51 protein-coding genes, 1 other RNA gene and 1 pseudogene (1 of these 53 running past the window's edge) are annotated in these 57,671 nt (G+C 44.0%); 22 read left to right on the forward strand and 31 right to left on the reverse strand.

All coding sequences use genetic code 11. The annotated features are described in order from the left end of the window. The 6 genes and pseudogenes from RT064_RS04520 to tauA form a co-directional block, all read right to left on the reverse strand. Positions 1 to 169: transposase (locus tag RT064_RS04520; RefSeq protein WP_313062156.1), on the reverse strand; the 169-nt coding region annotated here is incomplete at its 3' end. 88 nt (positions 170 to 257) lie between these two features. Beyond that, positions 258 to 1,009 (reverse strand): annotated as a pseudogene (locus RT064_RS04525) (IS5 family transposase). Positions 1,010 to 1,246: 237 nt separating this feature from the next. Continuing rightward, entirely contained in the window at positions 1,247 to 2,110 is an 864-nt protein-coding gene (gene tauD, locus RT064_RS04530; RefSeq protein ID WP_313061990.1) for a taurine dioxygenase, read from the reverse strand. Between the two features lie 30 nt (positions 2,111 to 2,140). Beyond that, positions 2,141 to 2,944, reverse strand: coding sequence for an ABC transporter permease subunit (locus RT064_RS04535; protein WP_313062158.1), 804 nt, complete (start codon positions 2,942 to 2,944; stop codon positions 2,141 to 2,143). Positions 2,945 to 3,098: 154 nt separating this feature from the next. Continuing rightward, positions 3,099 to 3,878, reverse strand: coding sequence for a taurine ABC transporter ATP-binding protein (locus RT064_RS04540; RefSeq protein WP_313061992.1), 780 nt, complete (start codon positions 3,876 to 3,878; stop codon positions 3,099 to 3,101). 29 nt (positions 3,879 to 3,907) lie between these two features. Next, the gene (tauA, locus tag RT064_RS04545; protein WP_409418149.1) at positions 3,908 to 4,987 is read right to left on the reverse strand and encodes a taurine ABC transporter substrate-binding protein; all 1,080 of its coding nucleotides are present in this window, start codon (positions 4,985 to 4,987) and stop codon (positions 3,908 to 3,910) included. A 231-nt stretch (positions 4,988 to 5,218) separates the two neighbouring features. Here tauA and RT064_RS04550 point away from each other — a divergent pair, with 231 nt between their 5' ends. After that, positions 5,219 to 6,733, forward strand: coding sequence for an aminoacyl-histidine dipeptidase (locus RT064_RS04550; protein WP_313061995.1), 1,515 nt, complete (start codon positions 5,219 to 5,221; stop codon positions 6,731 to 6,733). Positions 6,734 to 6,915: 182 nt separating this feature from the next. Here the strand turns inward: RT064_RS04550 and RT064_RS04555 are convergent, their stop codons facing one another. After that, on the reverse strand, positions 6,916 to 8,967 hold the full coding sequence (locus RT064_RS04555) for an OPT family oligopeptide transporter (protein WP_313061997.1): 2,052 nt from the start codon (positions 8,965 to 8,967) through the stop codon (positions 6,916 to 6,918). A 452-nt stretch (positions 8,968 to 9,419) separates the two neighbouring features. Here RT064_RS04555 and RT064_RS04560 point away from each other — a divergent pair, with 452 nt between their 5' ends. The 6 genes from RT064_RS04560 to RT064_RS04585 all read left to right on the forward strand — a co-directional run bounded on the left by RT064_RS04560 (position 9,420) and on the right by RT064_RS04585 (position 16,133). Continuing rightward, complete coding sequence (locus tag RT064_RS04560; RefSeq protein ID WP_313061998.1) at positions 9,420 to 10,502, forward strand: ATP-grasp domain-containing protein; 1,083 nt, start codon at positions 9,420 to 9,422, stop codon at positions 10,500 to 10,502. A 28-nt stretch (positions 10,503 to 10,530) separates the two neighbouring features. Beyond that, on the forward strand, positions 10,531 to 11,730 hold the full coding sequence (locus tag RT064_RS04565) for a phosphoribosyltransferase domain-containing protein (RefSeq protein ID WP_313061999.1): 1,200 nt from the start codon (positions 10,531 to 10,533) through the stop codon (positions 11,728 to 11,730). Positions 11,731 to 11,847: 117 nt separating this feature from the next. Continuing rightward, complete coding sequence (locus tag RT064_RS04570; RefSeq protein WP_313062001.1) at positions 11,848 to 12,678, forward strand: hypothetical protein; 831 nt, start codon at positions 11,848 to 11,850, stop codon at positions 12,676 to 12,678. A 2-nt stretch (positions 12,679 to 12,680) separates the two neighbouring features. After that, a complete protein-coding gene (locus RT064_RS04575; RefSeq protein WP_313062003.1) occupies positions 12,681 to 13,817 on the forward strand; it encodes a cysteine protease StiP domain-containing protein in 1,137 nt (378 codons plus the stop codon). 77 nt (positions 13,818 to 13,894) lie between these two features. After that, positions 13,895 to 14,854, forward strand: a complete 960-nt coding sequence (locus tag RT064_RS04580) for an HpcH/HpaI aldolase/citrate lyase family protein (protein ID WP_313062005.1) — start codon at positions 13,895 to 13,897, stop codon at positions 14,852 to 14,854. A 202-nt stretch (positions 14,855 to 15,056) separates the two neighbouring features. Next, complete coding sequence (locus RT064_RS04585) at positions 15,057 to 16,133, forward strand: WavE lipopolysaccharide synthesis family protein (RefSeq protein WP_313062006.1); 1,077 nt, start codon at positions 15,057 to 15,059, stop codon at positions 16,131 to 16,133. A gap of 131 nt (positions 16,134 to 16,264) precedes the next feature. On the opposite strand, the gene RT064_RS04590 is transcribed toward RT064_RS04585, so the two are convergent. The 7 genes from RT064_RS04590 to nadR form a co-directional block, all read right to left on the reverse strand. Beyond that, entirely contained in the window at positions 16,265 to 16,996 is a 732-nt protein-coding gene (locus tag RT064_RS04590; RefSeq protein WP_313062007.1) for a glycosyltransferase family 2 protein, read from the reverse strand. Further along, positions 16,987 to 18,561, reverse strand: coding sequence for an aminoglycoside phosphotransferase family protein (locus RT064_RS04595; protein ID WP_313062010.1), 1,575 nt, complete (start codon positions 18,559 to 18,561; stop codon positions 16,987 to 16,989). The genes RT064_RS04590 and RT064_RS04595 overlap by 10 nt, the downstream gene beginning before the upstream one ends. A 46-nt stretch (positions 18,562 to 18,607) precedes the next feature. Continuing rightward, the gene (locus RT064_RS04600; protein ID WP_313062011.1) at positions 18,608 to 18,979 is read right to left on the reverse strand and encodes an HAD-IIIC family phosphatase; all 372 of its coding nucleotides are present in this window, start codon (positions 18,977 to 18,979) and stop codon (positions 18,608 to 18,610) included. 441 nt (positions 18,980 to 19,420) lie between these two features. Next, the gene (locus RT064_RS04605) at positions 19,421 to 20,611 is read right to left on the reverse strand and encodes a hypothetical protein (RefSeq protein ID WP_313062012.1); all 1,191 of its coding nucleotides are present in this window, start codon (positions 20,609 to 20,611) and stop codon (positions 19,421 to 19,423) included. A gap of 150 nt (positions 20,612 to 20,761) precedes the next feature. Beyond that, complete coding sequence (locus RT064_RS04610; protein ID WP_101964646.1) at positions 20,762 to 21,217, reverse strand: Mpo1 family 2-hydroxy fatty acid dioxygenase; 456 nt, start codon at positions 21,215 to 21,217, stop codon at positions 20,762 to 20,764. Between the two features lie 166 nt (positions 21,218 to 21,383). Continuing rightward, positions 21,384 to 22,130, reverse strand: a complete 747-nt coding sequence (gene pnuC / locus RT064_RS04615; RefSeq protein WP_313062013.1) for a nicotinamide riboside transporter PnuC — start codon at positions 22,128 to 22,130, stop codon at positions 21,384 to 21,386. A gap of 111 nt (positions 22,131 to 22,241) precedes the next feature. Further along, positions 22,242 to 23,315 carry a multifunctional transcriptional regulator/nicotinamide-nucleotide adenylyltransferase/ribosylnicotinamide kinase NadR gene (gene nadR, locus RT064_RS04620; RefSeq protein WP_313062014.1) on the reverse strand — a complete coding sequence of 358 codons (1,074 nt, stop codon included), beginning with the start codon at positions 23,313 to 23,315 and terminating at the stop codon, positions 22,242 to 22,244. Positions 23,316 to 23,785: 470 nt separating this feature from the next. On the opposite strand from nadR, the gene RT064_RS04625 reads away from it, so the two are divergent. Further along, a complete protein-coding gene (locus RT064_RS04625) occupies positions 23,786 to 24,007 on the forward strand; it encodes a PspC domain-containing protein (RefSeq protein WP_096488610.1) in 222 nt (73 codons plus the stop codon). 232 nt (positions 24,008 to 24,239) lie between these two features. On the opposite strand, the gene RT064_RS04630 is transcribed toward RT064_RS04625, so the two are convergent. Continuing rightward, positions 24,240 to 25,778 carry a fumarate hydratase gene (locus RT064_RS04630; protein WP_313062015.1) on the reverse strand — a complete coding sequence of 513 codons (1,539 nt, stop codon included), beginning with the start codon at positions 25,776 to 25,778 and terminating at the stop codon, positions 24,240 to 24,242. 150 nt (positions 25,779 to 25,928) lie between these two features. Then, positions 25,929 to 26,801, reverse strand: coding sequence for a rhomboid family intramembrane serine protease (locus RT064_RS04635; RefSeq protein ID WP_313062016.1), 873 nt, complete (start codon positions 26,799 to 26,801; stop codon positions 25,929 to 25,931). A gap of 229 nt (positions 26,802 to 27,030) precedes the next feature. On the opposite strand from RT064_RS04635, the gene RT064_RS04640 reads away from it, so the two are divergent. Both RT064_RS04640 and RT064_RS04645 read left to right on the forward strand, forming a co-directional pair. Further along, on the forward strand, positions 27,031 to 27,711 hold the full coding sequence (locus tag RT064_RS04640) for an alpha/beta fold hydrolase (RefSeq protein WP_313062017.1): 681 nt from the start codon (positions 27,031 to 27,033) through the stop codon (positions 27,709 to 27,711). Between the two features lie 167 nt (positions 27,712 to 27,878). Further along, positions 27,879 to 29,081 carry an extracellular solute-binding protein gene (locus RT064_RS04645; protein WP_313062018.1) on the forward strand — a complete coding sequence of 401 codons (1,203 nt, stop codon included), beginning with the start codon at positions 27,879 to 27,881 and terminating at the stop codon, positions 29,079 to 29,081. Here the strand turns inward: RT064_RS04645 and RT064_RS04650 are convergent. Beyond that, entirely contained in the window at positions 29,078 to 29,869 is a 792-nt protein-coding gene (locus RT064_RS04650; protein WP_313062019.1) for a methyltransferase domain-containing protein, read from the reverse strand. The two genes, RT064_RS04645 and RT064_RS04650, sit on opposite strands and share 4 nt — an antisense overlap. Continuing rightward, complete coding sequence (gene smpB / locus RT064_RS04655; RefSeq protein WP_313062020.1) at positions 29,866 to 30,336, reverse strand: SsrA-binding protein SmpB; 471 nt, start codon at positions 30,334 to 30,336, stop codon at positions 29,866 to 29,868. Before smpB ends, RT064_RS04650 begins: the two co-directional genes overlap by 4 nt. A 420-nt stretch (positions 30,337 to 30,756) precedes the next feature. Here smpB and coaD point away from each other — a divergent pair, with 420 nt between their 5' ends. From coaD to rnpB, 4 genes are all read left to right on the forward strand, one after another. Then, positions 30,757 to 31,281, forward strand: coding sequence for a pantetheine-phosphate adenylyltransferase (gene coaD, locus RT064_RS04660; RefSeq protein WP_313062021.1), 525 nt, complete (start codon positions 30,757 to 30,759; stop codon positions 31,279 to 31,281). Between the two features lie 43 nt (positions 31,282 to 31,324). Beyond that, positions 31,325 to 31,588, forward strand: coding sequence for a YfhL family 4Fe-4S dicluster ferredoxin (locus tag RT064_RS04665; RefSeq protein WP_095356403.1), 264 nt, complete (start codon positions 31,325 to 31,327; stop codon positions 31,586 to 31,588). Between the two features lie 66 nt (positions 31,589 to 31,654). Further along, positions 31,655 to 32,068 (forward strand): PaaI family thioesterase, encoded by a 414-nt coding sequence (locus RT064_RS04670; protein WP_007115445.1) that lies wholly within the window; start codon positions 31,655 to 31,657, stop codon positions 32,066 to 32,068. 28 nt (positions 32,069 to 32,096) lie between these two features. Next, an RNA gene (rnpB, locus tag RT064_RS04675) (RNase P RNA component class A) lies at positions 32,097 to 32,451 on the forward strand. Positions 32,452 to 32,592: 141 nt separating this feature from the next. On the opposite strand, the gene RT064_RS04680 is transcribed toward rnpB, so the two are convergent. The 8 genes from RT064_RS04680 to hemB form a co-directional block, all read right to left on the reverse strand. Beyond that, positions 32,593 to 33,099: a BLUF domain-containing protein gene (locus RT064_RS04680; protein WP_313062025.1), complete on the reverse strand. Its 507-nt coding sequence runs from the start codon at positions 33,097 to 33,099 to the stop codon at positions 32,593 to 32,595. A gap of 344 nt (positions 33,100 to 33,443) precedes the next feature. Further along, complete coding sequence (gene argB, locus RT064_RS04685; RefSeq protein ID WP_219333768.1) at positions 33,444 to 34,340, reverse strand: acetylglutamate kinase; 897 nt, start codon at positions 34,338 to 34,340, stop codon at positions 33,444 to 33,446. Between the two features lie 61 nt (positions 34,341 to 34,401). Continuing rightward, entirely contained in the window at positions 34,402 to 35,970 is a 1,569-nt protein-coding gene (locus RT064_RS04690) for a phosphomannomutase/phosphoglucomutase (protein WP_313062027.1), read from the reverse strand. 112 nt (positions 35,971 to 36,082) lie between these two features. Continuing rightward, the gene (dut, locus tag RT064_RS04695) at positions 36,083 to 36,547 is read right to left on the reverse strand and encodes a dUTP diphosphatase (protein ID WP_065252349.1); all 465 of its coding nucleotides are present in this window, start codon (positions 36,545 to 36,547) and stop codon (positions 36,083 to 36,085) included. 206 nt (positions 36,548 to 36,753) lie between these two features. Further along, complete coding sequence (locus RT064_RS04700; RefSeq protein ID WP_313062030.1) at positions 36,754 to 37,323, reverse strand: porin family protein; 570 nt, start codon at positions 37,321 to 37,323, stop codon at positions 36,754 to 36,756. A gap of 444 nt (positions 37,324 to 37,767) precedes the next feature. Beyond that, positions 37,768 to 39,807, reverse strand: coding sequence for a UvrD-helicase domain-containing protein (locus RT064_RS04705; RefSeq protein ID WP_313062032.1), 2,040 nt, complete (start codon positions 39,805 to 39,807; stop codon positions 37,768 to 37,770). A 222-nt stretch (positions 39,808 to 40,029) separates the two neighbouring features. After that, positions 40,030 to 40,245: a hypothetical protein gene (locus RT064_RS04710; protein WP_313062033.1), complete on the reverse strand. Its 216-nt coding sequence runs from the start codon at positions 40,243 to 40,245 to the stop codon at positions 40,030 to 40,032. Positions 40,246 to 40,690: 445 nt separating this feature from the next. Continuing rightward, positions 40,691 to 41,695 carry a porphobilinogen synthase gene (gene hemB / locus RT064_RS04715; protein ID WP_313013231.1) on the reverse strand — a complete coding sequence of 335 codons (1,005 nt, stop codon included), beginning with the start codon at positions 41,693 to 41,695 and terminating at the stop codon, positions 40,691 to 40,693. A 137-nt stretch (positions 41,696 to 41,832) separates the two neighbouring features. On the opposite strand from hemB, the gene RT064_RS04720 reads away from it, so the two are divergent. Beyond that, positions 41,833 to 42,441 carry a thioesterase family protein gene (locus RT064_RS04720; RefSeq protein ID WP_313062036.1) on the forward strand — a complete coding sequence of 203 codons (609 nt, stop codon included), beginning with the start codon at positions 41,833 to 41,835 and terminating at the stop codon, positions 42,439 to 42,441. 113 nt (positions 42,442 to 42,554) lie between these two features. Here RT064_RS04720 and RT064_RS04725 read toward each other — a convergent pair whose 3' ends face one another. From RT064_RS04725 to RT064_RS04735, 3 genes are all read right to left on the reverse strand, one after another. Then, positions 42,555 to 44,147 (reverse strand): efflux transporter outer membrane subunit, encoded by a 1,593-nt coding sequence (locus RT064_RS04725; protein ID WP_313062037.1) that lies wholly within the window; start codon positions 44,145 to 44,147, stop codon positions 42,555 to 42,557. Positions 44,148 to 44,223: 76 nt separating this feature from the next. Next, a complete protein-coding gene (locus RT064_RS04730; protein ID WP_313062039.1) occupies positions 44,224 to 47,496 on the reverse strand; it encodes an efflux RND transporter permease subunit in 3,273 nt (1,090 codons plus the stop codon). A gap of 14 nt (positions 47,497 to 47,510) precedes the next feature. Beyond that, positions 47,511 to 48,893, reverse strand: coding sequence for an efflux RND transporter periplasmic adaptor subunit (locus tag RT064_RS04735; protein ID WP_313062041.1), 1,383 nt, complete (start codon positions 48,891 to 48,893; stop codon positions 47,511 to 47,513). 288 nt (positions 48,894 to 49,181) lie between these two features. Here RT064_RS04735 and RT064_RS04740 point away from each other — a divergent pair, with 288 nt between their 5' ends. Continuing rightward, a complete protein-coding gene (locus tag RT064_RS04740) occupies positions 49,182 to 49,760 on the forward strand; it encodes a TetR/AcrR family transcriptional regulator (RefSeq protein ID WP_313062043.1) in 579 nt (192 codons plus the stop codon). Here RT064_RS04740 and RT064_RS04745 read toward each other — a convergent pair. Continuing rightward, positions 49,757 to 50,842 (reverse strand): alpha/beta fold hydrolase, encoded by a 1,086-nt coding sequence (locus RT064_RS04745; RefSeq protein ID WP_313062045.1) that lies wholly within the window; start codon positions 50,840 to 50,842, stop codon positions 49,757 to 49,759. The two genes, RT064_RS04740 and RT064_RS04745, sit on opposite strands and share 4 nt — an antisense overlap. A 187-nt stretch (positions 50,843 to 51,029) precedes the next feature. Then, entirely contained in the window at positions 51,030 to 51,950 is a 921-nt protein-coding gene (locus RT064_RS04750; protein WP_313062159.1) for a polyprenyl synthetase family protein, read from the reverse strand. Positions 51,951 to 52,390: 440 nt separating this feature from the next. Here RT064_RS04750 and rplU point away from each other — a divergent pair, with 440 nt between their 5' ends. The 6 genes from rplU to nuoC form a co-directional block, all read left to right on the forward strand. Beyond that, the gene (gene rplU, locus RT064_RS04755) at positions 52,391 to 52,702 is read left to right on the forward strand and encodes a 50S ribosomal protein L21 (protein ID WP_065252357.1); all 312 of its coding nucleotides are present in this window, start codon (positions 52,391 to 52,393) and stop codon (positions 52,700 to 52,702) included. A gap of 40 nt (positions 52,703 to 52,742) precedes the next feature. Beyond that, on the forward strand, positions 52,743 to 53,006 hold the full coding sequence (gene rpmA, locus RT064_RS04760; RefSeq protein WP_036591251.1) for a 50S ribosomal protein L27: 264 nt from the start codon (positions 52,743 to 52,745) through the stop codon (positions 53,004 to 53,006). 365 nt (positions 53,007 to 53,371) lie between these two features. Beyond that, the gene (gene lolA / locus RT064_RS04765) at positions 53,372 to 54,061 is read left to right on the forward strand and encodes an outer membrane lipoprotein periplasmic chaperone LolA (RefSeq protein WP_313062048.1); all 690 of its coding nucleotides are present in this window, start codon (positions 53,372 to 53,374) and stop codon (positions 54,059 to 54,061) included. A gap of 528 nt (positions 54,062 to 54,589) precedes the next feature. Then, a complete protein-coding gene (gene ndhC / locus RT064_RS04770) occupies positions 54,590 to 55,123 on the forward strand; it encodes an NADH-quinone oxidoreductase subunit A (RefSeq protein WP_135889006.1) in 534 nt (177 codons plus the stop codon). A gap of 93 nt (positions 55,124 to 55,216) precedes the next feature. After that, a complete protein-coding gene (locus tag RT064_RS04775) occupies positions 55,217 to 55,879 on the forward strand; it encodes a NuoB/complex I 20 kDa subunit family protein (RefSeq protein WP_036591255.1) in 663 nt (220 codons plus the stop codon). A gap of 144 nt (positions 55,880 to 56,023) precedes the next feature. Next, positions 56,024 to 57,671 carry the 5' portion of an NADH-quinone oxidoreductase subunit C/D gene (nuoC, locus tag RT064_RS04780; RefSeq protein WP_409519527.1) on the forward strand. Its footprint extends 155 nt past the window's final position, so only the first 1,648 of its 1,803 coding nucleotides appear in the window; the start codon lies at positions 56,024 to 56,026; its stop codon lies off the right edge, out of view.

The raw sequence follows: 57,671 nt of genomic DNA on the forward strand, positions 1-57,671 counted from the left end.
TAAAGGCACTGGGTATGACAGCCAAGGCTTGCTTTTTCCAGTTGCTGATTTGGGTTGCATGAACACCGTATTCAGCAGTCAGCTCATTGATCGTCTTTTGCTCTTTAATTGCTTCAACAGCAACTTTGCTTTTAAATTCAGCATTATGACGTTTACGAACTTTTGTCATTAGATAGGCCTCTTTTTCTAAAGGTTATTCTATCTTATTTACTACGATTTTTTCGTCTAGTTTTTGGGGAGTATTATAGGCTGTGTCCTCAATTCACTTTAGCATGAATAATGATGCAAGCGAGGTAAATCATCGACTCAAAATTACGAGCTAACTTCTCATATCTGGTAGCAATGCTGCGAAACTGCTTTAACCTTGCGAACATATTTTCAACTAAATGCCTAAGTTTATATGAATAGCTGTCAAAGTCAGGATTTGGCTGTTTAGCATTCTTACGCTTTGGTATGACAGGATTCATTTTGTGCTGACGAGCTTTATCTCGTATCGTATCTGAATCATAGCCTTTGTCAGCCATTAAATATTCAGCACTACCAACGAGTTCAATCAACTCTGGTGCAACTTGACTGTCGTGGACTTCACCCCCAGTGACTTTAAAATCGAGCGGATATCCATTAGCATTACAACATGAATGGATTTTTGTAGTTCGTCCACCGTGGCTTTATCCAATTGCTCTATCGAAACCAAGCCTAGCTCCACTTGCATGTTGATGACACCGTATGTAGCTTCCGTTGATGAATACCCATTCTGTATCAATTTCTGATCAAAAGCTAAAAAAAAATTCTGCCATAATCCGTTTTCTGACCATCGGTTAAAACGATTGTAAGCGGTTTTCCATAAGATTAATTCTTCGGGTATGTCTCGCCACGGTGCCCCTGTTCTTAACTTCCATAATATGGCTTCCATCACGATACGAGTGTTTTTGGTGATGTAACACCCGTGCTGTTTCATGGTATGCTGTAGTTGTTCCCATAGTTCGTCTGTCAGCGCGATTCGTGCCATTTTTTCCTATTCTAAATGCTATAGATTTAGGTATATTTTGGCACTTTTTATCTCTTTTTTGAATTGGGAACACAGCCTAGTCACAAGGTATACTGAGATTTTTTATAACGGTCAAAGAATACAAAAAGGGTTAGGATTTAAGTCACCTGCAGGAGTGTTGCAAGACTTTTACCATCAGGCTGCCTGATGAAATCTACCAAGTGTTTTTTTTCGTTGTTGACAGCAAGGGGTCAAAAATTAGATTGAATGATAAAACGGTTTATCCCCATTAATTGTCGCACGGTGCATGACACGATGTACGGTATCGCCATAATCATGGGTCGCATAGTGCTGAGTGGCTCGATTATCCCAAAACGCAATGTCATCATTTTGCCAATGCCATCTTACCGTAAACTCAGGTTTGCTAATATGTTGGAATAAAAAGTTGAGTACCGCTTTACTTTCTGAGTCGGATAATTCATTTATCTTTGTGGTAAAGCCTTCATTGACAAAAATCAATTTTTTACCGGTGACAGGGTGGGTGCGAATGACAGGATGCACCACAGGCGGATTGTCAATTTGTGCTTGTTGCCACTGGGTAAAGCCCTCGGGCGTATTGCCAAATCGCTCTTGCGGAAAGGATTGAATAATATTGTGCGTTGCCGTTAACCCTCCCAAAAAAGCGCGAAACGCAGGCGATAAATTATCATACGCCGCATAGCTGCTTGACCACAGCGTGTCACCGCCAAAGCTTGGCACTTGTTTGGCTGCCAAAATACTGCCAAGCGGTGGCGTTTCGCTAAAGGTCACATCGGTATGCCAAATGGCATTGTCTCGCAAATCGGTTTTATGATTATCAAGCAGTACTATCTCTGGTTGGTTATCGGCTTGGGGAAAAATCGGGTGAATATGCAGTGAGCCAAATTGACGCGCAAAATCCGCTTGTTGTTTTGGGGTAATTGCCTGTTTACGAAAGAATAAGACTTGATGCGTCAATAATGCTTGCTCAATTTCGTGTTGTTGAGTGTCTATCAAAGGTTGGCTAAAGTCGACACCTGTCACCACCGCGCCAATATTTGGGGTGATTTTTTCGATTGTTAACGTGGTCATGATGATCTCCAAATTGTTCAGTTATCACTTGTTACAGCTGTTTTAATATTTACCGTACCAAGGGGCAAGGTTAGCTTGTAATTTTCTTAATAAAATTTCTAAAATAAACGCAATCACCGCAATAATTATAATCCCTAGAATGACAATATCCGTCGATAGAAACTGCGCGGCTGACTGAATCATAAAGCCTAACCCTTTAGTTGCAGCTACCAATTCAGCTGCCACCAAGGTGGACCAACCTACACCCAGCCCAATACGAATCCCTGTTAGGATATGCGGTAAAGCCGATGGCAATGTCACATGCCAAAGTAATTGCGATGGGGTCGCACCGAGCGATAGCGCGGCAAATTGGCGGCTTTTATTAACGGTCAAAATACCTTGCAATGTTGAGATAATAATCGGGGCTAAAATCGATAAAAAGATAAGTGTGATTTTGGTCAGCTCACCAATCCCTAACCAAATTACCAATAGTGGCAAATAAGCGAGCGGGGGAATCGGGCGATAAAACTCCAGTAACGGGTCAAAAATAGCCTGAACTGTGCGATTAGTTCCCATCCAAATAGCGATAGGCACACCCACAACCACTGCCAAAACCAAGGCAATAAATACCCGTCCTAGGCTGGCAAAGGTATGCTGTATCAAGGTTGCCGACATATAGCCTTCGGTGGAGACTTTGACAAACTGTTGCCACACACTGGTAGGGTTTGGTAAAAATAAACTTGGCACCAGTCCTGTCGCAGTCACCGTCCACCAAATTGCCAAGGCAGTAACCACACTGATAAAGCCCCAGACCACCCCATGATGTTGGGACACAAAAGATGAGGCAGGGGTAGGGCGTGTTGTCATGGTAGTCTCAATAACGGCTGCAGTTGGCGCTGACTGATGATCGATTGGTTTATCAGCGGCGCGAGTTGCGGTATCAATCTTAGAAATTGTTTGGCTCGTCATGGCGTAATTCCTATTAAATTGCTATGGTGAATTGGCGCAGTTTTAGCAGCCGTCAAATACGACCCGCCACAATTTGCTGAAATAACTGTTCTCGCCATTCAATAAACTCACGGTCTGATTTTATGGCGCGGGTGCTTTGTCCTTGTGTAAAGCGTTGGCTAAAAGTCGGCTGGTAGTGGTGCAGAATTTTTCCTTGACCCATCACCACCAAGTCAGTTGCCAAAAATAACGCTTCTTCAATATCATGCGAAATCAACAATATTTGTCGTTTGCTTTGTTGCCAAATATTGAGCAGTAGTTCTTGCATGGATTCGCGCATAAAAGCATCAAGGGCAGCAAACGGCTCATCTAGTAATAACATTTTGGCTTTTGATGCCAATACGCGGGCGATGCCAACACGTTGTTGCATCCCGCCTGATAGTTCCCAAATGGATTTTTCGGCAGCATGTTCTAGTCCTACCCACTTCAAAATTTGCTCGGTTTGTTTGGCTTGCGTTTTGGCATCGACCCCTGCTAATTTGCCGGCAAAACTGACGTTGTCAGCGACATTGAGCCAAGGGAATAACGCATGGTTTTGAAATACCACCGCTCTATCTACACTGGGTTTGGTGATGGCTTGACCGTCTAGGCTTAACGCGCCTTGGGTCACAGGAATAAAGCCTGCAATACTGTTGAGCAAAGTGCTTTTACCGCAGCCTGACGCCCCAAGCACCACACAAAAACTTTGCGCTGCCAATGATAAATTCACCTTATCAAGTGCCAAGGTGGGGTGGCTATTGGTCTGGGTAGTTGGATACTGTACGCTTAAATTTTCAATCACTAATCCGCTCATGCTATCTCATTCCTTATTAAGCCTTGCTACTACTTGCTATCCAAATATTGATTGGTGACAAAATCTGAATAATCGGCTAATACGGTATCCACCTTACCTTGTGATTTAAGAAATTCAGCGGTTTTGCGGATGTTGTCAGCAAAGGGTTTTTGTAGCAAAGTCTGCTGTTCACTGACGGGTAGATAACGATTTCCTGCCAGTAGGGTGCTGATATCGCTCGGTGTTGAACCGGTAATTTGCGCAATTTTTTGCACGTTGCTAGCATTACCAATAAAGGCTTTAGGGTCTTGGCTATATTTACCGGTGGCATCGGTGCTGATTTTGACGAACTGTTTTAAGAAGTCAGGATTTTTTTGGGCAAAATCTTTACGCGCCACCCATAAGTCATAGGTCGGACTCCCCCAGCTAGCCACTTCTTTTGAAGTCGTCAACACATGCCCAGTGGCTTTGACTTTACTTAAAACCGGCTCCCAAACATACGTGGCATCAATATCTCCTCGCTCCCAAGCCGCGTTGATTTCCGGTGGACGAAGATTAATAATGGTGACTTTATTTGGGTCAATGTTCCAATGCTTCAGCGCGGCAAGCAAACTGTAATGGGTGGTAGAAACATAGGGCACGGCAATTTTTTTACCGATTAAATCTTGCGGTGTTTTGATATTACTAGCATTTCTCACGACCAAGCTTTCTGCTTCACCGATTTCACTGGTCACCAAAAAAACTTGAAGCGGTACGCCTTTGGTGGCAGCCGCTGCCAATGGACTTGAGCCGATATTGCCAATATCAATGCTGCCGGCACTAATGGCAGCAACGACGTCTGCACCTGTGTCAAATTTTCGCCAATTGATATCACGCTGCGTGGTTTGCTCATAGGTTTTGTCGGCTTGAGCAAGTTTGGCTGGGTCAACCCCCGTTTGATAAGCAATGGTAACGGCTTGCTTGCTATCTGCGGTTGATGTGTTGCCCGTTGCAGACGCGCTGTTGGGCGTTGCTTGGTTTTGCGATTGTGTTGGTGACTGCGAATTTGATTGAGAATAAACATAGCCCGCGCCAATCGCCACAATACCTGCGGTCAACCCTGCCGCGAATAATTTATTTTGCTTAGTCATTTTTACCCCTTAATTCATCATAGATATTCTGTATGTGAATTATTATGTAAAAACCTTTATATTCTGTAAAATAATATTAACAATATTATATTTTCTGAAATGGAATAATACTATGCGTTTGCCAATAATTGCGCTATAGCTATGCTAACCAGAAATAAGCTGACCATTCGTAGGTAAAATTCGCTACAATATTGCCTTTGATAGTTAATACACTAAAAATCGGGCAATACCATGACAACCAACCTCTCTCAACTATCACCCACTGCTGTTTGGCAATGGTTTGATCAAATTTGTGCTATTCCACATCCTACTTTTCATGAACACGCATTGGGTGACTTTATTGTTCAAGCAGTACAAACCCGCGGACAGCAATACGGGTTAACGGTCAAAAAAGATGAAAAAGGCAATATTTTTATCTATAAACCAGCAAGCGTACAGCTTGATAGCAATATGGCAAACCGTCCTGCGGTGGCTATCCAAGCGCATTTTGACATGGTGGCACAAAAAGGGGAAACCACCAACCATGATTTTATCACCGACCCTATCAAACCTATCATTAAAGATGATTGGGTCTGGGCAAGCGATACGACGCTTGGAGCGGATAATGGTATTGGGCTTGCTATGGCATTGGCGGTAGCGTTTAGTGATGATATTGTCCATCCACCACTTGAGTTGATTTTGACTTGTGAAGAAGAAATCGGCATGGGCGGCGTCCAAGCCATCCACCCTGAGTGGCTGACCGCACCTGCGATGATTAACCTTGATTCAGAAGATGAAGGTGAACTGTTTATTGGCTGTGCGGGTGGGCGTGATGCCACATTTCAGTTAACTTCCTCGCTCATCACCGTAACCGAGGATGTCACGCCGATGGTAATTAAGGTGAGCGGGCTACAAGGTGGGCACTCTGGCATTGATATTCATAAAGGCTTAGCCAATGCTAACTTATTACTGGCGCGCGTGCTGGCAAGCCTGTTTGGCTCATCGCCTTTTTATCTACAACACTGGACAGGTGGGGTACTGCGAAATGTGATTACGCGTGAAGCCTCTGCGGCGGTGTTGGGTGATTTTGACCGTATCAGTCAGTTGCTTCCCACTATCTTGCAAACGCTACAAGCTGAATATAAAATCACGGAACCTAACCTGACCGTCACTGTCGAAAAACTAGTCGCCACGGACGCGCTGTCACCGGAATCTACCAACCTATCCGCTCTTAGTATAGCCGACAGTCAGCGTGTGCTTAACTTGCTGCGTAGCCTGCCCAATGGCGTGATACGCATGAGCGATAGTTTTGCCGGCGTGGTAGATACATCAATTAGCACAGGCGTGGTTAAGCTTGGCCAAACTCACGACAATAATCAAACCGCCACCCTTGAGATACGTTGTCTGATGCGATCTTTGGGTGAAACCCCAAAAGATGACATCGCCCAGCGCCTACAAGCTTTAGCAGATTTGGCAGGGGCAGCGCTAGAGTTAAGCGATGATTATCCGGGCTGGCAACCTGACCCAGATTCTAAGCTATTAGCAGTGGCAAAATCTGTGATGGCGACTCATTTTGCAGGCGAGCCAAAGCTGCAGGTGATTCATGCCGGTCTTGAATGCGGCATATTTAAAGGTAAAGCGCCAAACATGGACATGATTTCTTTTGGTCCAAATATCCGTGCGGCACACTCACCCAAAGAGCGCGTACAAATCGCCAGCGTGGCAAAAACTTGGCAGGTGTTATTAGACTTATTAAAAGTTTTGTAATGGCTAATGATTGCTTATGCTGCTATCGCAATTGTGAAAAAATGTCGTTGCTAAGGTTTTGAATTTAAGTTTTTGAGGCTAAGGTTTTAAATCTATGGTGTTGAGCCTATTTTCTCAAGCCGCGATACATAAAAAACCCTTGAAAACACTGATTTTCAAGGGTTTACTGATTTTAATGCTTGTTATGCCGATGTTTTTGTACTGCTCAACACGCGTCTTGCTAGTATCACGATAGCCAATACAAATGCCAATAATCCTAGCCATTGGGCAATATTGTCCCAATTGGCAAGTTTAAGCGCGAGCGGTGCATCTGAGCCGCCCGTCGTGACTGACGCGGCAATAATAAACGCCATAATAACACCAATCAAGCTTTCGCCCACAATTAACCCTGCAGCAAATAACGTACCTTTGCGCTCTGCAAGCTTTAAGTTGCGCTCACGTTGCGCCGCCGCACTGTTTTTGGTGATATGGTTTTTGATCCACCATGCCAACACCGAGCCTATAAAAATCGGCATATTAATGGTAGGTGGCAAATAAATACCCATACCCACTGCCAATACTGGCAAGCTGTATTTACCCGCTGAAGTTTTGCGTAACAAGGTATCAGCGACAATCAGTACCGCACCAATCAGCACGCCGATAAGGATAAAGTCCCAGTTCAAATTATGCGCAAAAATCCCTTTGGCAATCGTGGTCATCAAGGTTGCTTGCGGTGCCCCCAAGGCTTGCGAGGCATCCATATCAGGGCGAGGTAATGCCCCAGTAAAACCGTAAGCTTTGTACAGTAGTTCTAAAATAGGGGAGATTACCAATGCACCTACCACCACACCAATCATTAACGCAATTTGCTGACGCCAAGGTGTGGCTTTTACCAAGTAACCCGTTTTTAAGTCTTGCAAATTGTCATTTGAAATCGTCGCCACACATAACACCGCCGAACCACAGAATAGCGCCAACGCGGTGACAAATTTGCCATCGCCCGTGGTTAACAATTGCGGATAGGCATTGCCAACCAGTAATAAAATGAGCGAAATCACCACAATCGAGATAATACCAATACCTGAAATTGGGCTAGACGACGATCCAACCAAGCCCGCCATGTAACCACACGCTGCTGCTACCAAGAAACCAATGATAAAGGTGACCGCAGTACAAACCAATACTAGCAACCATGCCAAACCCGCTGGCAAACTTGCATCCGCCACAAACTGATAGAAACTAACCGCCAATAACAACATCATTACCACCGTCCAGCCGACCATAACCTTGGGCGATAAATCCTGCTCCATACGACTGAGGTTTGATGAATTGCCACCTTTGAGCGCCTGCATGGAAATTTTTAATCCCTCAATCATTGGCTTCATTAGCGTCAGTAGCGTCCAAATCGCGGCAACACCAATGGTACCTGCACCGATAAATCGAACATTTTCCTTCCAAATTTTCATGGCAAATGCCGACATTTCTACGTCACTGGGCTGAGGCGTCATGCTCGTCAACATCGGCACCGCTGCACCCCAAGCAATAATAATACCCAGCAAAATAGCAATACCGCCCGCTACGCCAACTAGATAGCCTGCCCCAAGTAGCGCCAAGGAAAACCCCATGGGTAATTGGGTAATCGCCGAGCCTGCTTTAAACCAGTAGCCTGCCGAATCTGCCAATACCCTAAGTCCACCGGTCAAAAACGCTACAATGCCTGACAACGCGCCACCAATCACAATATCCTTGGCGCCTGTTGAGGCATCTGACTGAGCGGGGGTATCATCTGCGGTGTCCTGTTCGCCTGCCCGCAAAATTTCAGCAGCGGCAACGCCTTCAGGGTAGGGCAAATCACTGTTTACCACCATCGCATAGCGAAGCGGAATAGTAAAAATCACCCCTAAGATACCGCCAGCGATACATAAAATAGTGGTTTGCCAAAACGGAAACCCTGTCCAATAACCAAGCATTAATAACGCTGGCAACACAAAGATAATGGACGATAAAGTACCTGCCGCCGAAGCTTGGGTTTGTACAATATTATTTTCAAGAATATTGCTATCTTTGGCAAATTTTAAAACCGCCATTGATATCACCGCCGCCGGAATGGACGAGGCAAACGTTAACCCGACTTTAAGTCCAAGATATACATTGGACGCGGTAAAGATGACAGTGATTAATGCCCCAAGAATAATGCCCCTTAGCGTCAATTCTTTGTGATTGGCATACATATCACCGATAGGCTGAACTTGCATGGGCAAATCTCCATGTAAAAGCAAAAGTTGTTGGTGAGTAAAAAAAATCTTATGGATTATACTGCGTTTTATGGCTAAAACAATAACTTTTATCTAGCACCCTCACCCTCGAAACATTGAAACACTACCGGTCTCAATATGGCTATCATTGTGTAGCAAACGTTGTTTGGCAAATATTGTTTGGCAAAGCACGCCAATAATAGTTGCACCTCATGCATATAGATATAAGATACCTAGGTGATTGGTAAAATAATAAGTCTTACCTACTAAACAAAGAAAAGTTAAGCAAAGATAAGTAGTCAAGCATATCCTGCAGTGGCAGCCAGGGTTTATTTAGCAAGATAGATTAAAATTTTGCACCACCTGCTATATAATTCTTGCTACACACTCAGCATGTTATATCTCAATGACAATCGATTATAGTTGTATGAAGATTTGCTAATGGAAATTGAATGATTTTAAACCCCAGTAATACCCCGTTTTCAATTTGGTTGGCAGAAGGGCAGTCAAGCCAGCGTGAGATGCTACGTGCCATGCAAGCCATGAAATGCCAATATAACTTACCCATGACCATCGTGGCGTCCCATCGACAACCACGACCAGAAATCTTAAACTGTGCCGATATAGCGTACCAAGAGCCATCCGAGCCAAGTGAGCGGGTTGGGTTTGTACTTGCACAGGCCAAAAAGCACAATAGTAAAGTGGTGCTCACAGGGCGCAATAGCCAAGATTACGAAGCCAGACGTCAAGACTTCAAAGCAGCCGGTATTCGGTTATTGACAGGCGCAACTGACACAGCCACGCTTGAATTAATGGACGATAAAGCCGCTTTTACAGCTTTTTGCCAGCAACATGACATCCCTGTGGCAAGTGGCTGGCAGTTCGATAATGCAGATGAGTTAATGTCACTGCTAGCCTTGCATGGTGAGCAGCCGTTATGTGTAAAACCCGTTAAAGGCATATTTGCGCAAGGGTTTTGGCGACTCGATACGGCAGCGGTCGATGCGTGGGATAGTTTTGAGCATTTATACTTTACCGATGCTAAAAAAATCCATCTTGCACAATTTTTACACGCCTATAACCATAGCCAAATGGTAACTGACAAACCCATTGCCATGCTGCTGATGCCATATTTAGCAGGCAAAGAATATTCGATTGATGTGGTATGTGAGACAGGGGAAGTGTTAGCCGCAGTGACGCGCTATAAAGACGGCAGTGAACAGCATATGGGCTATGACGAGGCAGTGATGGAACTTGTTAAGCGCCTGGTGGCAGCCCTAAAAGCCGATGGCATTGTGAGCATCCAAACCAAGGCTGATGAAAATGGGACGCACAAGGTACTGGAAATCAATAGCCGCGCGTCAGGTGGGATTGGTTACACCGATCATGCCTTTGACAACGGCACGATGAATTTAACCCAATTAGCTTTTGCCTATTGGTCAGGCTGTATTGCCAAACCGCATCTGCCAGCGGTACGTGATACTATCACCCCTTGCATCGTGCGCCCGCTGATGACCAGTGTCAAAATCGGCTAACGGATAAAATAACAGGACAACAGACGCCATGACCGAGCAAAAAACCATTTCGTTATCGCGTGGTGAGCTTACTTTGCGCTATCAAACCAGCGCTGATTATCAGCTTGATGATTTGTTGGGTTTTGCTGAGCGCATCAATCCAAAGCGCGCGTTTTTGTTTGTATCCAAAGTATTGGGGCGACATATTCCGGTATCCCCCGATAAGATGCGACAAGCCTTCACCCAGTTGGCAACTCTCATACCCGATGATTTGCCCGAGCCAATTGTGGTAATTGGTATGGCTGAGACCGCAGTCGGACTATCGGCAGGGGTGCATCAAGTGCTGCAGGCACGTTATCCGCAGGCTATTTTGCTCAACTCGACGCGGCATGCACAGGCAGCAGAGCTTTTCACCACGTTTAGCGAAGATCATAGTCATGCCAGCGTGCATTTGATTTACCAAAGTGATGACAGCGCGCTACAAGCGAACGTTGAAAACGCCAAAACCTTGATTATGGTCGATGACGAAGCTTCCACAGGTAATACCTGCCAAAATGTGGTCAACGCCCTGCGTCAAGCAGGAATGAGTAAGCTTGAGCAAGTGCATTTGGCGACGCTGGTTGATTGGTCACTGGGCAAAAAACTGGGCAAAAAACTGGGGGAAACGGATAGTAATATTTTTAATGACATCGCCTTTTTTCGCCATCATCTGCTCGCAGGAGATTGGACGTGGACAGATAGGATAAATGCGCCCGCGGTTACCATGCCAAATGTGTCAACCACAGAGGCAGGCAGTCAGCCACTGCTGCCTACCGGCAATTGGGGTAGACAACCGACACGCGATAGTACATCGGGATTGGATTTTTTGCTGCAAGGTTTGCATCATACGCTTCGCCAAAGACAATTGACCCTAGCGTCATTCGCCCATCAAAAAATCTTGGTACTGGGCAGTAATGAGTTTGTTTGGTTGCCGTTGCTGCTTGCCGAACGCTTGGCGCAGCATCAAGCGGATGTCAAATTTTCTGCCTTAACGCGGTCACCTATCGCCATCCATGCTGATAGCGCCGTGACTAGCGTCATCAAGTTCTTTGACCATTATGGCTTGGGCATGACCAATTTTGTTTACAACGTGACGCCTGAGGCGTGGGATTGGGTGCTGTTGTGCGTGGAAACCCCCCAAGATAGCGTGGATGAGATTTGGCAGCGCTTTGATAATGTCATGGTAATTTCACCTAGCTCCGAAATCTGATACCCGAAATCTGACATTCTAAACCTGACAACCGAAGTGCGATATCTGAAGTCCGACAACCAAAACCCAATCAGCCACAAAATCGATAAAAGTTAAGTTTGATAAAAGTGAGTGTGAATGACCGATTTTTTTAAACCCGAAGCCCGTTTTTTTGAATCAAAAGTCGCGCTAGTCAAGCCTTATGCTTTGATGGATTTGGATGATACCTTGTTTCAAACCCAACGAAAAATTGCAGCTTGGCAATTGCCAATGGATGGGTTAGTGGCGGCGACCGTCGATAAGCAGAATGCGCCATTGAGCTTTTTGACCCCAAAGCAGCGCCATTTTTTTAATTGGTTATCCCAATCAACAGAGCTCATCCCCGTCACCGCAAGAGATACCACTGAGATTATGCGCGTCAAACTGCCGTTTGATAGTTGGCAAGTTTTGACCCATGGTGCAGTGATTGTAGCACCGTCGGGGCAGCTTTGTGCGCGTTGGCAGCGGCTAATGGCAGGGCAATTGGTGGTGCTACAACCCAAACTGACCCAGCTTATTGAGCGATTGGCAGGGTTTGAAGCACTACGCATAACCCCACATTATGAACACTTTATAGTAGACAATAACGCGACGGATTTGATGGTATATGTCGCCATCAAACATCGGCATAAAGACCATGATGCTTTGCTACAGTTTGCGGCACAGCTGCCGAGTGTGCTAAATGAGGCGACTGATTTGGGCGATGAGTTTTATATCCATGTCAATGCCAATAACTTGGCACTATTGCCGCACGTCGTCAACAAGCATCACGCGATGCGTTTTTTGCTCGATTATCATTTGGATAACAATCGCCCTTGTTTTGGTTTTGGTGATAGCTTGGCGGATTTGCCGTTTTTACAATTATTGGACTGGTATGGCACGCCCAATCGAGGGCAACTACATGATGCTATCAGTCAAGGGTGTTTATAATCATGACAATTCAGGCTAATTTTTCGGGTAGTTATTTACCTTCTGAGGTTACCTTGCTGCTCGATATCGTCAGTGCTGATAGCGTCAATGATATCAGCCCAACCCAAAAAGAAGCGTTAATCCAATCAGGTCAGCGCCATTATTCAGATATGCTGACGCTTGAAAAACCGCCCAGCGCCACGCATGAAGCCTTGTACAATCAAGCATTGGCGGCAGGCAAACAGCGCATGGCAAATGATGTCACAAGCCTTGCCTTTAGCTTACATCAGCTATTTCATGCTTGCGTGAGTGCCTCGCAGCCGCTGATATTGGTCAGTCTCGTGCGGGCAGGATTGCCGATTGGGGTATTGCTACAAAAAGCGCTTAGTGATGCATCTGCCAGTTATACCTTAGCCAGCCAGCATTACGGGGTGAGTATCATCCGTGACCGCGGGCTTGACCCTGTTGCCTTGCAATATATTTTGCAGCAGCATCCCCATAGCCCGATTGTATTTGTCGATGGTTGGACGGGTAAAGGGGCTATCTATGGTGAATTGCAACGAAGTTTAGCCCAAATCAATGATAAGCGGCAACAAGCGCAATTGTTTCACCAAGGTGACGGCGTGATTCCACTGGTGACGTTGGCAGATCCTGCCGGGGTGGCTTGGCTATCGGCAAGTGATGATGATTGGCTGATGCCTGCAAGTTTACTCAATAGCACTGTCTCTGGGCTGATATCACGTACCCTGTATCGTGAGCCCAGTGATGGACTGCACCAGGCAGTGTATTATGACAAGTTACAGCCTTGGGATCGCAGTGGCGAGTTTATCCAAACTATTGATGCGCTGCGTCAGCAAACGCCCTTACCAACACCGCTAACGGGCAAGTTGCTGCCGACTTTTGCCACCCAGTCTGTGATAGATGACTTGGCGGCACGCTTTGCCATCAGCAATCGCAACCGTATCAAACCCACTATTGCCGAGGCGACCCGCGCGATATTACGGCGCGACCCTGAGTGTGTATTGGTCAATGAGATGGCAGACGGACAAGATACAGCATTACTGCGTCATCTTTGTGAGGAAAAAAATATTCAATTAATTGAAGATGCCAGTATTGCACCCTACCAAGCTGTCACCATTATTAAGAACAGAAGCCAATGATAACCGCGTCTTTGCGCTCATCGACCTTGTTAACCGCCCATTTATCCTAATCGCTCTTTTACGCCCATTGTACTTTTATGACACTATTACACCCTGTAAATCATTTTTTACCTGCGTCTATTGCGCCGACTATCAATCCCTACCAGTTGGGCGCAACTTTATATATGCCAGCCACGCGCCAAGATATTTGGCAAATTATTAGCCAGCAAAAATTGGCTGAGATTGATAGTATCGTGATTTGTTTGGAAGATGCGGTAAGTGAAAGTGAAATTCCTGCCGCGCTCGCAAACTTAAAGCAGCTGCTTACGACATGGACTCAGCACGCCCAGACGCATGGTTTTGGCGATGAATCGCGCCCAATTTCACGCCCGATGGTGTTTATTCGACCGCGTAACGCCTTGATGCTCAGCGAGCTTGCTAGTTGGCAGTCGATTGCTTTGGTAGATGGCTTTGTGTTACCAAAAATTGATATGCAAAGCCTTGCTGATTGGCGATTGGCTTGTCAGGCATTGCCATCAACACAGTTATTGATGCCGACCCTTGAGACTCGGCTGATCTTTAACCCGATACATAACCAAGAATTGGCGCTAGCGTTTAGCGAAGGGTTTAGCCAGTCGATTTTGGCACTGCGTATTGGCGGCAATGATTTATTTGCCTCGCTGCGCTTGCGTCGTCCGTCCGATGTGACCATCTATCACACCCCAGTCGGCATACTTATCTATCAGTTAATTGCGTGTTTTGTGCCGCAGGGTTTTTATTTGACCGCGCCCGTGTTTGAGTATTTGGATAAACCTGCCTTGTTTGCTGAAGAATTACGGCAAGATGTCGCCTTGGGACTGGTGGGAAAAACCATCATTCACCCTGAGCAAATTGCCGCAGTCAAACAAGCTTTTTATGTCAATGACATAGAGCGCAGTCAAGCCACCGCGATTCTTGCTGCTGATGCCAAGGCGGTGTTCAAGCAAGACAACAGTATGCTTGAGCCAGCCACGCATCGCGCGTGGGCGACCAGTGTGATGCTCCGTGCTAATGTCTAAAAGCTAAGGTTTAACAGACAATGTCTAAAAGCTAATGTTTAACAGCCACTGTCTAAAGTCCACTGTCTAACAGTTTGTCACATCAAAGTCAGATAACAAATCACTGACCGATAATTAAACAAAATTGCGCTATGATGACGGGTTAGCAGATAACAATAATTTATGATAAGAATTTAACTGATAACCAGCATCATGGAAACCTATGCAAGCAAATACTCTCCCCAGTCAGTCAGTGACGGTTATTTTTCAAGGTGGTATCAACGTTCATCAGCTAGGGCAGGGCGGCGATGATGGCAGTGATTTTATAGCTAACGTTGCTAAAACCCGAGCAGCATTGCCCCAGGCAACCATTGTATTATCGACTTGGGATACGCTTGTGTTGCCCACCGAGTTTGACAGCGCCGACAAATTGGGTATCGATCAGCTGATTTTAAACCCTGATCCTGGTGGGCTACCCAATATCAAATTTGGTTATGACGCCCCTAACAACGTCAATCGACAAATTATCTCCACGCAAGCAGGTTTAAGCCAAGTCAGCACCGAATATGCGCTCAAACTACGCACCGATAGCTACTTGCTCAATGACAATCTACTACAATTTTATCGCTATTATACCCAGCAAGTAACGTTACATTCCCAGACCCATTTATCCTCAAAAAGTAAAGGAACTGACTACTCACCAATAGTAGTGCCGTCGTTTTTTACCATCGACCCCAGCATGTTTGAGCATATGGCGTTTCATATCAGCGATTGGGCGCAGTTTGGTAAGACTGATCGACTGCAAGCGTTTTGGTCGGCACCCCTGATGAGTCGTGACAATGCCACTTATTTTGAGTCGCATGCACAAGATATCGATGCCAAATTTGCGGACAATACTTTTCGCACGCGGTTGGCTGTCGAACAGCATATTGCCAGTCATTATGCCAATCAAATCGGCTACGCCGCCACACCAAGCTACTACAATGAGCTCAACGAACAGATTCTAGAGGCGCACAAGGCATTTTTGGCGAGTGACGTGATTGTGCTTGATATGACAGACTACGGACTACGGTTACCCAAATACGAGTGGACATTGACCGATGCTTTTATGGCGATGAACTGCATCAGTCATGATGACTGGTATCAGCTGTTTTATCAATATTGGTATCCCAACCAAGTTGACGAAACCCGCTTGGCGCATGCGGATGAGCGAGCGGTGATGAAAAGTATTGCCGCGGCAGAGTTTTATCAAACTAGCCCAGTTGATCAACAGCAGATTTTCTCGCGTCTTTATCCCTAAATTCGCTAAATAAAAAAGCTTACCCAACAGATGGTAAGCTTTTTTTCCAACAGTTAAACAATTAAACGCCAATTTTTAAACATCAATCTTTAAACCTCAATCTTTAAACATCAATCTTTAAACATCAATCTTTAAACATCAATCTTTAAACCGTGGGCTTTAAGCGCTTGGTATTCATCCGGCGTACCGCAAAAATCAATGTCGTCCTCAGTGATTTTGACATAGCCAACCCTGCCGCCTTGTGCGATTAATAAATTATACATCGGGGCGATATAATATTCGTTGTTAACCGTCAACTGTTGCGCAATCGCTTGTTGAAACAACGATAGATACTGCTGCTTGGATTTAAAATAATACAAGCCATCACTGCAAAGATTGGAGATACGCTGTTTTTCGGTGGTTTTAATCACCTTATCATGGTCATCGACGGCGATAAATGACCAATGATCGCCTTCGCCTTCAAATACTTCTAAATAGCCATCAACAGACTCTACCCAGTCAGGTTTTTCAAAACCATAGCGAAAGGTATCGATGTTAAAAATATAAATTGGCTCATTGTCATCAATGCTAGGATTACCGAGACCTAGAGCTACTGTTTCAGCTTGTCCTGCTGTCTCGCCATCAAGGGTATGAATCATAAAATTGCGCACACCCAAGCGCGTTAATCGCTCAGCAACAAATTGCGGGGTGTCATATACATCGCGCACGATAAGCAAAAACAAATCGGTACTAAAATAGCGCTCAAACGACTTGATTGCCAAATCAAAAACAATGGTGTCGGCAATCGACAATTGATACTTAGGCACTTCAAAGCCTGCCTTAAAAAAACGACTGCTTAGCCCTGCCATCGGGATTACGAACATGTCACTGCCTCCATCACATACATTTTGTATAAACGATAAGCATTGAGCAGCATGGCGCGCTGGCGATCGGGTCTATCTGCGTGCAAGGGTAGCATGGATAAAAACAATAACACCACCGCTGGCATGATAGATTCTGTGGTCATGTCATTGACCCAGGTGCCGGCAAAAAAGTCTTGCTGGATTTGCTCCAAACGCTTATCAATATCGAATCGTATATCGCTGCCACTAGGGCTATCGATAATTTCATAACGCCCTGCGATGATAAAATCATACATACCAATCACAGAATGGGTGAGCTTGGCTAAATCATAGCTTGCGTTGCCAAAAATACTAAAGTTGCCGTTAGAATCCGTACCACGTGGGTCAAAAACTTTTACCCGGCGACCGCGCATGTCATACATGATGTTGCTAAAACATAAATCGCCATGCATCACACTCACGGTGTTTGGCAGTGCTAAGGCTTTGTCGATACAATCTTGCGCAATCTCTAGCGTACTGCCAAGCATCGTTTCATCATATATCACAGGTTTGTTCAAATCGACATCGGCATCATCGGCATACGCATACAGCCGCTTTAAGGTTTTTTTATGGTACAAATCTTCGGCATACGATTTGGCAAACCCGGTTTCGATATGACGATGCACGTCGGACTGATTGGCCATACTGAAAAATTCTTTTAATAGCTGAAAAATATGTTGCCAAAATTCAGTGGTATTTAACCCATGCACATACAACTCATTGAGCGGTAATAACGGCAAGAACTCTAAGCTATAACTAAACTGTCCGTCCACTTGCTGATAATCAATCAACTGCGGGGTAAAACGTCTGAGTGGCGCAGGAATATGGGTGTACCAATAAATTTCCGCTTCAATTTTGTTGTTGTCATCACTGCTTTTGGTGACAATGCCTTCACGAATCTGCAATGAATTAAAGGCGCGTTCGGTGGTCATATTGGCACGGGCATGAATATAATGGACAAAATTACTGCAGTCATAATACGACTCAATGTTGACCGATTTCATTGGCATCGTCTGTTGGTACAAATAAATCGCCCGCACAAAATTTTTCTTACTAATCGCCAAGGCTTTAATTAACTCCAATCGTGAGGAAAAGGCAAAATAGCCAATCCAATCGGTGGGGTTTTCTTTCATTTTTTTGGTTTGTTGCCAATCGTATTGGCGCGTTTTATCCGACACGCCAATACAATCTGAGTCATCAACTAAGTGTGGTAAAAATACATCCCCTTGGATGATACGAATATGCTGGTATGATTTATCAATGGCTAGATTAAGCACATATAAAATTGTCTCAGCCAATGCCAAATTTTCAGGGATTGTTACCACATCAATGGGAAGTGACTCAATCACTGCTTTTTCATTGAGGGTCAAGGTATAAGCTTCGGGTAGTGACAATAGAATTTTTTCATGGGGGAATTGTTGGCGTACCACATCGACTTGTAGCTGTAACAGTTTTTTATTGCCGATGGGCAGCATGCAAGGCGGAATGCGCCCAATTTCTGCTTCAAATTCGGCATTGACATAGGAAGAGGCGTTAATAAGTATCATGGCGTTAAATTACCTTAAATGTCGTTATTGTTGTTTTTATTTTCTATTAAGGTGTTAAATCAAGTAGCTGGCAAATCTCTGCATAGCTTAGCTTGACTAATTCATCGGGTCGAATAGCTTTGTCATCCACATAAAACCCTTCAAAGCCGCACCAAGGTTTACCTACGTATAATTCATCATACGGGATATCATGTCGTCCCAGCCAATCGATGATAATTGGTAATGTGTTTTTATTAATAGCGCCAACATTGCCTTGATAGGTGCGCATATTGCGACTGGTATTGATGACAATGGTAAACCCTTGTCGGTGATAGTCTCTAAGTTTTTCAATAACTTCGGTGATAGGTTGGGCATTGGCATAGTCGCCGTTTTGGGTGGTGCATAGGGTGTCATCTAGGTCAAAGATTAGCCGCTTCATTGTTATTATATTCCTAATATGGCAGTGATAGACTTAAACTAAAATTTTTTGTATTATTAATAAAATCAAGTATTTGATTGTTATTTTAACTTCAATACCTTAAAACGAATCCCTACCAAATGATATTACTTATTCATTACTTATTGTAATTTTAGGTAAGAATACAAGAAAAAAATCGATTATAGGGCTTAACCACAATGCTTCATGTTGGCTAAACTGCTTTTAAACCATTAATCAATCGATGTTGACAATTTTTGAAAGTTAGCCATAGTACGAAAAATGCAGTAAAAATTGGGTGAGAGCCTGATAAATCTAAATGAAATAGGTTGTGATTTGATGAAAGATTGGCTCTTATTAACGATGGGCAAATAGGATAAAAGATTAAAAGGCGAAAAAGCTAGAAGAACAGTAAGCAAAAATCCACAGCAATTCGCGAAAAATTTATTTGATAGCGACGTAACTATGGACTTTGTGCATACGACCCAGCGCGTTTTTCCAGCCACGGGCATTGGGCATAAAGGCTTGGCAATTATCTAAGTGATAGCCATAGCCTGCATTGCCATACGCCATCAAAAAACTGCCATCCAAAAAACCTGACTGCCCTATGACAAAGCCGTTACCTTGATTAAATCGCGCTTCAGCACCGTTACCGAGCAAGGTGGCATTGATTGCGGTGTAGCCATGACCTTGATTGTGGTTGGCATTGGCGTGGGTGATATCGATACTGGCGTGATGACGGACAAAATAGCCACCGACCACGTTTTCGTTGCCAAGACTGCGATTGGCCAAAATACGCCCGCCATTATCAGCAAAATAGCCGTAGCCATAATTGCGAAAGGCATTGGTACGTCGGTTGATGCTATTGCAGCTTAGCATACCATTGTGCAGCGCCAAAAAGCCATGTTTGTTTTCGCTGGCACTGGTATCATGGCACCACATCGAGCCATTGGTGAGTGCATAAAACCCTGCGATATGGTTGTGTGCAGACACGCTGTTGTCGGCATTGATAAAGCCGCTGGATTCAGCGCAAAATCCAAAACCCAACTCTTCATCCAAATGCGCACAGTGATACGCCTCGCATTGCTGGGCATCTATCGAGCCCCCATACGCAAAAAACCCAACATCCCCCGAAAACTGTACAATCACCCCAGGCTCACAGCGGATGCTTGAGCCAAAGCGGGCGGCAACCCCATAATAAAACTTATTGATACGGACCTTTGACCCCACGAGCACTTGGCTATTGTAATTGCACATGATACCGGCACCATAGCCTTCATCTTGCCACTGTCCATAGCCCAAAAACGCCTTAGTACCATTGATAGTCATGCCATCGATTTTAAAAATACCATTGCCCCGCTGCATCAAAAAGCCACAGCGGTTATGAGCATCATCAAAATGTAATTGCACCTTATCAGGATGGTCCAAATTGCCAATAATCTCTACCCGATCACTAAAAAAATCAATTTCAACTTGGCTTAAATAATACTCGCCATCGGCAATTTTGATTTGGATAAAGCCTCTATCCCCCAAATTATTTAATTGGCTTTTACAGTAAGCCAAAGCCGCGTGAATAGTCGGGAATGTTTGCGGCACGTCAATACGTTGCCAGCGGTTGGATACTTTTTTAATCATAATAACAGCAAGCTAACAAGTGATATGGTACTCAAAATGAGTAGGTCGACCATACATCGCCAAAAAGCCTAGCGATAGTTAAAGCCATTGCAATTATCTAGGAAATAGCCGCTGTAATATGTTGGGTTTTCTTAGTGAATATGAAGTTTTTTATGACGTTTTAGGTTTTGCCAATTTTTCACTCAACGAATTCGCGACCCAGGCAGGACCAATCAACAAAAATTGTAAGTCTTCAAAAAATGACGGTTTTTTGCCCTCAATTTTGTGACCGACAAATTGCCCAATCCACGCTACCACAAATACGCCAAACCAAAACTTAAACCCAACTGGCAAAATAGCAATCGCTGCTAAGCAAAACAGCACAAACATGCCCATGGCAATAAATAATTGGGTAGACAGACGTAGATAAAACAGCATTACCAAAGCAATCAGTACCAACGTAAATGCCGCTTGCCATGACATACCCATACCTAAGATACTGGCAAAAATGGTGGGTACGCACAGCCAATGAATTTTTTTATTGATAGGGTGTTGGTGGCTCACGGCGTAGTCAGCCAGCCAGCTTTGTAGGGATTTTTTTGAGTGAAGCAGGGTCACGGTTGCCATAATCTTCTTCCTTAAAGATAATAAACACAATGAAAAAATTGCTGATAAAAAATGGGTGTGACTCCCATCAGTTACCACTGAATCGTATCACACCCTAGTCGTTTGTCAAACCAGCGAATTTACCCGGATAGGTTTTGATATCAGTGGCTTTTGATAACAATGGTTACTAGGCTAAGCCTTTGGCTTTTTGCTCACTGCGATACCATTCATACAGCCCCACAAACGCATTAATTTGGTACACCATGGTTTGAATGGCAAAAATATAATTTTGCGACATCAAGTTGACAATCAGCCAGACAAAATTCACCGCAATCCATAACCACCAGTTAAATGAATAGCGTAAAATCATCGTGGCTTGCGCTGTGATGGATAGCACAAATGCCAACACATTAATCCAAAAAAAATCAATCACGCCCAAAAATTTACTGCCATCGTCGGCGACTACGCCATAACCCATCGACGTTAGCCAATTATTGACAGTTGGAAATAATGCCAAGCCAATCGCGATAAAGGCAATGGTTACCAACCAAACAATTTTATTGGCTGATTTGGGAATCATATTGCCATCGCCATCGGTGTTTTTTGACCAATAAAAAATGCCATATAAATGGGTAAAAAAGTTAAACAATGGCGCGAGCATCAAACCCACCGCACCCGCGGTTCCCTGTACAATGGTTTCACCTGCCGTTGCCAACATACCAAAGCCATTACCTGCGATATTGCGGCGAAAACTCAGCGATACCACACACAATAGCCCGATAAAAGACACCCCCAAATAAAACCAGTCTAACGCTCGATGTTCTGTGGTCAACCAAAACCCCGTAGCCAATGCCACCACCCCAAAAAAGAACCATACCACCGTCCATTCTTGTGCCCATTCACCGGTAATTTTATCCAAAATTGCAATTCGCATTTCGCCTCCAGCCGTCATTACAACACTTTTTAATTAAACTTTAAAAAACAAAACCAAAAATTTTTAGCATATTTACCAAGCATGTCTACCAAGTATGTCTACAAAATTATTTTATGCCTCGATATCTTGGTAGTGGTGAAAAACGTATGCATCAATAAGCGCAATGGCATCCAAGAATCGCTGATGATAGTCTGGACTATCAATAAACAGCGGCGCAATATGATGACGGGCAAAGATTTGTTTTAAACGATTTTCAAAACGCTCACGCTGGGACTCGCTACCTAGTGAGCGCATGCCATCGGCAACCCAAGGGGTGTTATTGGCAAGCATCAAGGTATAATCTAAGCGAAACTCATCGATACAGGCGGTCAAAAACGGGTGGGTACGCCCTTCATATTCTTCACAGAATGCTTGGGTTGTCACAAAATCCGTATCCACCAAGGTGATTGGGGCAGGGGCAAAGCGTTTGGCGGCGCGTATAGCTTGTTCATGGTCAGTTGCCATAAGCGGATAGTCATCGTATTGCATACCAAGCTCAGTACCGCCCAAATCGGTTTGCACAAACAGCCGTCCCATTTCTAAGCCATAGCTTGCACCATAATAGTTGGCTAATTTATGCAGTAGTGTGGTTTTACCTGAGCTTTCACCACCCACCAACGCCACAGTTTTGGTGTAGTCGCCTCGCGCTTGCGGGTGAATGGCTGACCAATACAGCGCGGGGTTATTGTGAATCTTACGGCTATCAAAACCGTGCTGGCGTGGCGTAGTCACCACAGGTAAATGTAAATCATAATTGACAAACGGATGGGTTTCATCCATAAACACCACAGGGGTTATTACCTCTGCCTCATGGCTAGACGCGCTCAACTTGGGATAACGTTGTTGTAAATCCGCTAATACCGCATTGACCTCACCAACGCTCAAATCTTGATAATTATCTTCATAAGAAGGGGTTACCAAATCAGGTAAAATCTCTATATGCACAAATGGCAAATCAGCAAATGCCATGGTCATCCAGCGCGCTTTATCTTTCAAATCAATGGAAAAATTTGGATTTGGCGCAGGGTGAGCGGTAATAAAAATATATAAATCTTTGACTTGCCCAGACGCATGCAAAATCGTTCTTACATGCCCCAAATGCAGCGGCTCAAAATGCCCAATAATGATACCCACATCTTGCATCATGCTTTCCTCAATAATTCATCATGGTTTTTTTAACTATTTTTTATCGGCTTGATTTTTTGATTACTTGGATAGATATCCCTAGTAAGGATATCTAGTAAGCATATAAAGTAACGCTATAATAATCGATTAGCCTCGATGAAGTTACAATCGTTTGTAACGCTAGTATCACAATTTGTAAGAATCGGTGCACGGACGCTACTAAACACACTATATAGCCGCAAAACTACGTTCGTTATAATCTCTCATGATAATAATGCTGTAGAAAAAGTTACTAAAAGAAACATCATTCTACGTTTTGTCACCCAACTACACCCTGCATTTGCTTATAATAAATCGTAACCAAAACATAGCATTTTTAACCAATAATTTTAGCTGATGGCATTAAGTTTTAAAGGCGTTAAATTTTAAAGATGTTAGGTTTTAACTAAGTAGTAAGTGGTTTTCTCTATTTTTAACAGGTAAAAAATTGAATGGCAAATAAACTGGTAAAACTTCATCGCTCTCAGAATCATCGTATGATTGCAGGTGTGATGGGGGGTATTGCAGAGTATCTTGGCTGGAATGTAACATTGGTGCGTTTGTTGTTTGTGATTATCTCAACGGCAAGTGTCGCAGTACCAGGCATTTTGATATATATCGTATTATGGATTGTCATGCCAAATGCTACCCAAAATTCCTATCGTACGGTTTGATGGGTGTTTAGGTGTATTTGTAACACAACCAAATCGCTAAAAGACAAGTAGCAAGTAGCCAGAAAATTAGAAAGATTATAAATAATAACAACTAGCTATAACAATAACTATAAACTTCTCCACTTTTCCTCCTTCCCAGATAATACATTATCTGGGTATTTTTTTAACCTAAAAAAAGCCTTAAGGAAATGCTTAAGGCTTTTGTTTATATTAAAAATCTTGAAAAAATTGACTAAGGCACAAAACGTACAGGCTCGGCAATCACTTGCTGGGCGCGTTCTGCGACTTTATCAAAACGGTGGATACTGTTACCTTGGTTGTCAACAGCGACGGTCACAGGCATATCTTCTACTTCAAACTCATAAATCGCTTCCATGCCTAGCTCTGGGAAGGCAAGTACTTTAGCGCCTTTGATAGCTTTTGATACCAAATAAGCGGCACCGCCCACTGCAATGAGATAAATTGCACCATGTTTGGCAATGACTTCACAGGTCGCAGGGCTACGCTCGGATTTACCGATCATCCCAATCAAGCCTTGATCCAAGATTGTGTCGGTGAATTTATCCATACGCGTTGAGGTGGTGGGACCCGCAGGACCGACCACTTCATCGCCCACTGCATCGACAGGACCGACATAATAAATAAAGCGATTTTGTAAATCCACGGGTAGTGTTTCGCCTTTGGCAAGCATATCTACCATGCGTTTATGGGCGGCATCACGACCCGTTAAGATTTTACCACTAAGTAGTAAGGTATCACCGATGTTAAACTGACCTAAGGTTTCTTTGGTTAAGTCGTTAACATTGACTTTAATCACATCATCGGAGCCAAAGGACACTTCTGGCCAATCTGATAGGGAAGGGACAGGCAAGGCTGCTTCACCTTGACCGTCTAGGGTAAAGTGAATATGACGAGTCGCCGCACAGTTTGGAATCATGGCAACCGCTTTGCTTGCGGCATGGGTAGGAAAGTCTAGTACTTTTACATCTAGCACGGTAGTCAAGCCGCCAAGACCTTGGGCGCCAACGCCAAGCTCGTTCACTTTGTCATACATATTGAGACGTAAGCGCTCGACGCTATCAAGCTCGGCACCGCTTTGGGCTTTGGCTTGTAAATCGTGGATATCGATGTGTTCCATGAGTGAGCGTTTGGCAAGCATCATGGCTTTTTCTGGCGTGCCGCCGACACCGATACCTAAAATACCAGGTGGGCACCAACCGGCCCCCATTTGAGGAACGGTTTTTAACACCCATTCTTCAATCGAATCTGAGGGGTTTAGCATCGCAAATTTTGCTTTGTTTTCTGAACCGCCACCTTTTGCGGCACAAATCACATCAACTGTGTCACCCGGTACCACGCTCATGTGAACCACCGCTGGCGTGTTGTCTTTGGTGTTTTGGCGTTTGCCAATTGGGTCTACTAGGATGGATGCCCGAAGTGGGTTGTCTGGATTGTTGTAAGCACGGCGTACCCCTTCATTAACCATGTCTTCAACGCTCATCGCTGAGCCTTGCAAGTCCCATTGCACATTCATACCGATATCAAGGAACACCACCGCACTACCGGTATCTTGGCAAATCGGACGATGACCCATCGCTGACATACGGCTATTGGTGAGGATTTGCCCCATGGCGTTTTTGGCAGATTGGTTGGTTTCTTTTTGCCATGCTTCATATACAGCATCAACGAAGTCTTTTGGGTGATAATAACTGATGTATTGAAAGGCGTTGGCGATAGAATTGATAAAGTCGTCTTTCTTGATGACGGTCATTGGCTAGTCCTTTTCACTGGCTAAATAGTGGCGCTATTATAGCATTGTCATTTGCTAGATTGGCAAACAAGATTGGCAAAAGGGCGTAGGAATAAGCGTTTTAAACGGTTAACGCCTAAAATTTTTATCTCATTAAAAAATTATTAACAGTTAGTGGATAATACTTGGCAATGCATGATTGAGTAATTGCATAAAACTGATATGTAACCAGCCATACATCGCCATAAATCCCACTATCAACACGACATAGCTTGCAGTGATAATTTTACCCTTTAACACAACTAAAGAAGGCGGGATGAATGGGGCAGTGCTGCCAGAGATGGGTCCATCGCCAAGATGATTAGGTGGCCAAGGTGTGCTACTAGCTTTATGGGCGAATAGCTGCTGTTGGCGGATAACGCGATACTGCATGACGTACACCATGCCCAGCAAGCCACCTATAATTGCACCGCCCACATGACTGGCATTATCGATACCGCCCACCAAAAAACCATAGCCCAAATTAATCACCATGACTATCAATAATGAGCGAAAATTTAACGCAAAATTATTGAACGATGTTTTGGTTAGCGCTGTCACCAATAGCGCCATCCCAATGCCCATGATACCACCTGACGCACCGGCACTAATGATTGGCGGCTCACCTGCCATCACACTATGCAAACCCAAAAAGTTATTGAGCAAATTGCCGCCAACCCCTGATAACAAAAACAACGCTAAAAAATTGACAGCGCCAAACATCCGCTCTGCCACTTGTCCAAAATAATATAAAGCAAACATATTAAACAGCAAATGCATAAAACCAATATGCAAAAACAGACTGGTCACCAATCGCCACGGCGCTTCACCCAGCGAAAAGGGTAAAAAATTGGCACCCCAAGCAATTAACGATTGATTAGTGGGATTGGTCGGATTGACGCCAAAAAATAGCTGTAATGCAAACACCCCAACACAAATTACCACTAGCGCCAACGTGATAGGGTAATGGTGTAAAGCTTGTTGGATTGGGGATTCAAATGCCATAGCGCGCCTTATGTAAACCAATTTAAGCCAAAAGGTTAAAAGAAAAAAGCCTGTATAAAATCATTATCATCAATTCACAAATCGCAATTATAGTATGAAATGGTAACAATGTTTTGCAAACTCGTTTGCTGAATGCAAAAAATGATAAGCTAAGCGGGCGGCATTTTCGCCAAATTTTTAGCATCATAAATACAAATCATAAATACAAATCATAGATACAAAAGGATTTATGATAAAACGCCAACCCAAACCGCTTGTCATCCTTATTCATGGTCTGCACATGCATGCCTGGGCGATGCGACCGCTTGCCAAAAAACTCACCAAACTTGGCTACGAATGTCACAGGTTTGGGTATTTTAGCGTCGCGCATAATCTTGCCAATCATAGCCGCCGTTTGCACCGCTGGCTGACCAAACATGAAAAAGCGGGTGTGCCCATTTATTTGGTCGGGCATAGTCTGGGTGGACTGGTCATTCGAGACTTTTTGCAGCGCTACCCACAGTGGCAGATTACTCGCTGTGTGACACTTGGGACGCCGCATAATGGTAGCATCAGTGCCAATAATATCGTCAAAATCCTGCCCAAATTCGTCGGTCGCTCGTATCTGCAGGGGCTAGATGGCAATGTGCCGGCACTCAAAGATACAGTGCAGCTAGGTAGTATTGCGGGGGTTCGTTCGGTGGGGCTTGGCAAAGTGGTATTACCCCGTAACCGTGAGCTTGCCAAGCTTGAGCCGCATCTGCAGCCCAATGACGGCACGGTATTTGTGCATGAAACCCAGCTTGCCGCTGCCAAAGACCATATCATCGTCAATGCCTCCCATACGGGACTGCTGATAAATGATGAAGTAGCGATGCAAATCCATCATTTTTTGCAACAAGGGCATTTTTTGCATCCAAAAAATTGTTGAGACAAAATAGTGTTAAAAAACTATTCATTCAACGTTTTTTTAAGAATTACGTTGGGGCAAAATGCTATAATCATCCAAAGTTTTTTAGGCGCTCTATTGAGCGATGATATATTTAGCCATAATCCATTGAGCGATGGTCAGGCAAAGCTGTTGAAGAAGGTTAAGCTGTGTTGAAAGCAAGTGATGGGATGGGTTGTATGATGGGTCATAAGGTGCGTACCAATGTCAATGCGCAATCATCCACCATCAGCGCTTTGTTAATTGCCTCGGTGAGTATATCGGGTGCGACCTTAACTGCCTGTAGTCCGTCATCGACGCCGCCATCCACAACATCACAATCGGCTTCGACCACCGCTTCGAGCGCTAATGGCAATCATGCCAGTAATACCGATGCGATGCCAAATGCCAGTATTGCGAGTGCGGCGGCTGCAGTGCCCAATCAACTCACGATTTACACCTCCATTGACAAAGCGGCGCTTGAGCCGTTATTAACTAGCTATGCTAAGCAAATCAATGTGCCGATTCATATCGTGCAAGATGAGCCAATGTCAATTTTGGCACGGTTAAAAGCAGAAGGTGCCAATAGCCCTGCAGATGTGATTTTGACTGAAGATGCGGGTATTTTTAGTATCGCAGTCGAAGAGGGGCTGTTACAACCCTTTAATGCCGAAAAAGCAGTGGCGCATGTCCCAGAGCGTTACCGCGATCCTGATGGCAATTGGATTGCGTTATCTAGCTACGCGCGTACCGCAGTGTATGATAGTCGTGTACTCCATAGCAATGATATCTCAAGCTATGCCGACTTGTCGAAACCAAAATGGTCACAAAAACTGTGCCTAAGCCAAGGCAAATACATCCCTAATCAATCACTGGTGGTCAATCTCATCAATAATCTGGGCGATAAACGCACCCAAGAAGTGATGCAAGGCTGGCTTGCCAATCTAAGTGTACCCCTGCTGCTGGATGACAATGAAGTGCTAAAAGCCATAGAAAGCGGCAAATGCCAAATCGGTCTGGTCAACAGCAACCACTACGGACGCTATCTACAAGCGCATCCCGATACCCCGATTAAAATCAAATGGATCAATAAGGGCTACGGCGGCGTCAGTACCAACATCACAGCGGTGGCTATTCCCCATGCCGCCAAGCATACCGAGTTGGCGCTGGAGCTGATTGAATGGCTGGCTGCCAAAGATCAGCAATCGCTGTATGCCAGTTTAAGTAACACCTTTCCGATTGACCCCAATGCCGAAGCCTCAGTATTACTCAAGTCTTGGGGGGATATCGAAGTTAGCCCGATACCTGTCAGACTGTATGGCGAAAGACAAGCGATGGCAGTCGATTCCATGCAGCAAGCGGGTTATTACTAATTAGCTTTGCTCACCAAAAAATGCAAATAACGCCCTAGCCATTTATAAGGGTCTTGCCCGCTATAGGCGACTTCCATATCAATCACCGCTTGTGGATTGGTATGCCCACCACGCTTGAGCGGTGAGTAATCATGAAACACCCGTAACCCTGAGGTATGCAAGATTTGGTAGTGATGGTCATTAATCCAAGCAAGCACCTCATCTTTTGCCACTGGGTGATTGGGGGTCAAACTGCCATTATCGGCTTTAAAATCTTTGTTATGTAGTAGATTAAAATTGCCCATCACCAAGTTACGATACACAAAGCTGGCAGGGTTATAAAAACACAGCGATAGCACCCCTTTTTCAGCGCCATCATACGCGAGCCAGCGATCAAAAAAATCCATAATCAGTTTGGGCTCAGCCAACCACTCAAGCACGGCATGGCACAGAATCAAATCGTATTTGCCCGTTAATTTAGCATCCAATTGCTGATAAGGGCAGGTATGCCAGGTGATATTTTGTGCCGCCTCGCCTGCGTTTTGTTTGGCAATCTCAAGCATATTGGCAGAGATGTCATTGATGGTGACGTCATGTCCGTCTTTGGCAAGTTCGATACTGATTTGCGCCAAGCCTGCACCTACATCCAATACGCGAAGCGGTCGATTGTGTGTCTGTTGCCAGGATTTTACCCAGCCAAAAATATCATGGCGCAGCACGGCAAGGCGAATTTCACCTTTTAAGCCGCCGTATATTTTTTTTTCAAAATGCGCGCTGATGTCATCAAAATTGCGGTCTTGGTTAATCATATAAGGTTTTTTAGTCCGCGTTGTTTTTCGCGTTGATAATCACGCTCTTTTAAGGTGGCGCGTTTATCGTGTAGTTTTTTACCCTTAGCAAGGGCAATTTCGCATTTGACGCGGCCATGACTCCAGTACACTTTGAGCGCTACACAGGTATGACCTTTTTGGTTAACCATGCCAAAGAGCTTATCAATCTCGCGGCGGTGTAGTAGCAGCTTACGGGTGCGAAGGGGGTCAGCGACAATGTGAGTCGATGCCGATAGTAGCGGCTGAATGTGCGCGCCAAACAAAAAGGCTTCACCATCTCTAAAAATCACATAGCTTTCGGTGATACGCATTTTACCGGCACGGATGGATTTGACTTCCCAGCCGAGTAGCTCAAGCCCCGCTTCAAAGCTTTCTTCAATAAAATACTCGTGACGCGCTTTTTTGTTGCTAGCAATCAGGCTAGGCATTTTTGGTTTTTTAGTCATTTAGGTTTCCTTACTGCAACATCGCGGACGTACCCAATGCTGCACAGCGTGTTTTAATCATCTTATTGCCATAATCTTACTACAACAATCGTGTTGCCATAAATCAGTATGACAAGCCGTTTAATATGGCGATAAAACCCAATAAATCAATTCATAGATTTTGATTACTAAGTTTAATTTTTTGATTGTTGGGCTTTGGATTACTAAGTTTTTTATTGCTAGGCTTTACCCTAAATTTTAATTAGGCTTTGGATAAAATGCTGCAAAGCTGTCATGATAACACGCTAAACACAAATTGATAGTGAGATTTGATTGTTAATTGGGGTCAATTTTTGCTAGGATTAGCAACAAACTAGCAATCTTTGTTTTAGCCGTATTGTTAGCGCCAGATAGCGCATTATTTATCATAAAGAGACAGCCATGTCAGCAGCCAGCCAGCCAATTGCCAACCCTTATACTAAAATTATCTATCCGGGTACATTTGACCCGATTACCAAAGGGCACCTTGATTTGATTAAACGCGCTTGCCGCCTGTTTGATGAGGTGATTATCGCGGTGGCGATTGGTCATCATAAAAAACCGCTATTTACTTTAGAGGAACGGACTGGACTGGTAGAAAAAGCCTGTCATGATAAAGGCTTGAGCAATATATCTGTCATTGGCTTTGATGGGTTGTTGGTGGATTTGGCAAAAAATCAACAAGCCACAGGTGTGCTGCGTGGACTGCGGGCGATGTCAGATTTTGAGTATGAATTTCAGCTCGCCAATCTCAATCGTGAACTAGACCCAAATTTTGAAGCGGTGTTTTTGACCCCATCGCAGCAATATTCTTTTATCTCCTCAACGTTGGTGCGCGAAATTGGCAAATTAGACGGTGATGTGAGTAAATTTGTACCGCCGTGTGTCGAAGAGGCATTTGAACGAAAAAAACAACAGGGTTGGTAAGTCGTGGTAAAATAAACGTTTCTTGGTAAACGTTTTAAAAGCTATGGCATTAATAATCACTGATGAATGTATCAACTGCGATGTCTGCGAGCCACTTTGCCCCAACGATGCAATTTATGTGGGTGAGTTGATTTATGAAATTGACCCTGCGCTGTGTACCGAGTGTGTCGGTCATTTTGATGAGCCGCAGTGTTCGCTGTTTTGTCCCGTACCTGATTGTATCCCAAGAGATCCCAACTATCTAGAGACGCCAGCGCAGTTGCTGCTCAAATTTGAGCGCATCACCCAAACTAAAACCAGTCAATAAATTTTTATAACCGTTATTTTTCACAACGTCGATTTTTAACAACGCTATTGTAGATAAGGAATGTCTATGCCCGCCAATAAAGCAGAACTGAGTGCTTTTCTGAAGCAATCTTTCCCCCAAGCCAACTGCCACATCGAATCGGTCGGTAACGGGCAAGCCATTGTATCCCATCCTATCGGTGATGATGAATTACGACCCGGTGGCACGGTATCAGGGCCTGTGATGATGAAAGTGGCTGATGTTGCGCTATATGTGGCTATTTTGGGTGAAATCGGTATCGTACCATTGGCAGTGACTACCAATCTTAACGTGTCTTTTCTACGAAAACCCTCTGCACAAGCCAACCTTATCGCGAAATGCCAGCTTATCAAAGTCGGGCGCACGCTTGCGGTAGGCGATGTATTGATTTATTCAGAAGGTGATGACAGACCTGTGGCACATGCAGTCGGTACGTATGCGTTGCCTGCTGACCGTGACTAAATAGATAAAGCCTGTTATAATGCTTGCCTTGGCAGACCAGACGAACGCTGCTTGCCCCTGTTTACAGTGGGTAAGGGGAGGAAAGTCCGGGCTACACAGGGCAGAGTGCCAGCTAACGGCTGGGGGGCGTAAGCCTACGACAAGTGCAGCAGAGAGTAGACCGCCTTAGCAATAAGGTAAGGGTGAAAGGGTGGGGTAAGAGCCCACCGCATGACTGGTAACAGTTCATGGCAAGGTAAACTCCACTCGTAGCAAGACCAAATAGGTGTCCGTATGGCGTTGCCCGCGTTGGACACGGGTAGGTTGCTTGAGCGTATTGGTAACGATACGCCTAGATGAATGTTCGTCCTAGACAGAACCCGGCTTATCGGTTTGCCATGCTTATTTTAATCAACCTATTGTTATCAATAGGTTTTTTATTTTTACGGGTGGCAATAATACCGTTTTAACTTCCTGATTATCATAAATCGAGAAGCTGGCTTAACTTGCTTAACTTCCCGATTTAGTAGATTTGACATTAGCCACTAACCTTGAAACGGCAGGGTGAAATTTCGAATACGCATAAAGCGTTTACTAAACAGTGAGTTGATAGGTTTTTGCGGCGTGATGTAAGTGATTCTTTGCTCTGACATAATATCAATTAGCTTGACGACTTCTTGCATGCCCCAACTATAGACATCAAATGATTCGATAAAAGCATGGTGTTTAAAGAGATAGGCATGCTTGGATAAATCAAAACAACCCATAAACCAGTTGTCAAATATAGTATTTGAAATATAGCCTTGACCAATGATTTTGATATGGGTGTGGCGATTATCTTGTTTTAAAGCATGCAGCAAGTTTGCACACGCTAACTCATCGCCTTCATAATACTGAAAAAACTTACCCGCATCATACAGCAAAAAACCAGTGATACCAGAGCGGGTATTATTTTTAATAGATTGGTTCAGAATGTGGGTAAACGTATGTTGATTTAACGCCGCAGTCAGCGTTATTTCACTACAATAAGCCATAAAGTATTTTTGCGACATCCCAACAGTCCTTGGTAAGTGGTACGTGAATATCAACTCCAAATAATTGCTACTATCGCCTAGAGCCGCTTGCAACATTATATAAATTTGCAAATTAAAATAGCCATGATAGTCAAAATTAGAAAAAATACCAACTACATTTGTGTTGTAATACTAAAATATATCCTCTAGTTGCTATAAAAATTATCGCAACTGGGCGATTATTGGTGAGAGAAGGTAGTATTGCTAGTAAGCACAATATTTGACCAATATCGTGAGCGAAAAAAAACCGCTTGAATCAGCGGTTTATTAAACCAAAAGCAACCCAAAAACAACTCAGAAACATCAGTAACGCAAAAGTTACTTTATGGATGGCGGCTGATGAGGGTACCAACGCCTTTATCGGTAAAGACCTCTAGCAAGGTTGCATGCGGGACACGACCATCGACAATCACCGCACTTTTTACCCCGTTTTTTACCGCTTCTAATGCATAACTGATTTTTGGAATCATGCCGCCAGAGATAGTGCCGTCGGCAATCATTTCATCCACTTTGGCAGGGGTAAGTCCAGTGGCAACATTGCCTTCTTTATCAAGCACCCCTTTGATGTTGGTGAGCAAAATCAGTTTTTCCGCGAGCATGAACTCAGCGACTTTACCCGCTACCACATCGGCATTAATGTTGTAAGTATTGCCTTCATCATCCACGCCAAGCGGTGCGATGACAGGAATAAAGTTAGAGGCAATCATTAAGTCAATCACATCGCGATTGATGCTGACCACATCACCCACAAATCCCAAATCAATTTGTTGCTCGTTGCCTTGCTCGTCCGTTTTGGTCATGGGTAATTTTTTAGCGCGAATGAGACTGGCATCTTTACCGGTTAAGCCAATAGCACGGCCACCGTGTTTGTTGATGAGATTGACGATAGATTTGTTGACGCTACCACCAAGTACCATTTCCACCACATCCATGGTGGCTTTGTCGGTCACTCGCATGCCATCAATGCGGTCAGAGCTGCGCCCCAATTCTTTAAGCAAGTTATCGACTTGTGGACCGCCGCCATGGACGACCACAGGATGAATGCCTACGGTTTTTAACATGACGATATCTCTGGCAAAAGAACTCTCTAATATCGGATCAGTCATGGCATTGCCGCCGTATTTGACTACCATCACTTTACCTTCAAAACGCTGGATGTAGGGTAATGCTTCGGTCAACACGTCAGCGGTATGCATGGCTTGCTCAAGATCTAATGCCATTTCAAATCCTTATATAATTTTGCTAGAGACGTTTTTTAAAATGCGATTTTACAAGCGGTGTTTATACAGGCTGAATTTGTGCGACTTGTTCGGCAAGGTTGTCATCAACCGTACGACATAAGTCAACAAAAATAGATTGAATATGCCGCAGCTCGGCAACGTCATTGGCAGAAAAACGCACGGTCAAAAAACTGCCCGTATTTGACTTGCGTAAAATACCAAATCCCTCGGCAAAATCCAAGCGTAACCCATCAATCGTATTGACATTTTTGACCGCAAATGAAGATTTTAACCGTTTAAACGGCTTTTTACCCAGTGCCGTGATACGAGCAATCACGGTTTGACCATAATGGTTATCCGCAATAGGTAGGTACATATCTGCCGTACTAATACAAGTGGGCAAACTCGCTAGGATATCAGTGAGGCTAATAGGTTGATGGCTCAGCCAATTGAGCAAGCGGGCAGCTGCGTACATGGCATCGTCATGCAACACAAAATAGCCATCGTTAAAAATAAAATGCCCTGATAACTCACCTGCAAAAATTGCGTTGTTTGATTTGTTTTGTAACGACTTTCGCATCAAGCTACTGCCAGTTTTGGTCATCATTGGGATGGCGCCATGCGAAGTGATGAGATTGGGTACGTGATGCGAGCATTTGACATCAAAAATGACTTTTTTATCGGTTGATGTATGCGCACTGGGCAATTCTTCAATGGCAATGCGAGAGAGTAGATAAAGCAAATTGTCAGGGCTGATCATCTGACCCTGTGCATCAATTACCATCACCCTATCGCCATCACCATCAAACGCCAAGCCGATATCTGAGCCTGTAGCTTTGACTGTGTTAGCTAACTGCATCAAGCGATTGGACTGCGTTGGGTCTGGGTTGCCTTGGGGGAAATTGCCATTCGGGGAAGCGTTTAGCATGATGCAATAATAGCCAAGCTTGCTAAATAGAGCCTCTGCAAAATCACTGGTCGCACCATGCATACAGTCGATGACAATTTGCTGTGGGGCATGAAAATAGGTGGTTTGAGTGAGTTTGGCTTGATTGATGTGAGTAAAAGCCTGCTCGATAGCCTGGATATAAGTTGCAAAAAAATCCTTGGGCGTTGTATAAGTAGTTTGCTCGATGGCAGCAATAAGCCTGTCATCAGGCACGATGGCTTTGTAGCCAATTAAAGCCTCATAAAGCTGCTGCACATCATCACCGCTTGGCGACTCATGATTGATAAGCCATTTAATGCCATTGATATGTTTTTGCGAATGACTGGCGGTGACCATCAGCCCATTACCGGAAAATTGCTGTGCCATAAATGCCATCATCGGCGTGGTTGTCAATCCCAACCACTGCACTACTAGACCGGCTTGCTGGCAAGCATACGCCATATATTTGGCAATTTCTTGGCTTTGCTGGCGAGCATCATAACCGATGATAACCGTCGGTTTGGGCGCCGCTAACGTTGGCGTTGTTGCCGCGGTTTGGTGAGCATATAAAAAAAGCTCGGCAAACGCCCTTGCCAATGACCAGACAAAATCATCAGTAAATAAGGTGACATCACCACGAATATCGTAAGCTTTAAAAAGGGATTTTTGCGGAAAAAAAGGATGAATAAACAGAGTATTCATAAAAAAAACATCTAACTGATTTTATACTACCAAAATCATAGCATTGAAATTTGGCAAAATAATTAAATACTCTGTTATAAATTGTTAAAAAAAAATGAGAAAACGGTAACAATTAATGGGTTCCCGTTGAGCCAAAGCCGCCTTCACCGCGTACACTGATATCAGAAAACTCCGCTACAATCTCAAAAGTCGGACGCGCAATCGGCACGACCAAGTACTGCGCCATTTTCTCGCTAGGTTGTAACACATAATCGGTTTGACTACGGTTCCAGATAGAGACCATTAATTCGCCTTGGTAATCCGCATCAATCACACCCGTCAGATTACCCAGTACAATGCCATGCTTATGTCCCAGCCCTGAGCGCGGCATGATAAAACCGACATAATCCGGGTCTTGGATGTAGATGGCGAGTCCTGTACCAATCAACTGGCTTTCACCAGCTTTTATGGTGATAGGCTCATCGATACAAGCGCGCAAATCTATACCCGCCGAGCCGTCTGTCGCCCGATGAGGTAGGGGAAATTTATCATCATTACCAATTTTGGGGTTTAAAATCTTGACTTGTACTTGCTTCATGCTTACCAACTTATCATATAGGTTTAAAAAAATGTATAAAAACCACTATATTATAAACCTAATTGGCACCATATTGAGCGAATACCAAAGTAAGTTTTCTTAACCAAAAAGAAAAAACTAAAAGAGAAACCAAAAAAAGAGTAGCGATAAGATACTCTTTTTTATTGATATCAAGCATTCATCTATTAATTCAATTAGCAATTCAATTAGAATTTATAGTGAGCACCGACAGTGACTAAGTCTGAATCCACTGAAACATTATTTGTTACGTCCACTGAAGGCAGACGCGTATATTCAGCTTCTACAGAAGCATTTGGTGAAAGGTTATAACCTAAACCGACACCACCTGCAAGACCTGACTCATCATATTTATCATCACCAAAATCAACTTGGGTTTGCGCAATACCTAATTTACCTTTGGCATAAACATTCGATGCTGGGAATTGGTATTTATAAGTACCATATAAACCCGCCGTGTTAGTGCTAATTTCACCTACTTTCGTACCGCGATATTTTAGATCTTCTTTTGAAGAATCCACATATTCAACTTCCGCACCAAAGTTAGGGGTAAAATTATAACCTGCATACACACCATAAGCCGTTTGGTTGTCAGCATCAAAACGGTCAGCATCAGTATTAAATTGACCCGCTTTTACACCGACATAGGGTTGACCGGTGTAGCCAACAGTATTGGTTTGGTATAAGGCAGCGTTTGCACCTGCAGTTACAACCGTACCTGCAATTAAAGCTAAAAGGGTTTTATTTAAAGTTTTCATCGTCTTCTCCTTTAGAAGTTTTTTGAAAAGTATCACAACAAGCCATGTAAAATTTTAGTTAAGTTCATTTGAATATTAGCTATGTAACTAGTTGCTACTCAGCGTTATTAGTTCACCCTGATTAATTAACCAGTTATTGCCCTGCTCGTTTTGTTAAAGCCATCATAGCAAAATAAATTTAGATTACTGTCTGTGTTTAACAGGTCGGACGTTAAGTTATGAAATGAAATTTGCCAAAAAGGTAACTAAGCTACCTATTTGAAATTTTTTGTTACATTTCCTATCAAACAGCTGTTTTCAAAGAAATATTTAGTTACATTTACTTGTGTGTTTGGGTCAAATATTTGTCATACAGGCTGTTTTTCAATAAAAAAAGGGCTTAAAGTTACCTTTTTTGCCCTTTTTTTACGCCTTTTCTTCTACGCTGTTTTTTTTATCAAGTAATTATTTGGCAGCTTTGCTTTTGAGTAACGCCTGAATATTGGCCAAATAATCCTCTGCGGTTTTCTTGGGTTGATGCGCTGCCACTGATTTTTTCATACCAGGAGCATCGATATGTTCCGTCGGCAGTTCGTCGATAAATCGGCTAGGGGTGGTGGTTTTCATTTGCCCGCCTGCACGGCGCTGTGCAGCCATCGTCATGGTAAGCTCTTTACGGGCACGGGTAATCCCCACGTACATCAAACGTCGTTCTTCCTCGATGGATTCAGCAATAATGGAGTTTTTATGCGGTAATAGTTCTTCTTCAAGTCCCATGATATAGACATAATCAAACTCAAGCCCTTTAGCGGCGTGTAGCGTCATCAGATTGACTTTATTGGTATTTTCCTCTTCCTGCTGCTGCTCAAGCATATCAAGTAACACAAGCTTACGAATGACTGCATCAATGGTGCGATCATCGTCATCATCCGCGCGGTTAATCAGGTTTTGGATACTGGCGTATAAGGTCTCGATATTATCAATACGAATTTTTTCTTGCTGCGGGGTTTTTGCTTCGCTTCGTACCAAATCAATATAGCCAGTTTCATCAATCATTTGCTTGACCAGCGGCACAGGGTCGGGATGCTGGTATAGCTCTTGGGTGTAACGCTCGATAAAATCAGCAAATTCTTTAAGCTCGCCACTGGCTTTTTTGGGTAAAACATGCGTCAGTCCACTATGACCACTTGCCATCAAGAGCGAGACTTGGTGTTCTTGGGCAAATAGTCCGAGCTTTTCAAGACTGGCAGGTCCAAGCCCACGTTTTGGGGTATTGATAATGCGTAGAAAGGCACTGTCGTCTTCAGGATTTAGAATCAAGCGCAAATAGCTCATAATGTCTTTGATTTCACTACGGGCAAAGAACGACGTGCCGCCCGATAACTTATAAGGAATTTGCAGCTGACGTAGCTGAGCTTCCAACATACGCGCCTGAAAGTTACTACGATACAGTACCGCATAATCTTGCCAGTCATTGGCATTGCGAAGTTTGTGGGTGATGATTTCTTTGGCAACGCGCTCTGCTTCATCATCATCGTTACGACAATTGATGATGCGAATCAGCTCGCCATGCCCTTTATCTGACCATAATTTTTTTTCAAATAAATGCTCATTATTGGTGATCACTGAGTTGGCAGCGTGCAAAATACGCGACGTAGAGCGATAGTTTTGCTCAAGTTTAACCACCTTTAATTTGGGAAAATCCTCTTGCAGCAGTGCCATGTTTTCAGGTTTTGCCCCACGCCATGCATAGATGGATTGGTCATCATCACCCACCACCGTAAAACGCGGCTGCACGCCAACTAACAGTTTAATCAATTCATATTGCGCGGTATTGGTGTCTTGGTATTCATCTACCAATAGATAGCGTATCCGATTTTGCCATTTGTCACGTACTTGGCTATTTTCCTGTAATAGCCGTGTCGGCATCACAATTAAGTCATCAAAATCCACCGCATTGTAGGCACGTAGGTTACGCTCGTAGAGTTGATACAGCGTTGCAAATAGCATATCTTCAGGGTCGGTCAGCGTATCCGCTGCTTTGTCAGGAGGGATGAGGTCGTTTTTCCAATCCGAAATCATTTTGATAGCTTTACCGACCAATTCACGGCTCTCGGCACCGCTCATGTTGTCACGTACCATCAAATCCATCAACAGCCGCTTGCTATCTTCGGCGTCCATGATGGAAAAATTACCTTTAAGCGGTGTATGCAATAACTCGTAACGTAAAAACTGCAAGCCAAATTGGTGAAAAGTCGAGACAGTTAAGCCTTTGGTTTTGTCACTCGGTAACAATTTTTGCACACGGGCTTTCATCTCGCGAGCCGCTTTGTTGGTAAAGGTCACTGCGGTAATACGCTCGGCTGGCATTTGACATTCTTCAATCAGATAAGCGATTTTACGAGTAATCACCGATGTCTTACCCGAACCTGCACCTGCCAGTACCAGCAAGGGTCCAGAGACATATTGCATGGCTTCTTGTTGACGAGGGTTTAATTGGCTCATAGTCGCTTCCACCGTAATAAAAGTTGCTCAGTAAAAAATTGACAATCGACTATTATAGTCTAAAGCGCAAAAGATAAGGGCATAGTTGACGGTAAAATTTTGAGAAATAATCCGTGCAATAATCCATAAGCCAGTGGTTGTCAGTTGCTGCCATAAAAAAAAGATGCCGCATCGCATCTTTTGTTAATTTAATTTTCTGTTAATTGAATTGATAACAATAGATTAATTATGGGTAGACAATACCACCTGTTGGCTCGGCTGATTTAAGGTACTAACAACCGCATCAGTCGGACTTATTGATGGCTGAGTATCTGTTGTCAAATTAGCAGAAAGTTTAAAGCTGAGTGCCAAAAATAACATCATAGCCACTGCCATCATGGCGTTTTTGATTGGGCTATTAGAAATCGAACTATTAGAAATTGGTGCATTACTCATCATCTTATCCTCGATTAATTAGCTAACAGATACCACTCTCGTCTTTTATTTGTTATTAACCCCATTATCTGCTTATTTTTTTCAAAAATATAATGCCAAAAAGTAATCAATTATTGCAAAACGCTAAAAATGACGCCAAAAAAGGCTTGTCCAAACTTAGTAAGCTTAGCCAATAGGGGTAAATAAGAGTGTGTATTTTTGCTTTAGCTTTTTTACTTTAACTTATTGTGCATGAAATTGAGGGATAAACTAAGTTTCTATTTAGTAAATAAATGGATAAAAAAATAATAAAAGTTAGCAGATTTGTTATTCTTTATGACATTAAGTAACTTTTTATCACGCTCGTTAGCGTGCTCGATGCTTTTAAGCTAATAAATGTAACATCACAAAAAGGCGACACTGATTGATAAACCAGTGTCGCCTTTAGTTTTAATCAAATTTTAAGATATTATTGATTGAGCTGCTTGGCAGCCGTCATTGCAAAATAAGTTAAGATACCGTCGGCACCTGCACGGCGAAACCCTAATAGTGATTCCAAAATAACGTCCTCGCTTAACCAGCCGTTTTGTATCGCCGCCATGTGCATGGCATATTCACCTGATACTTGATAGGCATAAGTCGGCACGCCAAACGTGTCTTTGACTTCGCGTACCAAATCAAGGTAGGGCTGACCTGGTTTTACCATTACCATGTCGGCGCCTTCTTGGATGTCAAGGGCGACTTCATGCAGGGCTTCGGCGCGATTACCAAAATCCATTTGGTATTGTTTTTTGTGTCCGCCTTTAAGGTTGCCTGCGCTGCCGACGGCATCACGAAACGGTCCATAATACGCAGACGCGTATTTGGCAGAATACGCCATAATCGCCGTATTAATAAAATTTTCTCCATCCAATGCTTGACGAAGCGCGGCAATACGACCATCCATCATATCGCTTGGCGAGATGATGTCTGCGCCTGCACGGGCGTGGCTCAGGGCTTGTTTGGCGAGGATGTCAACGGTGATGTCATTGAGCACGTAGCCATTGTCATCGACAATACCGTCTTGACCATGACTGGTATAAGGGTCGAGCGCCACATCAGTCATCACTACCATCTCAGGTAAGGCATCTTTAATTGCTTTGATAGCAGTACAGGCAAGACCGTTCTCATCATAGGCGTGTTCAGCCTGTAGCGATTTAAGGCTTGGGCTAATGACAGGGAATAAATCAATGGTGGTAACGCCTAGACTGAGTAGTTGCTTAGCATACTCGATTAGCAAGTCCACGCTCAAACGCTCAACCCCTGGCATGCTTGCCACAGCTTGGCGCTGCTGTTTACCCTCAATGACAAACACGGGCGCAATCAGATGTTTGGGTTCAATGCTGGTTTCTTGCACCATGGCGCGGATATTATCGTTGTAACGTAGGCGACGTAAGCGAGTATTGGGGAATGAACGATTAAAAATATAACTCATAAAAACCTCTTGTTATCGAGTGAAGCTTATTATCAAGTAACGCAGAAATTGTATAAGGCTAAATAAGCAAAATTTGCTAGAATGATAATTTTTTAAAAAGCTATCTTACCACAATCTACTTACGCATGGAGGGCGCCGTGAGTTTAAACCCTGTAAATGCCAATCAATTAGCCGCTCAGTCATCGACTGATAGCACTAACATGACTGACATGACGTCTAAAGAAAATGATGAGCATTCTGATTTGGCAAACGAGTCGCAACTGCAGCTCAATGAAGACAGTGAGCATCACGCTATCAGCAAACCTAGTATTGATGTGCTAGGGCAGCAGCTCGCCAACATCATGTCCCAAAGCCCATTTGTGGCGCATACCTTTACTACCTATCATTATGAAAATGGCAAAGTATATGGTAAGGTCAAGTCCAATCCCGCCCTCATCGGCAATCCAAATTTTGAGATTTTGCATGGCGGTATGACGGCGACGCTATTAGATACCATAGGCGGGCTTGAAGGCATGCTGGAAATCTATCGTCGTGACCAAGGCACATTTGAAGAGCAGACCAAAAAAATCAAACGTATGGCAACCGTCGATTTGCGCGTTGATTATCTAGCCCCTGGTCGCGGTCATGAATTCATTGTCACAGCCGAAGTGATTCGTATGGGACGAAAAGGCTGCACCACGCGGATGATGTTGGTCAATGATGAAGGAAAACTCATCGCGCATGGCATCGCCAGTTATGCGTTTTAAAACAGCCATTTATAGTAAAAAACCCATAAAAAACCCACAGTGATGTGGGTTTTTTACTATAACAGCTTATGGCTAATCTAATGCACTAGTTCTAATGAGCTAGGTCTAATGTATTAGGGTTGGACGGTGGTTGTGGTAGTCGTTGTTGAGGTCGTTTTAGTAGTCACTTGGGCAGGCTGATTTGCTGCATCAGTAATTTTTTGCTGGGCACTATTGGCAACCTGTGACAACTTGGTGCTGTAATTCGTATGTTTTTCTGTGGGTGTTTCGAGCGGTACATCGCGACTCACCCCACCACCTAAAACTTGGTATAGCTGAATTTGACTGAGCAATTGCGACTGCTTGGTATTTAGAATACTTTGTTGGCTGCTATAAATCGAACGCTGTGCATCTAATACGCCCAAATAATTGTCCAGACCTGCTTTGAAGCGGGCTTGAACAATTTGATAGTATTTTTGGTTGGCAGCAAGCGACTGGTTGTACGCGGTCAACTGCTGATTTAACGTTGCGCGATTGGCAAATACGTCATTGACTTCTTTAAAAGCGGTTTGAATCGCTTTTTCATAAGTATTTAGCGCTTGTTGTTGCTCGATTTCACTCACTTGGTAATTGGCTTTACGTAGACCTGCATCAAAAATTGGCAAGCTCACACTCGGTCCGAAACCCCAACTAAATGCGCCTGTTTTAAACAAATCGCCTAAGCTTGAACTGGCAGCACCCACATTGCCCGATAGGCTAATGGTTGGATAAAACGCGGCGCGCGCGGCGTTAATATTTGCCCCTGCGGCTTTTAAGTTATATTCCGCTTGACGCAAATCAGGACGATACAATAACAAATCACTGGGTAAGCCTGTGCCAAAAATACGATTATTGGTGATGCTACTAATGCCCGCTGCGGGTAACAGGCTATTATCCACAGGGGCGCCTACTAGGTAGCGCAGGGCATTTTGGTTGGTCAACAAATTGGTTTGTGCTTGGGCGATAGACACTTTGGCGGCTTCAACTGCAGCTTGGGCTTGTACGGTACTTAGCTGCGAATCAAGACCTGCTTTAAAACGCAGCTGGTTAATGCGAAGTGAATCTTGGCGCGTGGCTAAGGTTTGTTTGGCAAGTTGCAGTTGTGCCAGATTATAGCTGTATGCCACATAGCTTTGCGCAATGTTACTAATCAAGCTAATTTGCGCGGCATCTTTGGCAGCAGTGGTGGCAAGATAATTTTGTAAAGCGGCATCTTTGAGGCTCGCAATACGTCCCCAAAAGTCAAACTCGTAACTTGACATTGCCAGACCGACATTGTAAGTACTACTAGGATTCGCATCTCTTGAATTTGTTGCACCGTAAGAATATGAGCCAGAACTATTGATAGTAGGCACATCGGCGATATCTTGGATTTGGTATTGTGCGCGGGCTTTTTGAATCGCCAAAATCGTGGCACTGATGTCTTTGTTGTTGTCTAACCCCAATTGAATCAGTTGTTTTAGCTTGGCATCACTATAAAAATCCTGCCAACGCTGAGACGCGATACTCGGCTGATTGGTGCCGCTAACAGTCTGACTGTCATAGGTTTCATAAGGCTGATTAATTGCGATATGCGGCTGCGCCACGACAGGCTCAGTTTTGGCTTTTGGAATGGTTTGACAAGCGCTGAGCGATAGTAGGGTGGCTACCATAGCGGTCAGGGGTACGAGGCGAAAGGTAGAATTCATATAACTTACCTGTATAAACATAATGTCTTTGTTATTGTAAAAGATTAAATGGGTAAAATGTTTACCCATTTATGTCTTATTGATGGTTTGATTGTGAACTGTCCTCAGGCTTATAGATACTCACCTGTGTGGGCTGTGTGACAGCGACAGGTTCAGCAGCATTAGGCGAGTAAGGTGATACGGGTTGTAAATCACCAACGTTGCCGTCATTGCCATCATTGGGGTGGTGCGGTTTGTTACCTTTAATCAGTGAGCGTATCCACACATAGAACATTGGGATAAAGAACACCCCTAGGATAGTCGCACTGACCACGCCGCCTAATACACTTGTACCAATCGCATTTTGGCTACCTGAGCCTGCGCCCGTTGCCAAGAATAAGGGCACCACACCAATACCAAACGCCAATGATGTCATAATAATCGGGCGTAATCGTTGGCGAGCAGCGACAGTAACCGAGTCATATAGACTATGTCCCAAATCTTGTCGTTCTTTGGCAAATTCAATAATCAAAATCGCATTTTTGGCTGATAAACCCACAACGGTCAGTAGACCCACTTGCAAATAAATATCGTTTGAAAGCCCGCGTAAACCGGTAAACAGCGCAGCACCCAATACCCCAAGTGGCACAACAAGTAGTACTGCAAAGGGAATTGACCAGCTTTCATACAGTGCAGCTAAACATAAGAAAACCACTAAAATCGAAATGGCGTACAGCATGGGTGCTTGGGCGCCAGATTTTTTCTCTTCCAATGATAAACCTGTCCATTCATAACTGATGCCTTTTGGCAGTTTGGCAATCATTTGTTCCATCGCAGTCATCGCTTGACCGGTACTCAGTCCTGGCGCTGCGTTGCCTTGTAAGTTCATTGATGACAAGCTGTTATAACGCGTTAGCGTAGGTGAACCATACTGCCATTCACCGGTAGCAAATGAGCTAAACGGAATCATCTGATTGTCACTGTTACGTACATACCACTTGTTGATGTCCTCGGGGGTGGTACGGCTCTCAGCTTCACCTTGCATATACACTTTTTTGATACGACCACGATCCATAAAGTCATTGACGTAGCTACTACCCCAAGCGGTACTAAGAACACTGTTAATCAGGCTCGGCGCGACACCCATCGCAGCAGCAGCATCATAGTTGACGTTGACTTTGTATTGGGGTGAATCTTCTTGTCCATTTGGACGCACGCCACTGACTTGTTTATTTTGCGCCGCCATGCCCAGTAGCATGTTACGGGCTTGCAATAAGCCTTCGTGACCTAAGTTGCCTGAGTCTTGTAGCTGCAGATCAAAACCCGTTGCCGTACCCAAACCTTGAATAGCAGGCGGTGAAATGGCATATACTTGGGCTTCATTGACTTGGGTCATAAAATAACCCATGGCGCGTTTGGCAATCGATTGTGCGGTATTTTCTTTACCAGGGCGCTCATCCCAATCTTTTAAGCGCACAAATGCCAATCCCATATTTTGCCCTTGACCGGCAAAACTAAAGCCATTGACCGTAAATACAGACTGCACAAGGTCTTTTTCTTGGGTTTTATAATAGGCGTTGACCTTTTCGATAACCGCTTGCGTTTGATTTTGGGTACTACCGGCAGGCAGTTGCACCAATGTCAACAGCACACCTTGGTCTTCTTCGGGAATAAATGAACTTGGAATACGGGTAAATAAGAACACCAATGCCGCAATCACCAAGGCATAAGGAATCATATATAGCCAGCGCATTTTGATACTGCGACCCACAAAGCTTTCATAGCCTTTACTAAGACGCATAAACATACGGTTAAATGCGCCAAAGAAACCGGTCTGATGCCCGCTGTGTTTGTCATGGGCTTTAGTGCGTTTGAGGATAGTCACACATAGGGCAGGGGTGAAAATCAAGGCAACTAGGGCAGATAGTACCATGCTGCTGATAAGCGTCACTGAGAACTGTCGATAAATCACCCCAGTTGAGCCGCCAAAGAATGCCATCGGTAAAAAGACAGCCGACAAAATCAAGGCAATACCAATCACCACTTTACTGATTTCGCGCATCGATTCACGGGTGGCTTCTAGTGGCGTCATGTCTGGATTTTCTTCCAGCAAACGCTCAACGTTTTCGACCACGACAATCGCGTCATCGACTAACAGACCGATGGATAACACCATGGCAAACAGCGTCAACACATTGATGGTATAGCCAAATGCGTACAAAATACCAAACGTACCCAGTATTACCACAGGTACTGCCAACGTAGGAATAATCGTTGCGCGCCAGCTTTGTAAAAACAAGAACATCACTAAGAATACCAGTGCAATCGCTTCAGCAAGTGTTCTGACTACTTCCTCAATCGACAAACGTACAAATGGCGTGGTGTCATAAGCAACTGAGGCTTTTAAGCCCGCAGGAAAATTAGGTTCAAGCTCTTTGAGTTTGGCTTCTACCGCGTTACGTGTGCTTAAAGCATTGGCGCCAGATGACAGTGAGATACCGATACCTGCCGCATCCTTGCCATTGTAGTGGGCAATGGGGCTGTAGCTTTCACTACCAATTTCCACTTTGGCGACATCGCCCAAGCGAATTTGCGCGCCATTTGTGTTACTTTTAAGCAAAATATTGCGAAATTGCTCTGGGGTTTGTAAGTAACTTTGCACAGTCACTGTGGCATTAATGGTTTGACGGGCTTCGTCAGTGGGTGTTTGTCCTAGCTGACCGGCTGATACTTGTGCGTTTTGCGCTTGAACTGCGCTGGTGATATCCGAGGGTATTAAACCATAGGTACGAAGTTTTTCAGGGTCTAACCAAATACGCATAGCATACGCAGAGCCAAACACATTGACGTTACCCACACCATCGACACGGCTGAGCTGGTCAACCACGTTGGAGTTGAGATAATCGGCAATATCGGCACGATCCATACTGCCATCTTCAGATGTCATCGCCAGTACCATCAAAAAGCCACTCGTGGACTTATTGACGTTGACCCCCATGCGCTGCACCATCTCTGGTAGCGAACTCATGGCAGATTGCAGTTTGTTTTGGACTTGGACTTGTGCCGTATCAGGATCTGTCCCATTCTCAAAGGTCAAGGTAATTTGTGCAGCGCCACTGGATGATGAACTTGAGGACATATACATCAATCCATCAAGCCCTTTCATTTTTTGTTCAATCACCTGCGTGACGGAGTCTTCAATGGTTTGGGCAGCGGCACCTGGATAAGTTGCTGAGATACTAATGGTAGGTGGGGCAATACGTGGATACTGCTCAATCGGTAATTTAAAAATTGCTAAGATACCCATCAGCATGATGAGCATGGCAATCACCCAAGCAAAGATGGGTCTATCAATAAAAAAGCGTGACATGATATCTCCCGTGCTTATGGTTGCGCAGTTTTGGCGGTAGTTGAGCTATTTGTTACGGTCGTTTTGGTCGTCGTCGTGGTAGAAGCATTGGTCGGTACCGCGGTTGAGGCTGGTGTAGACGCCACATAAGGCATGGCTTTGACTTGCTGATCTGGTTTGACTTTGGCGCCACCAACCATCACCACTTGCTCACCTTGTTTTAGACCGCTAGTGACAATCCATTGACCTTGGTGGGTACCTTGAACCGTAACTGGGCGTACTTGGATTTTATTATTGGCGTCAACCACATATACGGTTGATTCACCTTTGGCTGTACGATTAATGGCACTTTGTGGCAATAATACGGCATTATTGATAATACCTTGAATCAACTGGGCATTCACCATCATCCCGGGCAACAGCACAAAGTTATCATTGCTAAATACAGCACGCAGATTAACCGTGCCTGTGGTACTATCCACTTTAGCTTCTTCGAAGCGAAGTTGCCCCACCATCGGGTAGGTTGAGCCATCAGCGAGCTTTAACTGAACCTGTGCGGTACGCGGTGTGCTAAGTTTACCAGCCGCAAATTGCTGACGAAGCGCCAATAACTCGGCGGCTGACTGACTGATATCGACATAAATTGGATTAAGTTGCGAGACGGTTACCATCTGCGTCGTGCCCGCGGTGGCAAGCGCACCGACATTGACATTTGAGCGACTGGTGATACCACTAATAGGCGCTTTAACCACAGTACGGCTCATGGTGAGCTGATTGCTATTCACTGATTGCTGTGCGCCGCGAGCCGCTGCTTGGGCGGCATCAATATTGGCTTGTGCCACCCCGACTTGCGCCTGCGCATTTTTAACCGCTGCTTGAGCGGTACGCACGGCGGTTGCCCCTTGGTCATATTCTTGACTTGAGATAGCCTCAGTACCACGTAGCTGTTTTAGACGGTTTAAATTGGTTTGAGCCAGCGCAAGTTCGGCTTGGCGGGTTTCTAGCACCGCTAAGGCATTATTATAGTTGGCTTTTGCGGTATTGACACTGGCAAGGCTTTGGTCAAGGCTTGCGCGACTACCGGCAAGTACACTGGTGTAGCTATCGGTATTGATTTGATATAACGGCTGATTTTGTTTGACAAAAGTGCCTTCGCGAAACAACTGGCGGTCAATAATACCTGACACTTGCGGCGTAACGGTGGCTTGTTGATAGGCGACCACTTTACCTGATAACTCTTTGGTAAGTGGAATCGTCTGGAATGTTACAGGCTGTACATTGACTATTGTGGGTGGCATTTGCGCCTGTGCTCCTGCACCGCCGCCACTTTGTTGCTGGGCTGCTGTGTCTGACTTATTACACCCGATTAATAAGCTACAACTCGCTAATGACACCATGAACAACACTGGGTATCTCATACCAACCTCATAAAAAATAGGGAATCTTTGAAAAAATATTATAAAATAAATGCGACATTGTTGTCGCAATATTTACGATAAGACACAAAACTTTAGGATAACTAAATGATGGCTACATTACTACCTAGTAATCGGCAGCGGTTATTTTAAAAAAAAATATCCAATTGGGAAACCGACAATATTAAACAAATTAAGTGTTTAAGCAACAATTATTGCCTATTTGTATACATAAAAATTTTAAAATTACAAAGCCATTGATAGATTTTTTTAATAAGGAAACATTTCCCCATGACTTTAAGTCGTAACAAGTCACCTGATTTACGTGTTGTCAAAACCCATAAAGCCATCCGTGAAGCCTTTATTATATTGTTGTCCGAGCAGGATTACAACGATATTGCTATCCAAGCAATTTTGGAGCGCGCCAAAGTCAATCGTGCTACTTTTTATAAATATTATAGTGGTAAGGGTGATTTGGCAGGGCAGATGATTGATGATTTCAAGCAGGAAGTCAGCCAGCTATTTCAGGACAGGCTCAATGCCGATAGTCAAATGCTACAAATGATTATGGAAAATCATTCACAAAAGCTGTTTGAACGCCGCCAACAGATGCTTGCCCTGTGGAAAATCCGTACCCAAGACCACAATCTTTATCATGATATGTTTTTGATGGGTAAACAAAACTTTATTGAACTGGCTAAAAAACAAAAGGCGACCGACTATTTAACGGCGGAGGCGATTGATTACCAAGCCACCATGATGGCCACTATTTTTATGGCAAGTTTGAAATACTATTTTGAAAAAGATTTGCCATTACCGAAGAAATTGCCAGTGGATTGGCAACAAATGCTGGACATCATAAAAAGCTAGCCCAGTTGGCTGTCATAACGAAAATGATTAATAAAATAACTTGCTAATACCTCGACCAGTGCCACGGGCATATCGTGACCAAGCGCATCAATGAGTATCAATTGACTATGCGCAATATGCTTGGCAAGCGAATAGGCATGACTAAATGGAATGAGTTTGTCTTGTTTGCCATGAATGATGAGGGTGGGCTGGTGGATTTGTTTGTCAATATCGACCAGTGACCCCGTCGCCAAAATCGCCAGTAACTGCCGCTGCGTACCTTTTGGGTAAAAACGTCGTTTAAATAGTTTTTTAGCTTTGCTTAACGCCGCTTGTTCATCAAAGTAATCGGGGCTAGCGATGGTCTTGATGGTCTGCACAAACTGCTGGGTCAATGCGTCAGCATCTTGGCTTTTGGGTAGTGGCTGGGTAAAAGCCTTGATGGCTTCAATAGCGGGTGGGCGCGAAAAGGGTCGATTGTTACTGGTGGATAATAGTCCCAATTTTTCTACTTGGTGGGGATAACGCACCGCCATGATTTGCGCAATCATACCGCCCATCGATTGACCAATCACAAAGTATTTTTTGATGCCCAACATTTTGAGCAGTTGATAGGCATCTTCTGCCATGTCGTACAAATCATACGGTGTTTGCAGGTTTTTAAGCGGTAAACCCAGTCCGAATCTGCCCAGCAATTTGGCTTTATAAATAGGCGAATCATGAGCGGGGGTTAGTTTTTTGTGCTTAAGTTTGCTGGATTTGCCAATGTCGCGATTGTCAAATCGTACGATCCGAAATCCAGCAGTGATTAACGTATAGCAGAATTCATTGGGCCATACCAAGCTTTGCGCGCCTAGACCCATGATCAGTACAATGGTAGGGTGAGTAGGGTCGCCACCGACTTCAACATAGAATTTATATTTTGGGGTGCGTACCTTGGCGGCTTGCATAAAATCCGCGTGTTTGGAAGGTCGAAATTTAATGTCGATGGTGGCAGGTGATTCAATGGTGTCTAATGCCGATTGTTCTTGAGTGTTTTTGGCTTTTTCTTCGATAATTTGTTGTTTGATATCGGGTAATGAAGAGGGGATAGTATTAGACATACAGCATCCATAATTAAAAAGCTAACCGTCAAAAAGCCATCAATCACAAAACTATTAATCACGAAGGTATCAGTCAAAAAGGTATTAATCAAAAAACTAGCAAAGTTTTATGACGACTTAATGACTTAGGGTTTACCGTGCATCGAATTGGACATCAAACTGATCACCCCCCCGCCTTTATTAATAATTAATAAAGCCGTTGACTGGCAAGCGTCATCAAGTCGAGTAAACCTTGGCGGTATTGTGAATCAGGCAAGGTCAGCACGGCTTGTCTAGCAATTTCGCTTTCTTGCATCGCTTTGTCACGGCAATACGCCAGAGCACCACTGTTTTTGACTATCTCAATAATTTCGTGGGTATCTTTTACTTCACCTGTCTGAATGGCAATCCGTAATTTTTCATGCGTATCCCCCGTGGTCATTTCAAGCGCTTTAATCAGCGGCAAGGTGGGCTTGCCTTCAGCGATATCATCACCCACGTTTTTGCCGAGAACCTCACTGTCACCGACAAAATCGAGCACGTCATCAATGATTTGAAAGGCATTACCAAAGTGCTGACCAAATTTGGCGAAGGCGTCATTGTATTCAGGGCGATTTTCCAAAATAGCCACGCCTTGACTTGCCATCATAAATAGCCGAGAGGTTTTACCGTCAATGATTTTCATATAATCGGCTTCGGTAGCTTTGGGGTCATGCTGATGTTGGAGCTGCAATACTTCCCCTTCAGCGATATCACAGGTGCCATCTGAGAATAACTGCAATAACGGCAACGAGCCAAAACCTACCAAAAGATTAAATGAACGGGCAATCAGATAGTCACCGACCAATACAGCCGTTGCATTATCCCACGTTGCATTTGCGGTCGGTTTACCGCGGCGCATGCCTGACGCATCAATCACATCGTCATGTACTAACGTTGCGGTATGCAGCATTTCAGTGATTGCGCCCAAATGCATGGCAGCTTGTGAGGGCTCATCGTTACAAATACGTGAGCAAAGTAGCGAAATAAGCGGGCGCATACGCTTGCCGCCTGCATTGATGACATGCTGACTCACCGACATGACCAGTTTGACTTTTGAGCTTAGACTGCCATACACCTGCTTATCCATAATCTCGAAATCGTCAGCGATAATAGATTGAATCTGCTGATAGGTGACAGGCGTGCTGTTACTGTCTTTGGTAACAGTATTGATAGCAGTGGATGTAGGATTTGATTGTTGATTGTCTAGCATAGGTTGGCTCAAAGCTTGGAGTGAAAATTCGTGAAATTTGGGTTGTGGTGAAAGTCGGAAAAATCATACCATACTGCCGTTTTTTGTGTAAGTTATAGCTGTGTATTTTTATTGGCGACTTGTATTACTCAGTGGCCATTGCGTTGAGAAACGCGCAATAATTTATCAGGCAAAATCGAGCCCGCATCCGTGAAGTTTTACTTGATTTTAAAAACTAAAAACGTTAAAATCGCGACCTTATATTTCCCTGTGTATCCGTCGTAGAAGTGTTATCGCCCTTGGTAGCCACGGTGTACGGGTTTATTGGAGCAACCAAGATGTATGCAGTAATCAAAAGTGGTGGTAAACAACATCGCGTCGTTCAAGATGAATTTTTAAAAGTTGAATTGCTAAAAGCTGAAAAAGGCGATACCATCAAAATTGAAGACGTTTTAATGGTCGTTGATGGCAGCGATATCAAAATTGGTCAACCTGTGGTTGCCGGTGCAGTGGTCGAAGCTGAAGTAGTAGAACATGGTCGTGGCGAAAAAGTACGTATTGTAAAACACAGACGTCGTAAACACTATCATAAAGAACAAGGTCACCGTCAATGGTATACTTTGTTAAAAATCAAAGCAATCACTGCTTAATTGACTATTTCAAACACATTAATCTCTAGGAGACATCGACATGGCACATAAAAAAGCCGCAGGTTCTACCCGTAACGGTCGTGATTCAAACCCAAAAATGCTTGGCGTAAAAATCTTTGGTGGTCAACAAGTTGTTGCTGGTAACATCATTGTACGTCAACGTGGTACAGAATTTCACGCAGGTGAAGGTGTAGGTATGGGTCGTGACCATACATTATTTGCTTTAACTGACGGCGTCGTAAAATTTGCTGTTAAAGGTAAATTCAATCGTCGCTACGTATTTGTTGAAGGCGCAGCTGAATAATCATTCAGCTTGTTGTTAAACAAATTAACCCAATAAGTTGCACTTATTGGGTTTTTTATTGCCTGTATCCCAGTGTCTTAACGGGTTTTGGATGCTTTCAATGGCTTGGCATTGCTTGGTCAGTACCAAGCCAGTACATAGCCAAAACTTTCTTATCGCTCAGCTATTGTTACATTTGTTACAACTTCAACAACAATCATTGCATGGGGCGTCTGGTAGGGTAAGAAAAATTTAGCGACAATATCTGTCAGCGAATTTAGCTTAACTTGTTAATTTTTAATTTATTGATTAGCCTGTTGGGCTGATATTATTTTTGAATACTTTTTCTAAACTTTTAACAATTTTTATTGAATGAGGAACCTACCATGACAACATCTACCAATAAAATTATCAGTAAATTAGCCACCGGTACATTATCAGCATTATTGATTACCAGTATGCCGATGACAGTCGCCATGCAACCAGCTAATGCCGCTGTCGCCAACTCAGCAAGCGCGGCAACAAACTTAAATAATCTACTTAAAAATGTCAAAAGCATGACGGCTAATTTTAGTCAAACTACCTCTGGCGCAGGTGGTAAGGGATTGAGTAAGGTATCAAGAAATTTCTCAGGTACTATGGCCGTGCAACGCCCAAACCAATTTCGTTGGCAGATTGATGGTACGGCATCGCAACTGATTGTTGCCAATGGCAATACGCTTTGGATATATGATAAAGATTTAAATCAAGCGACCAAGCAAAATGTGAGCAATCAAGTAGGGGATACCCCAGCACTGATTTTGTCAGGCGACCCCAGCAAAATCGCTAATAGTTTTAATGTGACCCAGCCGATTGCTTCAAAAAATTATTACGTGCTCTATCCAAAAAATGGCAATGCCAATTTTAAAAGCTTAGGTATCGCTTTTAACAGCGGTAATCCTGTCATGATGGTATTAAATGATAATTTGGGACAAACCACCACTATTCGATTCTCCAATGTGAAACGCAATACGTCAATTGCCAGTAATCAATTTAGCTTCACGCCACCTAAAGGCGTGGATGTGATTAACCAATAAGTATTTATCTATTTCATTCAATGAATTATTTAAATGATTTTTGGCTGATAAACCCTGCTTATGGCAGGGTTTTTTTGCTAAAGTGTTGCTATTTAATTAACGGTTAATTAACGGAAGATTGAAGCCTGCTACTAGCATTTTTTACATAAAATGAGTAAACTATCCGTGTTTTAGCCAGTTAACAGCAATATATAGTTACTTTTGTTAAAATACGCATTTTTATAAAGTGATGTAATGCTACTTTATATTAGGTTTTCATCGTGGTTTTAGCAATATATTTGACTAGCCTGTTTAGTAACTAGCCAATCACTCACCGATTACAATAATGGTCAATGGATGTGCAGCGGGGCAGCTTGTTAGCTGGTACGAGGTAATCTTAAGGAAAATAGTTCTTAAGACGTTATCTGCCATCGTCTTTGTGATATTACGCTTGAGCCAGACGGGCTTGGTGGAAGTATCAAAAATATCGTCCCAACTTGAATTGCATAACCTACGTAACGGTTAGTCGTATTGCCCAGGAGTATCCTCATGATTCCAGTCATTGATTGGTCTGCAATTGTATTTATTTTGGCAGCCATAGGACTTTGTATTTTCATGCTTGTTGTACCAAGATTGTTAGGTGGTACTTCTAAAGGCTTTCAAAAGCAAGAAAATTTCGAGTCGGGTGTGGTCAGTGCTGGTTCTGCCAGAATTCGTTTATCTGCAAAATTCTATATCGTCGCTATCTTCTTTGTTATCTTTGACTTAGAAGCATTATATCTATATACCTATGCGGTATCGGTCAAAGAAGCAGGTTGGCTGGGATTTTGGACCGTTGTGCTGTTTGTGGTAGAGCTATTAATCGGTCTATATTATCTGCTCAAACTAGGGGCGCTTAACTGGTCACCTGCAGACAAAAAGCCAAAACCAAAACGTTTGGCTGCGGCGCCTGCGGGCTTTAATCTGGCGGATATTACCCGCTTTAATGGTATTGAAGAGTTAGAAGTAGACCCTACTGGTAAAATCCCTGCACAGTTGTCTGGCGCAATGAACCAAAACCCAAACAATAACGCGGTAAAATAATAACCCGACTTTGCAATCTATGTTGCAAGGTCTTTTGCATTTGTAGTGACATAGAGCGAAATCCTGCTTTAAAAATCAAGGTGATCGAGCATTATGAAATATACATTAACCAAAGCCAATCCAGATGCCGACAGATTTCCAGACCAAACCCGTCAAATTATTGACGAAGAGGAAGTCAATAAAAACGTCGTCATGACGCGATTAGAAGATTTGACCCATAGCCTTGCAAACTGGGGCCGTAAGCATTCATTATGGCCATTTAACTTTGGGACCTCGTGCTGTTATGTGGAGTACGCAACGACATTAACAGGCGTGCATGACTTGTCGCGCTTTGGCGCTGAGGTTATTCGCGCGTCACCACGCCAAGCTGACGTGATGATTGTGGCAGGTACTTGCTTTATGAAGATGGCGCCTGTTATTCAGCGTCTCTACGAGCAAATGCTTGAGCCTAAATGGGTCATCTCAATGGGTGCCTGTGCCAACTCAGGCGGCATGTACGATGTGTATTCAGTGGTGCAAGGCGTTGATAAAATCATTCCCGTCGATGTGTACATCCCTGGTTGCCCACCACGTCCAGAAGCCCTGATTCAAGCCATCATGCTGCTGCAAGAATCGATTACCAAAGAACGTCGTCCACTCGGTATTCATGTCAATGACCAAGGTATCTACCAACCTGTCATGCAGCCAGAACGTGACCGTAAACAAGCCGAGCGCATCGCGGTCAAAAATCTACGCAGCCCAGATAACATTGAGTAATGCTAGAGATTGATTAATGCTAAAGATTGATGATTGCTAGAGTCAATCTCTGGATAGATTTAGGATGAATTCTCGCTAAGTAAAAGCTTATCGAATTTCGTTCAAAACAAAAAAGGTATTCCACTACCTTCTTAATAATTGTGAATGAGGAAAGTGCCACTCATGGTAACGGTAACTGATAATCAAGCACAAACTGATGTCCCAGCAGTGATTGCAGAATTAAATCGCAAGTTTGAGGGGCAGTTTGTTGTACAAAAAACCTTTGACGCTTTTCCCACTATTTGGGTCAGCCGTGAACAGGTCATCGAAGTACTCCTGTACCTTCGCACCTTGCCACAGCCTTACGTGATGTTACTGGATATTTCAGCGATTGATGAGCGCTTACGCCAGCATCGTAAAGACAGGGATGGCAATGCCTTACCTGACAGTGATTTCACTGTGTTCTATCACTTAATGTCGCTAGAGCGCAATACGGACATCCGTATCAAAGTGGCGCTCAAAGAAGCTGATTTGCACATCCCAACGGTAACCCGCATTTGGCCCAATGCCAACTGGTATGAGCGCGAAGCGTGGGATATGTTTGGCATTACCTTTGATGGTCACCCCCATTTAACCCGTATTTTATTGCCAAAATACTGGGAAGGTCATCCACTGCGTAAAGAATACGCCTCTCGTGCGACTGAAGTACCGCCTTATTATCTCGATAAAGGCAAGCAGATGTTTGAGCAGGAGAACCTACGATTTGTCCCAGAAGAGTGGGGCATGAAACGTAGTGGCCGTGACGAAGACTTTATGTTCCTAAACTTGGGTCCTAACCACCCTTCGGCGCACGGTGCCTTTCGCGTTGTCCTTCAGCTAGACGGTGAGGAAGTCATCGACTGTATCCCAGACATTGGTTATCACCATCGCGGCGCTGAAAAAATCGCTGAACGCCAAACTTGGCATTCATTTATTCCTTACACTGACCGTATCGATTATCTGGGCGGGGTGATGAATGAATTACCCTACATAATGTCAGTGGAAAAACTGGCAGGCATTACGGTGCCGGATCGCGCGAATACCATTCGTATCATGATGAGTGAGTTCTTCCGTATCACCAATAATTTGCTGTACTGGGGTACCTTCATTCAGGATGCGGGCGGTATGACGCCAGTATTTTATATGTTCGCCGACCGTCAAAAAGCGTATGATGTAATTGAAGCGGTAACCGGTTATCGTATGCACCCAGCGTGGTTTCGTATCGGCGGTACCGCGATGGACCTGCCAAACGGCTGGCACAAACTGGTTCGTGAATTCTTAGATTGGATGCCAAAACGTATCGATGAATACGTCAAAGCCACTATGAAAAACAAGGTGCTACAACTGCGTACCCAAAACGTTGCCCAATACGATGCTAAATCTGCACTGGCTTGGGGCGTATCAGGTCATGGACTCCGTGCCACCGGTATCCCTTACGATGTACGTAAAGCGCGTCCTTATCTTGGCTATGAAAATTTTGATTTTGAAGTGCCAATTGAGTTTAATGGCGATGCGTATGACCGCTGTTTGGTCAAAATTGAAGAAATTCGTCAGTCACTACGTATCATTGAGCAATGTCTTAACAACATGCCAATGGGGGCATACAAAGCCGATCACCCACTGGCTGTCCCACCACCCAAAGACCGCACCTTGAATGACATTGAGACTTTGATTAACCACTTTATTTCAGTATCGTGGGGTCCTGTCATGCCAGAAGGCGAGTCCTCCTTTATGGTGGAAGCAGTGAAAGGCATTACCAACTATTATATTACGT

The sequence above is a fragment of the Moraxella sp. CTOTU49097 genome, from assembly GCF_032064105.1.
Lineage (GTDB): Bacteria > Pseudomonadota > Gammaproteobacteria > Pseudomonadales > Moraxellaceae > Faucicola > Faucicola osloensis_B.

What these genes read in the sequence shown, in the direction of transcription:
- RT064_RS04750 (WP_313062159.1), bottom strand. Translation starts at nt 51,950, where the DNA reads ATGGATAAGCAGGTGTATGGCAGTCTAAGCTCAAAAGTCAAACTGGTC.
- rpmA (WP_036591251.1), top strand. Translation starts at nt 52,743, where the DNA reads ATGGCACATAAAAAAGCCGCAGGTTCTACCCGTAACGGTCGTGATTCA.
- RT064_RS04670 (WP_007115445.1), top strand. Translation starts at nt 31,655, where the DNA reads ATGCCCGCCAATAAAGCAGAACTGAGTGCTTTTCTGAAGCAATCTTTC.
- RT064_RS04610 (WP_101964646.1), bottom strand. Translation starts at nt 21,217, where the DNA reads ATGGCAACCGTGACCCTGCTTCACTCAAAAAAATCCCTACAAAGCTGG.
- RT064_RS04550 (WP_313061995.1), top strand. Translation starts at nt 5,219, where the DNA reads ATGACAACCAACCTCTCTCAACTATCACCCACTGCTGTTTGGCAATGG.
- tauA (WP_409418149.1), bottom strand. Translation starts at nt 4,987, where the DNA reads ATGACTAAGCAAAATAAATTATTCGCGGCAGGGTTGACCGCAGGTATT.
- RT064_RS04605 (WP_313062012.1), bottom strand. Translation starts at nt 20,611, where the DNA reads ATGATTAAAAAAGTATCCAACCGCTGGCAACGTATTGACGTGCCGCAA.
- RT064_RS04740 (WP_313062043.1), top strand. Translation starts at nt 49,182, where the DNA reads ATGACTTTAAGTCGTAACAAGTCACCTGATTTACGTGTTGTCAAAACC.
- RT064_RS04630 (WP_313062015.1), bottom strand. Translation starts at nt 25,778, where the DNA reads ATGACCGTCATCAAGAAAGACGACTTTATCAATTCTATCGCCAACGCC.
- RT064_RS04540 (WP_313061992.1), bottom strand. Translation starts at nt 3,878, where the DNA reads ATGAGCGGATTAGTGATTGAAAATTTAAGCGTACAGTATCCAACTACC.
- RT064_RS04565 (WP_313061999.1), top strand. Translation starts at nt 10,531, where the DNA reads ATGACCGAGCAAAAAACCATTTCGTTATCGCGTGGTGAGCTTACTTTG.
- argB (WP_219333768.1), bottom strand. Translation starts at nt 34,340, where the DNA reads ATGGCATTAGATCTTGAGCAAGCCATGCATACCGCTGACGTGTTGACC.
- RT064_RS04570 (WP_313062001.1), top strand. Translation starts at nt 11,848, where the DNA reads ATGACCGATTTTTTTAAACCCGAAGCCCGTTTTTTTGAATCAAAAGTC.
- dut (WP_065252349.1), bottom strand. Translation starts at nt 36,547, where the DNA reads ATGAAGCAAGTACAAGTCAAGATTTTAAACCCCAAAATTGGTAATGAT.
- RT064_RS04690 (WP_313062027.1), bottom strand. Translation starts at nt 35,970, where the DNA reads ATGAATACTCTGTTTATTCATCCTTTTTTTCCGCAAAAATCCCTTTTT.
- RT064_RS04730 (WP_313062039.1), bottom strand. Translation starts at nt 47,496, where the DNA reads ATGTCACGCTTTTTTATTGATAGACCCATCTTTGCTTGGGTGATTGCC.
- RT064_RS04585 (WP_313062006.1), top strand. Translation starts at nt 15,057, where the DNA reads ATGCAAGCAAATACTCTCCCCAGTCAGTCAGTGACGGTTATTTTTCAA.
- RT064_RS04580 (WP_313062005.1), top strand. Translation starts at nt 13,895, where the DNA reads ATGACACTATTACACCCTGTAAATCATTTTTTACCTGCGTCTATTGCG.
- RT064_RS04590 (WP_313062007.1), bottom strand. Translation starts at nt 16,996, where the DNA reads ATGTTCGTAATCCCGATGGCAGGGCTAAGCAGTCGTTTTTTTAAGGCA.
- hemB (WP_313013231.1), bottom strand. Translation starts at nt 41,695, where the DNA reads ATGAGTTATATTTTTAATCGTTCATTCCCCAATACTCGCTTACGTCGC.
- nadR (WP_313062014.1), bottom strand. Translation starts at nt 23,315, where the DNA reads ATGATGCAAGATGTGGGTATCATTATTGGGCATTTTGAGCCGCTGCAT.
- RT064_RS04775 (WP_036591255.1), top strand. Translation starts at nt 55,217, where the DNA reads ATGAAATATACATTAACCAAAGCCAATCCAGATGCCGACAGATTTCCA.
- lolA (WP_313062048.1), top strand. Translation starts at nt 53,372, where the DNA reads ATGACAACATCTACCAATAAAATTATCAGTAAATTAGCCACCGGTACA.
- RT064_RS04560 (WP_313061998.1), top strand. Translation starts at nt 9,420, where the DNA reads ATGATTTTAAACCCCAGTAATACCCCGTTTTCAATTTGGTTGGCAGAA.
- coaD (WP_313062021.1), top strand. Translation starts at nt 30,757, where the DNA reads ATGTCAGCAGCCAGCCAGCCAATTGCCAACCCTTATACTAAAATTATC.
- RT064_RS04650 (WP_313062019.1), bottom strand. Translation starts at nt 29,869, where the DNA reads ATGATTAACCAAGACCGCAATTTTGATGACATCAGCGCGCATTTTGAA.
- RT064_RS04640 (WP_313062017.1), top strand. Translation starts at nt 27,031, where the DNA reads ATGATAAAACGCCAACCCAAACCGCTTGTCATCCTTATTCATGGTCTG.
- RT064_RS04710 (WP_313062033.1), bottom strand. Translation starts at nt 40,245, where the DNA reads ATGATGAGTAATGCACCAATTTCTAATAGTTCGATTTCTAATAGCCCA.
- RT064_RS04745 (WP_313062045.1), bottom strand. Translation starts at nt 50,842, where the DNA reads ATGTCTAATACTATCCCCTCTTCATTACCCGATATCAAACAACAAATT.
- RT064_RS04535 (WP_313062158.1), bottom strand. Translation starts at nt 2,944, where the DNA reads ATGACAACACGCCCTACCCCTGCCTCATCTTTTGTGTCCCAACATCAT.
- pnuC (WP_313062013.1), bottom strand. Translation starts at nt 22,130, where the DNA reads ATGCGAATTGCAATTTTGGATAAAATTACCGGTGAATGGGCACAAGAA.
- RT064_RS04705 (WP_313062032.1), bottom strand. Translation starts at nt 39,807, where the DNA reads ATGAGCCAATTAAACCCTCGTCAACAAGAAGCCATGCAATATGTCTCT.
- RT064_RS04725 (WP_313062037.1), bottom strand. Translation starts at nt 44,147, where the DNA reads ATGAATTCTACCTTTCGCCTCGTACCCCTGACCGCTATGGTAGCCACC.
- RT064_RS04665 (WP_095356403.1), top strand. Translation starts at nt 31,325, where the DNA reads ATGGCATTAATAATCACTGATGAATGTATCAACTGCGATGTCTGCGAG.
- RT064_RS04625 (WP_096488610.1), top strand. Translation starts at nt 23,786, where the DNA reads ATGGCAAATAAACTGGTAAAACTTCATCGCTCTCAGAATCATCGTATG.
- RT064_RS04600 (WP_313062011.1), bottom strand. Translation starts at nt 18,979, where the DNA reads ATGAAGCGGCTAATCTTTGACCTAGATGACACCCTATGCACCACCCAA.
- RT064_RS04700 (WP_313062030.1), bottom strand. Translation starts at nt 37,323, where the DNA reads ATGAAAACTTTAAATAAAACCCTTTTAGCTTTAATTGCAGGTACGGTT.
- RT064_RS04555 (WP_313061997.1), bottom strand. Translation starts at nt 8,967, where the DNA reads ATGCAAGTTCAGCCTATCGGTGATATGTATGCCAATCACAAAGAATTG.
- RT064_RS04635 (WP_313062016.1), bottom strand. Translation starts at nt 26,801, where the DNA reads ATGGCATTTGAATCCCCAATCCAACAAGCTTTACACCATTACCCTATC.
- smpB (WP_313062020.1), bottom strand. Translation starts at nt 30,336, where the DNA reads ATGACTAAAAAACCAAAAATGCCTAGCCTGATTGCTAGCAACAAAAAA.
- ndhC (WP_135889006.1), top strand. Translation starts at nt 54,590, where the DNA reads ATGATTCCAGTCATTGATTGGTCTGCAATTGTATTTATTTTGGCAGCC.
- RT064_RS04595 (WP_313062010.1), bottom strand. Translation starts at nt 18,561, where the DNA reads ATGATACTTATTAACGCCTCTTCCTATGTCAATGCCGAATTTGAAGCA.
- RT064_RS04680 (WP_313062025.1), bottom strand. Translation starts at nt 33,099, where the DNA reads ATGTCGCAAAAATACTTTATGGCTTATTGTAGTGAAATAACGCTGACT.
- rplU (WP_065252357.1), top strand. Translation starts at nt 52,391, where the DNA reads ATGTATGCAGTAATCAAAAGTGGTGGTAAACAACATCGCGTCGTTCAA.
- RT064_RS04575 (WP_313062003.1), top strand. Translation starts at nt 12,681, where the DNA reads ATGACAATTCAGGCTAATTTTTCGGGTAGTTATTTACCTTCTGAGGTT.
- RT064_RS04735 (WP_313062041.1), bottom strand. Translation starts at nt 48,893, where the DNA reads ATGAGATACCCAGTGTTGTTCATGGTGTCATTAGCGAGTTGTAGCTTA.